52 protein-coding genes and 1 tRNA gene (1 of these 53 running past the window's edge) are annotated in these 55,927 nt (G+C 71.3%); 39 read left to right on the plus strand and 14 right to left on the minus strand.

The features are described 5' to 3' along the window. Positions 1–354: 354 nt before the first annotated feature. The 6 genes from fliS to ACT80S_RS12200 are packed head-to-tail and all read left to right on the plus strand — an operon-like array spanning position 355 to position 4,388. Positions 355–774 carry a flagellar export chaperone FliS gene (gene fliS / locus ACT80S_RS12175; protein WP_377416074.1) on the plus strand — a complete coding sequence of 140 codons (420 nt, stop codon included), beginning with the start codon at positions 355–357 and terminating at the stop codon, positions 772–774. A gap of 27 nt (positions 775–801) precedes the next feature. Continuing rightward, the gene (locus tag ACT80S_RS12180; RefSeq protein WP_377416076.1) at positions 802–1,278 is read left to right on the plus strand and encodes an LPP20 family lipoprotein; all 477 of its coding nucleotides are present in this window, start codon (positions 802–804) and stop codon (positions 1,276–1,278) included. Next, positions 1,275–2,300 carry a hypothetical protein gene (locus tag ACT80S_RS12185; protein WP_377416078.1) on the plus strand — a complete coding sequence of 342 codons (1,026 nt, stop codon included), beginning with the start codon at positions 1,275–1,277 and terminating at the stop codon, positions 2,298–2,300. The genes ACT80S_RS12180 and ACT80S_RS12185 overlap by 4 nt, the downstream gene beginning before the upstream one ends. Positions 2,301–2,324: 24 nt before the next feature. After that, on the plus strand, positions 2,325–2,894 hold the full coding sequence (locus ACT80S_RS12190) for a hypothetical protein (RefSeq protein WP_377416080.1): 570 nt from the start codon (positions 2,325–2,327) through the stop codon (positions 2,892–2,894). A gap of 22 nt (positions 2,895–2,916) precedes the next feature. Next, complete coding sequence (locus tag ACT80S_RS12195) at positions 2,917–4,080, plus strand: hypothetical protein (protein ID WP_377416082.1); 1,164 nt, start codon at positions 2,917–2,919, stop codon at positions 4,078–4,080. Between the two features lie 11 nt (positions 4,081–4,091). Further along, positions 4,092–4,388, plus strand: coding sequence for an EscU/YscU/HrcU family type III secretion system export apparatus switch protein (locus tag ACT80S_RS12200; RefSeq protein ID WP_377416084.1), 297 nt, complete (start codon positions 4,092–4,094; stop codon positions 4,386–4,388). 45 nt (positions 4,389–4,433) lie between these two features. Here ACT80S_RS12200 and ACT80S_RS12205 read toward each other — a convergent pair whose 3' ends face one another. From ACT80S_RS12205 to ACT80S_RS12215, 3 genes are all read right to left on the minus strand, one after another. Next, positions 4,434–4,868 carry a hypothetical protein gene (locus ACT80S_RS12205; protein WP_377416086.1) on the minus strand — a complete coding sequence of 145 codons (435 nt, stop codon included), beginning with the start codon at positions 4,866–4,868 and terminating at the stop codon, positions 4,434–4,436. Positions 4,869–4,889: 21 nt separating this feature from the next. Then, on the minus strand, positions 4,890–5,198 hold the full coding sequence (gene flgM / locus ACT80S_RS12210; protein WP_377416088.1) for a flagellar biosynthesis anti-sigma factor FlgM: 309 nt from the start codon (positions 5,196–5,198) through the stop codon (positions 4,890–4,892). 112 nt (positions 5,199–5,310) lie between these two features. Further along, a complete protein-coding gene (locus ACT80S_RS12215; protein ID WP_377416090.1) occupies positions 5,311–6,036 on the minus strand; it encodes a flagella basal body P-ring formation protein FlgA in 726 nt (241 codons plus the stop codon). A gap of 77 nt (positions 6,037–6,113) precedes the next feature. On the opposite strand from ACT80S_RS12215, the gene ACT80S_RS12220 reads away from it, so the two are divergent. The 16 genes from ACT80S_RS12220 (at position 6,114) to ACT80S_RS12295 (ending at position 22,492) form a co-directional block, all read left to right on the plus strand. Then, on the plus strand, positions 6,114–7,130 hold the full coding sequence (locus tag ACT80S_RS12220) for a LysM peptidoglycan-binding domain-containing protein (RefSeq protein WP_377416092.1): 1,017 nt from the start codon (positions 6,114–6,116) through the stop codon (positions 7,128–7,130). A gap of 134 nt (positions 7,131–7,264) precedes the next feature. Further along, entirely contained in the window at positions 7,265–7,654 is a 390-nt protein-coding gene (flgB, locus tag ACT80S_RS12225) for a flagellar basal body rod protein FlgB (protein ID WP_377416094.1), read from the plus strand. Positions 7,655–7,656: 2 nt separating this feature from the next. Then, positions 7,657–8,082 carry a flagellar basal body rod protein FlgC gene (gene flgC, locus ACT80S_RS12230; RefSeq protein ID WP_377416096.1) on the plus strand — a complete coding sequence of 142 codons (426 nt, stop codon included), beginning with the start codon at positions 7,657–7,659 and terminating at the stop codon, positions 8,080–8,082. Positions 8,083–8,102: 20 nt separating this feature from the next. Next, positions 8,103–8,798, plus strand: a complete 696-nt coding sequence (locus ACT80S_RS12235; RefSeq protein ID WP_377416098.1) for a flagellar hook assembly protein FlgD — start codon at positions 8,103–8,105, stop codon at positions 8,796–8,798. 27 nt (positions 8,799–8,825) lie between these two features. Further along, complete coding sequence (locus tag ACT80S_RS12240; protein ID WP_377416100.1) at positions 8,826–11,195, plus strand: flagellar hook-basal body complex protein; 2,370 nt, start codon at positions 8,826–8,828, stop codon at positions 11,193–11,195. Positions 11,196–11,223: 28 nt separating this feature from the next. Then, positions 11,224–11,982 (plus strand): flagellar basal body rod protein FlgF, encoded by a 759-nt coding sequence (locus ACT80S_RS12245; protein WP_377416102.1) that lies wholly within the window; start codon positions 11,224–11,226, stop codon positions 11,980–11,982. 31 nt (positions 11,983–12,013) lie between these two features. Beyond that, positions 12,014–12,802, plus strand: coding sequence for a flagellar basal-body rod protein FlgG (flgG, locus tag ACT80S_RS12250; RefSeq protein WP_377416104.1), 789 nt, complete (start codon positions 12,014–12,016; stop codon positions 12,800–12,802). A 10-nt stretch (positions 12,803–12,812) separates the two neighbouring features. After that, positions 12,813–13,490 carry a flagellar basal body L-ring protein FlgH gene (locus ACT80S_RS12255; protein WP_377416106.1) on the plus strand — a complete coding sequence of 226 codons (678 nt, stop codon included), beginning with the start codon at positions 12,813–12,815 and terminating at the stop codon, positions 13,488–13,490. A 41-nt stretch (positions 13,491–13,531) separates the two neighbouring features. Beyond that, complete coding sequence (locus ACT80S_RS12260; RefSeq protein ID WP_377416108.1) at positions 13,532–14,662, plus strand: flagellar basal body P-ring protein FlgI; 1,131 nt, start codon at positions 13,532–13,534, stop codon at positions 14,660–14,662. 20 nt (positions 14,663–14,682) lie between these two features. Beyond that, on the plus strand, positions 14,683–15,159 hold the full coding sequence (locus ACT80S_RS12265; RefSeq protein ID WP_377416110.1) for a rod-binding protein: 477 nt from the start codon (positions 14,683–14,685) through the stop codon (positions 15,157–15,159). After that, on the plus strand, positions 15,152–17,683 hold the full coding sequence (flgK, locus tag ACT80S_RS12270) for a flagellar hook-associated protein FlgK (RefSeq protein ID WP_377416112.1): 2,532 nt from the start codon (positions 15,152–15,154) through the stop codon (positions 17,681–17,683). Before ACT80S_RS12265 ends, flgK begins: the two co-directional genes overlap by 8 nt. 19 nt (positions 17,684–17,702) lie before the next feature. Then, positions 17,703–18,635, plus strand: coding sequence for a flagellar hook-associated protein FlgL (flgL, locus tag ACT80S_RS12275; protein ID WP_377416114.1), 933 nt, complete (start codon positions 17,703–17,705; stop codon positions 18,633–18,635). Positions 18,636–18,643: 8 nt separating this feature from the next. Then, on the plus strand, positions 18,644–20,059 hold the full coding sequence (gene fliD, locus ACT80S_RS12280; RefSeq protein ID WP_377416116.1) for a flagellar filament capping protein FliD: 1,416 nt from the start codon (positions 18,644–18,646) through the stop codon (positions 20,057–20,059). 150 nt (positions 20,060–20,209) lie between these two features. Beyond that, positions 20,210–20,605 (plus strand): flagellar protein FlaG, encoded by a 396-nt coding sequence (locus tag ACT80S_RS12285; protein ID WP_377416118.1) that lies wholly within the window; start codon positions 20,210–20,212, stop codon positions 20,603–20,605. A 152-nt stretch (positions 20,606–20,757) separates the two neighbouring features. After that, the gene (locus tag ACT80S_RS12290) at positions 20,758–21,600 is read left to right on the plus strand and encodes a flagellin N-terminal helical domain-containing protein (RefSeq protein WP_377416120.1); all 843 of its coding nucleotides are present in this window, start codon (positions 20,758–20,760) and stop codon (positions 21,598–21,600) included. Between the two features lie 85 nt (positions 21,601–21,685). After that, positions 21,686–22,492, plus strand: coding sequence for a glycosyltransferase family 2 protein (locus tag ACT80S_RS12295; protein WP_377416122.1), 807 nt, complete (start codon positions 21,686–21,688; stop codon positions 22,490–22,492). Here the strand turns inward: ACT80S_RS12295 and ACT80S_RS12300 are convergent. Continuing rightward, complete coding sequence (locus tag ACT80S_RS12300) at positions 22,486–25,101, minus strand: O-linked N-acetylglucosamine transferase, SPINDLY family protein (protein ID WP_377416124.1); 2,616 nt, start codon at positions 25,099–25,101, stop codon at positions 22,486–22,488. The genes ACT80S_RS12295 and ACT80S_RS12300 overlap by 7 nt on opposite strands. Positions 25,102–25,302: 201 nt before the next feature. Here ACT80S_RS12300 and ACT80S_RS12305 point away from each other — a divergent pair, with 201 nt between their 5' ends. Further along, positions 25,303–28,488 carry a hypothetical protein gene (locus ACT80S_RS12305; protein ID WP_377416126.1) on the plus strand — a complete coding sequence of 1,062 codons (3,186 nt, stop codon included), beginning with the start codon at positions 25,303–25,305 and terminating at the stop codon, positions 28,486–28,488. Between the two features lie 109 nt (positions 28,489–28,597). On the opposite strand, the gene ACT80S_RS12310 is transcribed toward ACT80S_RS12305, so the two are convergent. Genes ACT80S_RS12310 through ACT80S_RS12325 form a run of 4 tightly spaced genes read right to left on the minus strand, consistent with a single transcriptional unit; the run spans position 28,598 to position 33,340 of the window. Beyond that, on the minus strand, positions 28,598–28,993 hold the full coding sequence (locus ACT80S_RS12310) for an adenylyltransferase/cytidyltransferase family protein (protein WP_377416128.1): 396 nt from the start codon (positions 28,991–28,993) through the stop codon (positions 28,598–28,600). Between the two features lie 57 nt (positions 28,994–29,050). Further along, positions 29,051–30,331 carry a hypothetical protein gene (locus tag ACT80S_RS12315; RefSeq protein ID WP_377416130.1) on the minus strand — a complete coding sequence of 427 codons (1,281 nt, stop codon included), beginning with the start codon at positions 30,329–30,331 and terminating at the stop codon, positions 29,051–29,053. An 8-nt stretch (positions 30,332–30,339) separates the two neighbouring features. Next, positions 30,340–31,683, minus strand: coding sequence for a 2-C-methyl-D-erythritol 4-phosphate cytidylyltransferase (ispD, locus tag ACT80S_RS12320; RefSeq protein WP_377416132.1), 1,344 nt, complete (start codon positions 31,681–31,683; stop codon positions 30,340–30,342). Beyond that, positions 31,676–33,340, minus strand: coding sequence for a hypothetical protein (locus tag ACT80S_RS12325; RefSeq protein ID WP_377416134.1), 1,665 nt, complete (start codon positions 33,338–33,340; stop codon positions 31,676–31,678). Before ACT80S_RS12325 ends, ispD begins: the two co-directional genes overlap by 8 nt. 293 nt (positions 33,341–33,633) lie before the next feature. On the opposite strand from ACT80S_RS12325, the gene ACT80S_RS12330 reads away from it, so the two are divergent. The 8 genes from ACT80S_RS12330 to ACT80S_RS12365 all read left to right on the plus strand — a co-directional run bounded on the left by ACT80S_RS12330 (position 33,634) and on the right by ACT80S_RS12365 (position 43,115). After that, positions 33,634–34,851, plus strand: a complete 1,218-nt coding sequence (locus tag ACT80S_RS12330) for a sigma-54 interaction domain-containing protein (RefSeq protein ID WP_377416136.1) — start codon at positions 33,634–33,636, stop codon at positions 34,849–34,851. Further along, positions 34,848–35,210, plus strand: coding sequence for a flagellar hook-basal body complex protein FliE (fliE, locus tag ACT80S_RS12335; protein ID WP_377416138.1), 363 nt, complete (start codon positions 34,848–34,850; stop codon positions 35,208–35,210). Before ACT80S_RS12330 ends, fliE begins: the two co-directional genes overlap by 4 nt. A 35-nt stretch (positions 35,211–35,245) precedes the next feature. Then, positions 35,246–37,093 carry a flagellar basal-body MS-ring/collar protein FliF gene (fliF, locus tag ACT80S_RS12340; RefSeq protein WP_377416140.1) on the plus strand — a complete coding sequence of 616 codons (1,848 nt, stop codon included), beginning with the start codon at positions 35,246–35,248 and terminating at the stop codon, positions 37,091–37,093. A 31-nt stretch (positions 37,094–37,124) separates the two neighbouring features. Further along, on the plus strand, positions 37,125–38,207 hold the full coding sequence (fliG, locus tag ACT80S_RS12345; protein WP_377416142.1) for a flagellar motor switch protein FliG: 1,083 nt from the start codon (positions 37,125–37,127) through the stop codon (positions 38,205–38,207). Position 38,208: 1 nt separating this feature from the next. Further along, positions 38,209–39,252: a FliH/SctL family protein gene (locus ACT80S_RS12350; protein WP_377416330.1), complete on the plus strand. Its 1,044-nt coding sequence runs from the start codon at positions 38,209–38,211 to the stop codon at positions 39,250–39,252. Between the two features lie 10 nt (positions 39,253–39,262). Next, a complete protein-coding gene (locus ACT80S_RS12355) occupies positions 39,263–40,588 on the plus strand; it encodes a FliI/YscN family ATPase (RefSeq protein ID WP_377416144.1) in 1,326 nt (441 codons plus the stop codon). A 68-nt stretch (positions 40,589–40,656) separates the two neighbouring features. After that, positions 40,657–41,106, plus strand: a complete 450-nt coding sequence (locus tag ACT80S_RS12360) for a flagellar FliJ family protein (RefSeq protein ID WP_377416146.1) — start codon at positions 40,657–40,659, stop codon at positions 41,104–41,106. A 92-nt stretch (positions 41,107–41,198) separates the two neighbouring features. After that, on the plus strand, positions 41,199–43,115 hold the full coding sequence (locus ACT80S_RS12365) for a SurA N-terminal domain-containing protein (protein WP_377416148.1): 1,917 nt from the start codon (positions 41,199–41,201) through the stop codon (positions 43,113–43,115). Positions 43,116–43,184: 69 nt separating this feature from the next. On the opposite strand, the gene ACT80S_RS12370 is transcribed toward ACT80S_RS12365, so the two are convergent. From ACT80S_RS12370 to ACT80S_RS12380, 3 genes are all read right to left on the minus strand, one after another. Beyond that, positions 43,185–44,177, minus strand: coding sequence for a Bug family tripartite tricarboxylate transporter substrate binding protein (locus ACT80S_RS12370; protein ID WP_377416150.1), 993 nt, complete (start codon positions 44,175–44,177; stop codon positions 43,185–43,187). Positions 44,178–44,217: 40 nt separating this feature from the next. Then, positions 44,218–44,688, minus strand: coding sequence for a DUF3237 domain-containing protein (locus ACT80S_RS12375; RefSeq protein ID WP_377416152.1), 471 nt, complete (start codon positions 44,686–44,688; stop codon positions 44,218–44,220). Between the two features lie 92 nt (positions 44,689–44,780). Beyond that, positions 44,781–44,856, minus strand: a tRNA-His gene (locus tag ACT80S_RS12380). 81 nt (positions 44,857–44,937) lie between these two features. On the opposite strand from ACT80S_RS12380, the gene surE reads away from it, so the two are divergent. The 4 genes from surE to rpoS are packed head-to-tail and all read left to right on the plus strand — an operon-like array spanning position 44,938 to position 48,419. Then, the gene (surE, locus tag ACT80S_RS12385) at positions 44,938–45,702 is read left to right on the plus strand and encodes a 5'/3'-nucleotidase SurE (RefSeq protein ID WP_377416154.1); all 765 of its coding nucleotides are present in this window, start codon (positions 44,938–44,940) and stop codon (positions 45,700–45,702) included. 12 nt (positions 45,703–45,714) lie between these two features. Further along, entirely contained in the window at positions 45,715–46,512 is a 798-nt protein-coding gene (locus ACT80S_RS12390; protein WP_377416156.1) for a protein-L-isoaspartate(D-aspartate) O-methyltransferase, read from the plus strand. 15 nt (positions 46,513–46,527) lie between these two features. Beyond that, positions 46,528–47,430, plus strand: coding sequence for a peptidoglycan DD-metalloendopeptidase family protein (locus ACT80S_RS12395; RefSeq protein WP_377416158.1), 903 nt, complete (start codon positions 46,528–46,530; stop codon positions 47,428–47,430). A gap of 5 nt (positions 47,431–47,435) precedes the next feature. Next, on the plus strand, positions 47,436–48,419 hold the full coding sequence (rpoS, locus tag ACT80S_RS12400) for an RNA polymerase sigma factor RpoS (protein ID WP_377416160.1): 984 nt from the start codon (positions 47,436–47,438) through the stop codon (positions 48,417–48,419). 58 nt (positions 48,420–48,477) lie between these two features. On the opposite strand, the gene ACT80S_RS12405 is transcribed toward rpoS, so the two are convergent. Next, complete coding sequence (locus ACT80S_RS12405) at positions 48,478–49,905, minus strand: sensor histidine kinase (RefSeq protein WP_377416162.1); 1,428 nt, start codon at positions 49,903–49,905, stop codon at positions 48,478–48,480. 13 nt (positions 49,906–49,918) lie between these two features. Then, the gene (ompR, locus tag ACT80S_RS12410) at positions 49,919–50,650 is read right to left on the minus strand and encodes an osmolarity response regulator transcription factor OmpR (RefSeq protein ID WP_377416164.1); all 732 of its coding nucleotides are present in this window, start codon (positions 50,648–50,650) and stop codon (positions 49,919–49,921) included. Positions 50,651–50,785: 135 nt separating this feature from the next. On the opposite strand from ompR, the gene ACT80S_RS12415 reads away from it, so the two are divergent. Together ACT80S_RS12415 and ACT80S_RS12420 are read left to right on the plus strand one after the other, a co-directional pair. After that, positions 50,786–51,721, plus strand: coding sequence for a diacylglycerol/lipid kinase family protein (locus ACT80S_RS12415; protein WP_377416166.1), 936 nt, complete (start codon positions 50,786–50,788; stop codon positions 51,719–51,721). 7 nt (positions 51,722–51,728) lie between these two features. Next, complete coding sequence (locus ACT80S_RS12420) at positions 51,729–52,523, plus strand: metallophosphoesterase family protein (protein WP_377416168.1); 795 nt, start codon at positions 51,729–51,731, stop codon at positions 52,521–52,523. Between the two features lie 9 nt (positions 52,524–52,532). Here the strand turns inward: ACT80S_RS12420 and ACT80S_RS12425 are convergent, their stop codons facing one another. Next, a complete protein-coding gene (locus ACT80S_RS12425; protein ID WP_377416170.1) occupies positions 52,533–53,303 on the minus strand; it encodes a 3-hydroxybutyrate dehydrogenase in 771 nt (256 codons plus the stop codon). Between the two features lie 86 nt (positions 53,304–53,389). Here ACT80S_RS12425 and ACT80S_RS12430 point away from each other — a divergent pair, with 86 nt between their 5' ends. Further along, positions 53,390–54,322 (plus strand): alpha/beta fold hydrolase, encoded by a 933-nt coding sequence (locus tag ACT80S_RS12430; protein WP_377416172.1) that lies wholly within the window; start codon positions 53,390–53,392, stop codon positions 54,320–54,322. Beyond that, positions 54,303–55,927, plus strand: the 5' portion of a protein-coding gene (locus tag ACT80S_RS12435) for a RelA/SpoT family protein (RefSeq protein ID WP_377416174.1). The gene runs 556 nt beyond the window's last position; the window shows 1,625 of its 2,181 coding nt (coding positions 1–1,625); it begins with the start codon at positions 54,303–54,305; its stop codon lies off the right edge, out of view. The genes ACT80S_RS12430 and ACT80S_RS12435 overlap by 20 nt, the downstream gene beginning before the upstream one ends.

A 55,927-nucleotide genomic window follows, 5' to 3' on the forward strand; every position in this document is an offset into this window, starting at 1 on the left:
TTCGCGTGAGCGTGGGCCATGGCTTCGAAGGAGCGGTGCCCACGATTTCGAGTGCACGTTGGCGCGAAGAATGCCCGGGCTCCTTCCGGCGCGAAGCCTTCACGTGTTCGTGCGCGATGCGCGGGTGGGGGCGGCAGGCGGAGGGGCCCGTGGGGCCGTGCGCGGGAGCGCACCAGCCCCCCGGGAGGAGCCTGTTGCCCCCGCCCGCGCAGCGCGCTGGGCCGGAGGAGACCGGCGGAGGCCGACATAAACAGTCGCGTTGATGCAAGACCTGACCCCGCCCCCTAAAGTCCTGCGCACTCCGTCCGATCCTGTTCGGGAGCGAAAAGCAACCGATACGGAGTTAGCGAGACCATGCGCCTGCACAAATTTGGTTTTGACGGTTACGGTGCCGTCCAGGTGGCCACCGGCGTGGCCACGGCCGACGGCAACAAGCTGATCCTGATGCTGTTCGACGGCCTCCTGGACAGCCTGTCCGTCGCGCGCGGCCACATCCAGCACGGCAACATCAGCGAGAAGGGCAAGGCCATCTCCCGCGCCAGCCGCATCGTCCTGGGCCTTCAGGGCTCGCTGGACTTCGACCGCGGCGGCGAACTGGCCCGCACGCTCAACGACCTGTATGGCTACGTCACCCGCCGCCTGATCCACGCCAACGGCAACAACGACACCGCCGCCATCGACGAAGTGCGCGGCCTCATGGCCGAGATCCGCGACGCCTGGGCCACCCTGCCGGGCCTCATGCCCTCGCAGCCCGTGCGCGCCTACGCCAACTGACCCCGCGCCCGACCGGAACCCCCGACCATGAAGCGCCTCCTCCTCCTGCTCGCCGTCGCCGTGCCCTTGCTGGCCGGCTGCGCCGCCTCGCGCCCCCAGGCCCAGGCCAAGCCCGAGGCCCCCGACCCCGGCATGATCGCGCCGATGGTGGAAAAGCGCGACACGCTCGTGGCCACCGGCTACGCCGTCATCAGCGTCCAGAACCACAAGCTGCCCGCGCAGCAGCGCCTGCTGGCGATCCGCGCCTCCAAGCTCGACGCCTACCGCGCCCTCACCGAACAGGTCTACGGCCAGCACCTGGACGCCACCACCACCGTCGCCGACCAGGTGGTCATGAACGACACCTTCCGCACCCGCGTCGAAGGCGTCGTCTACGGCGCCGTCCTCGTGAGCATCGCCCCCGTGGGCGATGACACCTACGAGACCACGCTGTCCCTGGACCGCCAGGTCGTCAACGACCTGCGCGCGCTGTACCTCGGCCAGCTGGCCGCCAAGCGCAAATGAGCCTGCGCCGGCTCGCCGCCTGTTGCCTGGCCGCGGCCTGCGCCGCCCAGGCTGCCCAGGCGACCGACCTCGCGCCGCCGGCCGACCCCGAGCGCCACCTGCAGGCGATCCGCCAGGCCCTGGTGGACAGCCTCACCAGCGCCCCGGTGCGCGTGCAAACCTTCGGCTGGATCGACACCGAGGGCCGCCTGCACGAGAGCACCCAGTTCTCCGCCGACACCCGCGTGCGCGGCGTGCGCCTGCCGGCCCATGTGGCCGACCCCGCCGCCGAGGCCGCGGCCGCCGCGGCCGCGAAGGCCCGCGTCGAGCCCGCGCCCCTGCCGGCCGGCCTCGGCCCGCTGGCGGCCTCCGACCCCGACCGCTGCCTCGCCGCCCAGGGCCGCTGGCGCCAGGGCCTGCACCTGGAGGTGGCCGCGCCCGGCCACCACCCGCAGGCCCAGCGCCTGGCCGGCCGCGTCGAGCGCGCCTTCCTGGCCGCCGCGCGCGAGTCGCGCCGCTGGCTCGCGCAGCCGCGCCCCTACCAGGGCGCCACCGCCTACGAGCGCGCCCTCCTGGGCCGCGACCTGGACCGCACCGAGTGGCTGGCCCGCGTCGAGCTGGCCGAGGCAGGCGCCGAGGCGCCCCAGCTGCGCGTGGCCCTGCTGCCGCTGCGCGAGCCGGCCCGCGCCCGCCACCTGCGGGTCAGCCTGGAGGCCGCCGACGCCGCCACCCTGGAGGCTGCCATGGCCGAACTCGTCGCCGCGCTGGACCGCGAGGCGGCCTGCGAGCCGCTGGGGTTTGCCGTCACCGCCCAGGGCGGCGCCCTGCGCCTGCGCGAGGGCGCGGCCCACGGCCTGCAGGAAGGCGACCGCCTGCTGCTGGTCGAGCGCCAGCACCTGCCCGGCCGCCTGCTGGAGCCGGGCGCCGTGCGCAGCCTGGCCATCGTGCAGGTGGAGCGCGCCGCCGCCGCCGGCACGCCCCTGCGCTGGGTCGCCGGCCCGCGCCCGCAGGCCCCGGGCGACTGGGTCGCGCTGCCCCTGTAGCCCGATGCCGCGAGGAGACACCGCATGACATCCCCGATCCGCACCCTGTCCCTGGCCCTGCCGGTGCTGGCTGCCCTGGCATCCGCCGCGCTGCCCGCGCAGGCGGCCGCCGACGCCCACGCCGGCGCGCCGGCACCCGCTGCCGCGTCCATGGCGGCGGCCGGCGCCGCGCCGGCCCCGGCCGCCGGACAGGCCGCGCCCGCGGCGCTGCCTGCCGGTCCCCGCGTCAGCGCGCCGACCCGCGCCGCCCTGGAGACCCTGCTGCACGCGCTGCCCCCGGGCAGCGACGACGGCCTGCCGCGCCAGCGCGTCACCGCCCGCAAGGGCGAGACGGTGGATGCCCTGATCAAGCGCACCATGGCCGACTCGCCGTTCAAGGAGGCCTTCCTGCGCGGCGCGTTCCTGGAGCTCAATGCCGCGGCCCTCGAGCCGGGCACGACCCGACTGGCCGCCGGCGCGCAGCTGCAGCTGCCGAACCTCAGCGACCTGCGCGAGCACCTGCAGCGCGTGCTGGGCCCGCAGCCGGGCGCGGCCCGCGCCGCGGCTTCTGCGCCGCCCCCGGCCGACCGCCGCGCCTGGGTGCGCTTCCCCTGACCCTCGCGGTGAGGCAGCGCGGGTGATCGCCAGCGTCGAGTCCGCGCTGCAGGCCGCGCGGCCGCAGCCCATCTTCCTGGAAGGCAAGCTGCCGGTGCTCGAGGCGCCGGCCGCCGCGTCGCTGGGCCTGCATGACGGCCAGGTCGTGCGGCCCGCCGTCGAGGCGCGCGGCGACAACCTCTTCCTGATCCTGCAGGGCCACGCCATCGACGTGCCGGCCCACCTGCGCCTGGCCGCCGGCGAGCGCCCCGCCTGGATCGTCCGCCTCGACCCGGGCGGCCGTGCGACCCTGGTGCCCGTGGGCGACGGGGGCGCTGCGGCAGCGGCGTCCTCCGCGAACGCGGCTGCCGCAGCGCCGGCGGCGGGCGGTACCGCCGGCCGCCTCGAACAGCTCGCGCTGCGCCCGCCCACGCTCTCGGCCCTGGCCACGCTGATGCAGCCCGGCGTGCTGCAGGCCATGGCTCAGGCCGCGCCGCAGGGCGAGGTGGGCGCCTGGGTGGCCAAGCTGGTGCGGCAGTGGCCGGCCCTGAGCCAGCTCACGGGCGAGACCCTGCGGCGGATGATGCGCCAGGGTGGCTGGACGCAGGAGGCGGCGCTGGCCCGTGGCGAGGCCGAGGCCGAAGCCGGCCTCGGGCTGGACACCAAGACCCTCCTGCGCATCCTGCTGGCCCAGTGGACCGACGCGCCCGCCACCACCCGCCGGCTGCTCGGTGACGCCCTCGACGAGGTCGAGTCGCACCAGCTGCAGCTGGCCGTCGATGCCCAGGCCGGGCGCGACGCCAGCCTCACCATGCTGCTGCCCTTCGCCGACGCGGAGCCGGTGGACGTGCGCTGGGCCCGCGAAGGCGCCGCCGATGCGGATGCGGAGGGCCGGCGCGCGCCCTGGGTGGTGCACCTGCACACCCGCAGCAGCCACTTCGGCGAGGTCTGGATGCGCACCCGCATCACCTCCGGGGACGGCGGCGCGGGCGGGGCGGCCGGCGCGGTGGACCTCACGATGTGGGCCGAGCGCGCCGAGCTGGCCGCCCGCGCCCGCGCCGGCGCCGGCAGCCTGGCGGCCTGGCTGAACGAGGCCGGCCTGCGCATGACGGGCCTGCACGTGTTCCACGGCGCGCCGCCGGCGCCGGCGCCCGAGCCGGGCCCCGAGGGCGGCGACCCGGGCCGGCTGGTGGACGTGCGCGCCTGAGGACCCGCGCGATGGCCCGCATGAAGCCCCCCCTGCGCGAGGCCGTGGCCCTGGCCTACGGCCACCGGGCCACGCCCGTGGTCACCGCGCGCGGCCGCGACGAGGTGGCCGAGCGCATCGTCGAGGAAGCCCGCCGCCAGGGCGTGCACGTGGCCGAGGACCCGGCCCTGCTGGCGCTGCTCTCGCAGGTGGACATCGACCAGCAGATCCCGCAGGAGGCCTACACCGCGGTGGCGGTGGTGCTGTCGTGGGTGTACTGGCTCAAGGGCATGGAGCCGGGGGACGAGAAGCGCCCGGCGCGCTTCTGAGGGGCGCGGGCGGGGGCGGGCCGGGCGCGGGGCGCCGGGGGCGGCTCAGACTTCGCTGTAGAGGCGGTGCCCGCCGCGGCGGGCCATCTGGCCGAGGCGGTCGTACAGGTCCACCGAGGCGGTGGCGTCGGCGGACTGCAGCGAGCGCAGGGTGTTGCGCACGACATCGAGCTGGCGCGTCACCAGCACCTCGTTGCGGCGCCAGGCCTCGCGGGTCGCCTGCAGGGCCTCGACGACGGTGGCCCAGCGCGCCGGGCGCTCGGGCAGGCCGGCCACCACGCGGGAGGTGGCCTGGAGCGATTCGAGCAGGCCGACCTTGTCGGACTGCAGCGCCTCCAGCCGGTCGAAGGCGCGGGCCTTCAGCGCCTCGAACTCCTCCTCCAGCAGCGCGCCCAGGGCCTCGACCTGGGCCTGGGCGGCGTCGAGGTCGGGCATCACCGGGTCGGCGGCCTGGTCGGGGGCGGGCGTGGCGGGGCGCATGGGGGATCTCGCCGGCGGGGCTTACTCGCCGATCATCTGCTCGAGGGCCAGGAAGCTCTCGGCCATGCGGCGCGGGTCCAGCGGGTACTGGCCGTTCTGGATCGCCTGCTTGATCGCGTCGACCTTGGCGCGGTCGAAGCCGGGCTCGGCGGCGGACTGCTGGCGGGCCAGGGGGCTGAGTTCCAGCCGGTCGTCCGTCGGGGCGGGCGCCGGCCGGGCGGCGGCGGCATCGGCCTTGTCCGACTTCTCGGACTTGCCGCGCTCGGCGACCTGGCGCTCCACCGCATTGGCGTTGGCCATGCGGTTCCATTGCGTGATCGGGTTCGTCATGATGGGTCTTTCTCCGTTCCGCGGCGGTTGCCCGGATACGGCTCGTCCTTGGAGTCGGTGTCCGGGAAAAAAACTTGAGGGCTCGCCATCGATTTTTTTGCCAGCAGCCGCGTCACAGGCCCTGGGCCGAATTCTGGCCGTTCACGACCCCGGTCACGATGCGCCCGGTGTCGCGGTTCTTCAAACGAATGGATTCACCCAGGCGGCCATCGTCCAGGGACTCCAGCCGCGCGGAGACCGTCAGGCCCGGCACCTGGCTCCAGGTGGTCAGGACCACCTGGCCGCGGCGCACCAGCACCACGGCGGGGGCGGCGGGCACGGCCGGTGCCATCCCCGGCGCCACGGGGGCGGCCGGCGCCGCCGGGAAGGCGGCGGGCGGCAGGGCCGCGGGCGGGAAGGCGGGGGCCCGGGGGGGTGCGATCGAGGCGCCCACGGGCGCGGCCGGGGCGGCGGCAGCCTGGGGCGCCGGCGCGGCGGGCCGCTGGGCGGCCTGGGCCTGCGGCGGCAGGGTCACCTGCACGAACACCTGCCAGGCCGGATCGGCGCAGCGCGCGCGCAGCATGCCGTCGTTGCCGGGGAAGGGCTGGTCGAACTGCCAGCCAGCGGGGCAGCCGCGTGACTGCACGCGCGCGTCCAGCGGCTGCACGCCGAAGGCCGGCGCCGGCAGGCGGTAGGTGGCGGCCAGCCACTCGCGCGCCTTCGCGGCGAGGTCGGCGCCGGGCGTGGCAGGCGCTCCTGGCCCGGCGGCGATGGCGGCCGGCTGGGCCCCGGCCACGCCGGCGGCCACGGCCAGCAGGCCGGCGGCGAGGAAGCGTGTCGGGTTGGTGAGGCACGGCATTTGCAGTCTCCTGGGGGTGTGGGTTTTCCGACGCCCCTGTCGGGATGCCCTTTCGCTGCAAGAACGAGGCCAACCGAATGGACATCCCGACATCCCCCGCGACCGCGCAGGCGGCGGTGACCGTGCGCCGTGGCGACACCCTCGTCGGCCTGGTGAAGTCCCACTACCGCAGCCAGGGCGTGCAGGTCGACGACCGCCAAGCCTTCCTGATGGCGCTGAAGGTCGCGCGCGGCAACAACATCGCCGACGCCACCCGCATCCAGCCCGGGCAGGTGGTGCGCCTGGAGGCCCTGGGCGGATCCGCCGAGACCGTGGCGGCGAGCGCGGCGCCCGGCCTGTCCGGCGCGTCCGGCGCAGCCCCCGCAGCCGCCGCGGCGGCCCCGGCCCCCACACTCACCGCCGCCGAGGTGCTGGCCGGCCGCGCCGCCAACCCCGTCTTCGAGCGCACGCTCACGCGCGCGCTGGACCGCGGCTTCATCCCGCCGCACGAGGCCGACGCGGTGCGTGACCGTGTCGGCCGCCTGGCCGAGGACTACGGCTTCGACCCCGACGACTTCGCCCGCGTGGTGCTGATCGAGAGCGACGGCATGAACCCCGCCGCCAACAACGGCCGCTGCCACGGGATCATCCAGTTCTGCGGCGGCCCCGGCCGCGGCGCCGCCAGCGTGGGCTTCGCCAGCCGGCCGCACGAGATCTCGAAGATGAGCGTGCTGCAGCAGCTGGACCTGGTGGACCGCTACTTCCAGGATGTCGGCCTGCCGCGCGGCGGCCGCGTCGGCCTGGACGACCTGTACCTGGCGGTGCTCACACCGGCCGCGCGCGCGCAGCGCGCCGCCACCGCGCCGCTGCCGGTGCCCGGGGCGCAGGCCAAGGCGCTCTACGAGGGCGGGGCGATCACGCGCCGCTCCATCACCCAGGGCCTGCAGCGCCATGCCAACGAGCGGCTTTCCGACACCCCGGCGCCGGCGCTGCCGGCGTTGACGTCGATGGTCAATTCGCTCACCACCGGTTTCGCGTCCGCGACCGAGCGAAGCGGCAGCGCGTGGCCGCAGCAGCGGCAATGGCTTGCCGCCAACACCGCCTCCAAGCCCTGAAGGGCGTCGGTTCCCCGTCGGAAATGCGCGTGGCACACCTCTTGCAGAAATCGGCCGAGTGCCGGATTCCTTGAGGCCTTCGTGTCAGGAATCCGGCGAGTCGTGCAACCCGCCCCCGGATTCAAGGAGCGCAGATGAAATTGCTGGACGGTGCCCTGGGCATCCACGAGCAGGCCCTGCAGGTCAGGACCCGGCGGCTCGAGGTGCTCGCGCAGAACATCGCCAACGCCGACACGCCGCACTTCAAGGCGCGCGACATCGACTTCAGGTCGGTGCTCGCCGAGGCGGGCGCGCAGCCCACCTCGATGAGCGCCACCCGCGCGCGCCACTTCGCCGACGGCGAACTCTCCGACACCGACGGCCTGCGCTATCGCATCCCGTTCAACAGCGCGCTCGACGGCAACACCGTGGAAATGAGCGTGGAGCAGGCCAACTACGGCAAGGCGGCGTCCGAGTACCAGGCGACGCTGAGCTTCCTGGAAAGCCGCATCGCGGGCATCCGCAAGTCGCTGCGCGGGGAGTGAGCATGGCCTTCGACACCATCATCGGCGCCGCCGGATCCGCCCTCAACGCGCAACTCACGCGCCTGAACGCCACCGCCTCCAACCTGGCCAACGCCGGCACCATGGCCGCCACCGAGGCCGAGGCCTTCCGCGCCAAGCGCCCGGTGTTCAAGGCCCTGGTCGAGGAGCAGATGGCCCAGGCCGGCAGCCCCTACAAGGGCGGCGTGAAGATCGACCGCATGGTCGACGACCCGGCGGCCCCGCGCATGGTCTACCAGCCCTCCAACCCGCTGGCCAACAAGGACGGCTACGTCTTCCAGTCCAACGTGAGCGAGGTCAGCGAGATGGTGGAGATGATGGCTGCGGCCCGCTCCTACCAGAACAACGTTGAAGTGATCAACACCGCGCGCCAGCTGATGTCGCGCACCCTGGACATCACCAAGGCCTGAGCGGCCCGAGGCACTCCACGATGGCAGTCGCATCCCCCTCCAACACCACTTCCGCGCAGCTGCTGGGAATCACCAGCTACGAGGAGAAGAAGGCCACCTCCGGCGCCAAGGGCAAGGAGGAAATGGGCAAGCAGGACTTCCTCACGCTGTTCACCGCGCAGCTGAAGAACCAGAACCCGCTGGACCCGGTGAAGAACGAGGCCTTCGTCGCCCAGCTCGCCCAGTTCTCGCAGCTGGAGGCGACGACCAACATGCAGCAGTCGCTGGAGAAGTTCGTCAGCGCGATGTCGGCCGACCGCATCATGGGCAGCGCCGCCCTGATCGGCACCCGCGTGCCCACCGGCAGCGGCAGCGCCAGCCTGGCCGCCGGCGGCAGCGTGGACGCCAGCATCGACCTGCCCGATGGCGCCAGCGGCGTGAAGGTCACGATCAAGGACGGCGCGGGCAAGACCGTGCAGGAACTGATCGCCGGCGCGCAGAACCCGGGCACGCTGAACTTCCGCTGGGACGGCAGCACCAGCGCCGGCACCGCCGCGGCCGCCGGCACCTACCAGATGGCGGCCACCGCGGTGGTCGCCGGCAAGACCCAGAGCGTCTCGGTGCAGACCCTGTCCACCGTGCGCTCGGTCGAGGCCGACAGCGCCGGCGAGATCCAGCTGATCGTCGACGGCGGCTCCAAGGTCGCCCTGTCCTCCATCAAGCGCTTCAGCCAGTAATACCCCCTCCCACAGGAGCAACAGAGAATGTCGTTCTATACCTCGCTGACCGGCCTGAACTCCGCGACCGCGCAGCTCGCCGTCACCTCGAACAACATCGCCAACGTGGGCACCTCGGGCTTCAAGCGCTCGCGGGCGGACTTCGGCGACATCTTCGCCACCTCGCCGCTGCAGAAGTCCTCGTCGAACATCGGCCAGGGCGTGTCCCTCAAGCAGGTGAGCCAGGAATTCAGCCAGGGCAACGTGTCCACTTCCGGCAACGCGCTGGACCTGGCGATCACCGGCGACGGCTTCTTCCCGCTGAAGTCCGCCGACGGCCTGCAGGACATCTACACCCGCAACGGCGCATTCAGCCTGAACGACCAGAACAACGTGGTGAACTCCACCGGCCAGCGCCTGCTTGCCGCGTCGGTGGACTCGTCCGGCAAGGCGGACCTGACCAACCTCTCGCCGCTGGTGATCCCGCCCAAGACCTCGGGCCAGGCCATCGAGACCACCAGCATCCAGCTGGGCCTGAACCTGCCGGCCGACGCGAGCACGATCACCGCCGCCTTCGACCGCAGCAACCCCGCCACCTACAACAAGTCCACCGCGCTGACCGTGTACGACGCGGGCGGCAACGGCTACCTGGCCACCGTCTACTACGTGAAGACCCAGAACGCCAGCCAGGCCAGCCCGTACTCCAAGTGGCAAAGCTACTTCTACGTGGGCGACACCGCGGTCACGCCGGCGCTGCAGCAGGCCACCGACAAGAACGGCAGCCAGCTGTACGTGAACAAGTACGGCGAGGTCCTCCCCAAGAGCAACCCCCTGGTCAAGCCCAGCTCCGGCACGACCGAGATGTACACCTACGACCAGCTCACCGACGTGCGCTCGGCCACGCCAGCCACCGCCATGGGCGCGAAGCTGGGCGAGTCCGCGTTCGACGCCGAGAGCGGCGAGTTCCTCGGGGGCGACGGCAAGACCGTGGCCTTCAAGATCAACGTGGACGGCCAGTCCGAGCCGGTCGAGATCTCCTACGCGCTGAAGGAGGCGGATTCGGACCCCCAGGTGTTCGCCCGCAACCTCGAGATCGAGATCAACAACAAGCTGGGGTCGCTGGCCCTGACCGAGGACGAGGACGGCAACACCATCGACGATCGCCGCTACGGCATCGTGGTGGAGTACGACCCCGACGGCAAGGAATTCTCCATCGCCTCCGGCACCACGGGCGACCGCTCCAGCATCGAGATCACCGAGCCCGGCGGCGATGCCGCGACCCTGCTGGGGTTCAGCACCGTCGAGGGCGGCACCGACCTGATCGAGTCGCTGTCGGTGGCCGCCTCGACCGACGAGGCGGTGCGTGGCCAGGAGAGCGAGCCGGCGGTCCTGCGTGGCAGCGCGATGACGGTGCCGAGCAACCAGCAGGTGGTCGTCGACTCCGGCAACCGCCACTTCCAGGTCTCGGTCGACGGCGTCTCCGGCGAATTCGACCTGCCCACGGGCAAGTACACGATGGACCAGTTCGCCGCGGCGCTCGAGGACGCCATCAACGGCGACGGCACCGAGGAAGACCCCGGCCTGGTGGACTCGGAAACCGGCCGCCGCGTCTATGGCGTCAAGGTCAGTTTCGACCCCGACACCAAGCAGCTGGTGTTCAAGACCGGCACCACCGGCGGCAACTCCTCGATCCAGGTCTCCGGCGACGCCGACTGGGGCCTGAACAACACCACCATGCAGTTCGGCAAGACCACCGAGTGGATCAAGCTGCAGCAGTACACCGAGAACGGCGCGCTCCAGTACGTGCGCAACGGCTCGCAGACCGAGGACGCGACCGACCTGTCCACCAAGACCGAGTGGTGGCCGATCTACCTGGACCGCGGCGAGCTGAGCTTCGACCTGACCGGCAAGCCCGTCTCCCCGCTTGACCCGATGCAGTTCGAGACCGCGTTCCTGGAAGGCGGCAAGGGCGCGCTGACCATGTCGATCGACTTCACCAAGTCGACCCAGTACTCCAGCCCGTTCGCGGTGCTGTCGCAGGCGCAGGACGGCGCGCCCGAGGGTGACCTGATGGGCCTGACCATCGGCGTGGACGGCCTGGTCTCGGCGACCTACTCGAACGGCTCGCAGGCCTCGCTGGGCAAGATCGTGCTGGCCAACTTCTCCAGCCCCACCGGCCTGCGCCAGATCGGCGACGCCAGCTACCTGTCCTCCGCCACCTCGGGCCAGGCCAAGATCGGCGAAGCCGGTTCGGCCGGCTTCGGCTCGATCCGAGCCGGCGCCACCGAGCGCGCCAACGTGGACCTGACGCAGGAGCTGGTGGACCTGATCACCGCCCAGCGCAACTTCCAGGCCAACGCCAAGGCGATCGAGACCTCGTCGACCATGACGCAGGCCATCATCAACCTGCGCTCGTAAGCCTGCAGGACGCAACGGATAGCCCGCCATGGACCGCCTTGTCTTCACCTCCCACGCTGCAATCAGCGAGAAGGCGATCGAACGCCAGGCCATCGTCAACGAGATGGCCAACGTGTCCACCGTGGGCTTCAAGCGCAGCTTCGACGTCGCCATGCGCTCGATCAAGGTGGAGGGCTCGGGCTTCGACACCCGCTTCCAGACCCAGGCCGTGGCGCGCGACGTGATCGACCTGACCCCCGGCGCGCTGATGGTCACCGGCCGCCACCTGGACATCGCCATGAACGGCAGCACCGTCATGGGCGTGGAGTCGGCCGACGGCCAGCTCGCCTTCACCCGGCGCGGCGACCTGCGGGTGAACGCCCAGGGCACGCTGGAGACCGGCACCGGCCAGCCCGTGCGCGGCGACGGCGGGCCCATCGTCGTGCCCCCGGGCTTCAACGTGAGCATCAACGTGGACGGCACCGTCTACGCCGCCGACCCGAACCAGCCCACCGCGCAGCCCGCCCTGATCGGCCAGATCCTGCTGCGCGACGCCAGCGAGCGCCCGATGGCGCGCCGCACCGACGGCCTGCTCGCGCCGATGGGCCTGCCCCCAGGCAGCGACTTCGCCAGCGGCCCCCAGCAGCCCACCGTGACCACCAACGCGCTGGAGGGCAGCAACGTCAACGCCATCTACGCGATGACCCGGATGATCGACCACTCCCGCAGCTTCGAGGCGCAGGTGCGCGCCATCAAGGAAGCCAAGAGCCTGGACGAGAGCGGCTCGACCCTGCTCAAGCCCGCCTGAACCCCCTGATTGAACGAACGAAGGAACCGCCATGGACGCCTCGATGTGGATTGCCAAGACCGGCCTGGACGCGCAGCAGACGCGCATGGCCGTGATCTCGAACAACCTGGCCAACGTCAACACCACCGGCTTCAAGCGTGACCGTGCCTCGTTCGAGGACATGCTTTACCAGAACGTGCGCGCCCCGGGCGCGCCGGTCGGCGCCAACGCCCAGGCCCCCACCGGCCTGATGCTGGGCACCGGCGTGCGCCTGGTCTCCACCGAGAAGACGCACACGCAAGGCAGCCTGACCACCACCAAGAACGCGCTGGACGTGGCGATCCAGGGCGCGGGCTTCTTCCAGATCATGCAGCCCGACGGCACCACCGCCTACACCCGGGACGGCTCGTTCAAGATCTCCGCCACCGGCCAGGTCGTGACCTCCAACGGCGCCAAGCTGATGCCGGAAATCACCATCCCGCCGACCGCCTCCAGCATCACCGTGGGCCAGGACGGCGTGGTCAGCGTGGAGCTCGCCGGCGGCGGCGCCGCGCAGCAGCAGGTCGGCCAGATCCAGGTGGCGCGCTTCGCCAACCCGGCGGGCCTGCAGGCCCTGGGCCAGAACCTGCTGCGCGAGACCGCGGCCAGCGGCACGCCCACCCTCGTCAACCCGGGCCAGCAGGGCTCGGGCAGCCTGATGCAGGGCGCGCTGGAGGCCTCCAACGTCAACGTGGTCGAGGAGATGGTCAACATGATCGAGACCCAGCGCGCCTACGAGATCAACTCCAAGGCGATCTCGGCGGTCGACGGCATGCTGCGCTTCCTGAACCAGAACATGTGAGGCCGCCGCCATGACCCTGCGCCTCCTCACCCTCGCCTGCGCCGCCGCCCTGGCCGGCTGCGCCTCCATCGACGATCTGCCGCCCGTCTCGGCGGTGGACCACAGCCCCTTCGTGCCGGTGGCGCCCGAGGCGCCGCGCGCGGCCACCGGCAGCATCTACCGCCCGGTGGTGGGCGAGACCCTGCTGGGCCGCGTGCGCCGCTTCCAGGCCGGCGATGTGCTCACCGTCATCCTCAACGAGCAGACCCAGGCCGCCCGCGCCGCCACCGCCAACGTGACCCGCGCCGCCAACAACGACGTGGTGCCCGCCGGCCTGGTCGGCAAGGTGGCGGGACTGGGCGGCGCGCTCACCGGCCTCAACCTGAACACGGCCACCCTGAACAGCAAGGGCGAGGGCACCGCGGACCAGAGCAACAGCCTGACCGGCGCCATCACCGTCACGGTGATGGAGGTGCAGGCGAACGGCAACCTCGTCGTGCGCGGCGAGAAGCGCATGGCCCTGACCCAGGGCAGCGAACTGATCCAGGTCTCCGGCGTCGTGCGCCCGGACGATGTGGCCCCCAACAACACCGTGCAGTCGCGCCGCCTGGCCGATGCCCGCTTCGCCTACCAGGGCGGCGGCGAACTGGCCAGCGCCACCCGCGCCGGCTGGGGCACCCGTTCCCTGCTGAAGGTCTGGCCGTTCTGAGGCCGCCGGACCCGCCGCCCCCCGCCGACCCGCCGAACGCCATGAAGAACCTCCTGCGCTCCCTGCTGCTCGCCACCCTCGTGGCCGCCGCGCCCGCCGCTTTCGCCGACCGGGTGAAGGACCTGGCCCAGGTCGCCAGCGTGCGCGCCAACCAGTTGATCGGCTACGGCCTGGTGGTCGGCCTGCAGGGCACCGGCGATGGCACCGACGTCTCCTTCACCATCCAGAGCGTGCGCGCCATGCTGCGCCGCATGGGCGTGAACTTCGACGGCCCGCTGTCCGACTTCGAGACCGCCGCCGCCAGCGCGCGCATGGACATCCGCAACGTCGCCGCGGTGATGGTCACCGCCGAACTCCCCGGCATGGCCAAGCCCGGCCAGCGCATCGACGTCAACGTGTCGGCCGTGGGCCGCGCCGCCAACCTGCGCGGCGGCAACCTGCTGCTCACCGCGCTGCGCGGCGCCGACGGCGAGGTCTACGCCCTGGCCCAGGGCGCGCTCACCGCCACCGGCGTGGACACCAGCGCCTCCGGCTCGCGCGTGAGCATCGGCGTGCCGACGGCGGCGCGCATCCCGGCCGGCGCCATCGTCGAGCGCGAGGTCGACAACCCCTTCGACCGCGCCGACCATGTGGTCCTGAACCTGCGCGACGCCGACTTCACCACCAACAACGCCATCGTCAGCGCCATCAACGCCCGCTTCGGCGCCGGCGTGGCGCGCCCGCTGGACGCGACCTCGATCGCCGTCTCCGCGCCGCAGGACATCAGCGCCCGCGTGGCCTTCGTCAGCGCGGTGGAGAACCTCGACGTCACCCCCGGCGAGCCGCCGGCGCGGGTGATCGTCAACGCCCGCACCGGCACGGTGGTGATCAGCCGCAACGTGCGGGTCACGCCGGCCGCGGTCTCGCACGGCACGATTTCGGTGGCGGTGGCGGCGACCAACGAGGTCTCGCAGCCCGCCCCCATGAGCCAGGGCCAGACCGCCGGCGTGCAGAACGCCTCGGTCACCGTGTCCGAGGCCAAGAACCCGATGTTCCTGTTCCAGCCCGGCGTGGACCTGCGCCAGATCGTGGACGCGGTCAACCAGGTGGGCGCGCCGCCCTCCGCGCTGATCGCCATCCTCGAGGGCCTCAAGGGCGCGGGCAGCCTGCGCGCGGAGCTGATCGTCCAGTAAGGACGGAAACACCCACGGCTATGAGCGACACCACCGTCTCCTCCCGCGTCTCCGGCTACCACGACTTCGGTGGCCTGGCGAGCCTGCGCGGCGACGCCGCCAGCGGCGACACCACGGCGCTGCGCGAGACGGCCAAGCAGTTCGAGACCTATTTCCTGCAGCAGGTCATGAAGACCATGCGCGAGGCGATGGAGCGCAGCGACCTGGTGGAGAACCGCGACGCCGACCAGTTCCAGGAGCTGATGGACAAGGAAGTGGCGATGAAGATGGCCGAGCGCGGCTCGCTGGGCCTGGCCGACATGCTGGAGCGCCAGGTGCGCCAGCGCGGCCAGCCCACCGCCGCCGAGGCGCTGGACGCGCGGGCCCGCTCGCTCGCGCCGCAGGCCGCGCCGATGCCGCTGGGCGGCCAGCCCGCCGGCCTGGCCGCGCCGGCCCGCGAGGGCCTGGCGGTGCCGCACAAGCTGCGCGCGCTGGTGAAGGGACTGGGCCATGAGTGACCTGCTCGGCATTGCCAGCTCGGGCATCACCGCCTACCAGCGGGCGCTGGCGACCGTCTCCAACAACATCGCCAACGTCAGCACCGAGGGCTACTCGCGCCAGGGCGTGGGCCAGGCCGCCTCGGCGCCGCGCCTGGTGGGCACGAACTACCTGGGCACTGGCACCGTCTTCACCGGGGTGCGCCGCCAGTACGACGCCTTCCTCGAGCAGAACCTGCGAAGCAGCAACAGCGAGCTGCAGGCGCAGGAGCCGATGGTCAATTACGTGAACCGGCTGATCGACGTGATGGGCAACGAGAGCATCGGCCTGACCACGGCGATGAACCAGTTCTTCACCGCCGCGCGCGACCTGGCCACCGACCCGGCCTCCAGCGTGGAGCGCAGCGTCTTCCTGCGCGATGCCGACGGCCTGGCGGCGCGCTTCCGCCAGCTGGACCAGCAGTTCGCGCTGCTCGAGACCGAGACCCGGCAGACGGTGGAGACCGACGTGGGCAAGGTCAATTCGCTGACCCGCCAGCTGTCGCAGGTGAACAAGGAGCTTTCGCGCAGCGCCACGCTGGACCGCCAGCCCTCGGAGCTGCTGGACCAGCGTGACAACCTGCTGCGCGAGCTGTCCGGTCTGACCACGGTCAAGACCCGCTTCGAGTCGAACGGCGCGGTGCTGGTGAGCGTGGGCGACGTGATCGACCAGGGCGTCCTGGTCGACGGCTCGCGCTCCTACGACATCGGCGTGTCCACCGAGGACGGCGGCGACGGCGGCCGCCTGCGCTTCGTGCTCGACCCCTATGGCAACCCGCGGTCGCTGCCGAACCTCCTGAGCGGGAGCATCGGAGGCACCGTGGCCTTCCGCGACAACGTGCTGGCGCCGGCGGTCGACGCGCTGGACCAGCTGGCCGGCACGCTGGTCGACGAGGTCAACGCGGTCCACCGCGGCGGCCTGGACCAGGAGGCGCGCGTGGGCACCGACCTGTTCACGCTCGCCGGCGGCGCCCGCGGCGCGGCCGGCCGGATGGCCCTGGCGATCACCGACGCGAGCCGGGTGGCGGCGGCGGCGCAGTTCCGGGTGACGGACGATTCCCTGAACGTCGGCAGCGCCCAGGCCACCGTGTCCTGGAGCGCCCCGCGCTACGAAGGCAGCACCGGCCTCGTGGACGGCCTGGCCGCGGGCCTGTCGCCGGCACTGGGTCAGGCCCGGCTCACGATCGGCTCGCGCCAGCCCTATGCCTCGCTGGGCGCCGTGCCCCTGGGCATGGAGGACCTCACCCTCACCCTGACCAACCCGGCACCGGGGCAGTCGCTGCAGGTCTTCACCCGCGACGGCCGCCACCTGCTGGGGACGTCGCTGTCCGGGCAGCAGCAGGCCGACCTGGTGGCCGCCGGCAACGGCATGGAGGCCGGCGCGACCTACGCCGACCTGCGCGGCCCGCAGTCCCACGGCACGGCCAGCGACTTCCTGGGCATGGACCTGTTCCTCGGCGCGCGCGCCGGTGTCCAGCAGATCCAGCGCTTCGACGCGCAGACCGGCAAGCCCCTGGCGCCGCAGCCGCAGGCCGCCTCGCTGGTGGGCCGCGCGTTCACGCCGCTCTCGGGGCCGCTGCCGCAGGGCACCCTCCGCCTCAACGGCGTGTCGCTCGGCGCCCTGGGCGCGGCGCAGGATGGCAATGGCGATGGCCGGTTCGACGCCTCCGAGGTCGCCGCCTGGATCAATGGGCAGCCGGGCGTGGGCGTGACCGCCTCGGTCGCCCAGGTGACCCTGGCCGACGGCAGCCTCGGCCAGGCCCTGCGCCTGGACCGTCCGCAGGACGACACCGCGAACGACATCCGCCTGGCTGCAGGGCCGGCCGGCGAGGCCGCCGACCTCGCGAAGCTGGGCTTCGACTCGGCCCTGCATGTGAACGGCGCCGCGGCCGACGACCTGGTGGTGTTCGTCACGCACGCGGCCGGCACCTCCACGCAGATCGACGTGACCTCCACCTTCGAGGTGGCCGGTGGCGACATGCAGCAGGCGCTGCGGCAGGAGCCGATCGACATCGTCTTCGTCGGCGGCGGCGAGTACGAGATCCGCGACCAGAACCTCCCGGCGACCGTGCTGGCGCGCCGCACCTTCGATCCGGACGCCGCCGCCATCCGCTACCGCGGGCTGACCGTGTCCTTCTCCTCGGTGCCTGTCGAGGGCGACCGCTTCACCATCGACGGCAACCGCGACGGCATCGGCAACAACCAGGCCATGCTGGCCCTGGCCGGGCTGGAAGACGCCCGCGTGACGCCCGGCGGCCTGACCCTCACCGAGGCCTACATCGAGCAGGTCAACCAGGTGGGCAACATGGCCCAGCAGGCCAGCATCGCGCAGCAGGCCCTGCAGGTGGTCTACCAGCAGGCCCAGGAGGGGCGCGACAGCGTCTCCGGCGTGAGCCTGGACGAGGAGGCCGCCGACCTGGTGCGCTTCCAGCAGGCCTACCAGGCCAATGCCAAGGTGATGCAGGTCGCCAACGACCTGTTCGACGCGATCCTGCAGGTGCGCTGAACCCGGGAAGGACTGACCGATGTCGATGAAGATTTCCACCGCGCTGCTGTTCGACCGGGCGACCGATCGCATGTCGACGCTGCAGAACCGCCTGGCCCACACCCAGGCGCAGATGGCGACCACCAAGCAGGTGATCTCCCCCAGCGACGCGCCCGACCAGGCCGCGGTGATCCAGCGCCTGCGCGGCGAGGTCGACCGACAGGAGAGCCATGCCGCCACCCTGAAGGTGGCGATGAACCGCTACGCCGCCGAGGAGACGGCGCTGACCGGCGCCAACGACATCCTGCTGCGGATCAAGGACCTGGCGATCCAGGCCGCCAACGACACCGTGGCGCCCGCCGACCGCGAGGCCATCGCCGCCGAGATGGAGGCGCTGCGCAACCAGCTCGTCAGCCTGGGCAACAGCAAGGACGACGCCGGCAACTACCTGTTCTCCGGCACCCGGGTGAACACCCCGGCGTTCGCCGAGGACGAGGCCGGCTATGTCGTGTACCAGGGCGACCAGACGCAGACGCGCATTCCCGCCGGGGTCGAGCGCACCGTGGCCTTCACGCGCGCCGGCACCGACGTCTTCACCCGCGTCACCCGCGAGGACGGGCAGGGCGGGGTGAGCAGCGTGAGCTTCTTCGAGTCCCTGGACGACCTGGTCGCCGGGCTGCGCAACAACGTGGGCGCCGACATCCGCAACGGCCTCAACGAGGTGGACCAGATGATGTCCGGGGTCAACGTGGCCCTGGCCCAGACCGGCGCCGACCAGCAGGTCGTGCAGTCGCAGCTCGACGTGCTGGACGAGACGGCGCTGCGCCTGAAGTCCACCCTGTCCGACGTCGAGGACCTGGACTACACCACCGCCGTGACCCAGATGAACAAGGAGCTCACGGCGCTTCAGGCGGCGATGTCCAGCTTCGGCAAGATCTCCGGGCTGTCCCTGTTCGACTACGTCCAGCCCTGAGGTAGGCCATGAGCACGAGCAGCATCGTCAACACGCTCGGCGCCGGCTCCGGCATCGACATCAAGGCGCTGGCCGAGAGCCTGGTGGAGGCCGAGCGCGCCCCGCAGAAGGAGCGCATCGACGCCAGGATCGAGAAGAGCGAGACGCGCATCTCCGGCTACGGCGCGCTCAAGTACGCGGTCGCCGACCTGAAGACGGCCTTCCAGGCGCTGGACGACGCCAGCGAGTTCAACTCGCTGACCGTCGCGAACTCGCAGGAATCCGCCGTGGCGGTGACCACCAGCGCCAGTGCGGCCGCCGGCACCTTCTCGCTGGGCGTCTCCCAGCTCGCCCAGGGCCAGCGCAACGCGGCCAGCTTCGCCGCGCGCGGCACGGCCCTCAATGGCGGTGGCGCGTTCTGGCTCAAGCTGAACCTGGCGGGCGTGGATGCGGCGCCGGTCAAGGTGAACACCGCGACGCCGGCGGGGCTGGTCGGCGCGATCAACGGGGCCGACCTCGGCGTCAGGGCGCAATTGCTCGATACCGGCAACGGCGTGGTGCTCGTGATGACGGGGCCGGAGGGCGACGCCAATGATTTCACCCTGAGCGCGGTGACCGACGACGGCAGCGGCCACCCCACGGCCACCGCCGTCGACGGGCTCGACCTGAACACGGTCAAGCAGCCGGCGGCCGACGCGCTCTTCACCATCGACGGCCAGGCGATCCGGCGTGCCAGCAACCGGGTCTCGGACGTGATCGAGGGCGTCACCCTGGACCTGCGCTCGACCACGACCACCGCGGCGCGCATCGACCTGCAGCGCGACACCACCGCGATCAAGGGCAAGCTGCAGGCGCTGGTGACGGCCTACAACACCTTCCAGGATTCGCTCGATGTCCTGAACGACCCGGACAGCGAGGTCGAGACCTTCGGTGGCGCGCTGGCCGGCGACAGCCTGCTGCGCTCCATCCGCAACCAGGTGCGTTCCCTGGTCACCGGCGCTTCGTCCACGCCGGGCGAGGCGGTGACCCACGCGCGCCACGCCGGCATCAGCATCGACCGCACGGGCCGCATGACCCTGGACGAAGACAAGCTGGATGCGGCCCTCGAAGACCACTTCGAAGCCACGATGGTGATGTTCACCGCCGGCAAGAGCGACAAGAGCCTCTACAGCTCGTCGAAGGCCGGCCTGGCGGGCGACGCGGTGCGGTCCCTGGACAAGATGTTGCGTTCCAGCGGCCTGATCGAGCAGGGCATCGAGACGGCGACCGACCGCGTCGACGACTACAAGGACGACCTCGCCGAACTGGAAGACCGCATGACCCAACTGCTGGCGCGCTACACCGCCCAGTTCGCGGCGATGGACAGCATCGTCGGCGAGGCCAGCAGCACCCGGGGCAACCTCGAGAACAGCTTCGCCGGCCTGATGGCGATGTACACGAAGTGATGCATCCGGGCGCTCAGATGATTGCTTCCGTGCTGTGCGCTCAAGTTTTCGCGAGCCATACCGATCCCGCAGCGGAGGGACGGCAAAAGGTTGCCGGCCCAAGTTTCAAGCCTGGCCCATGGGGCCAGGTCCTGCTGGAAAGGACATCCCATGAGCGCAGACAGCATTTCCTCCGTGTCCGGCGGCGGCGCCCAGCGCGCGCCGGCGGCGCCGTCGCTGGCTGTCGCGCCGGCGGAGGTGGAGAAGGCGCCTGCCACGCTCCCGACCGCCAAGGCGCCCGAAATCCCCAAGAAGGCCGAGATCGACTACGACCCGCGGCAGCGCCAGCAGGAGCTGGCCGAGGCGGTCGACCGTCTCAACGAGCAGATGCGCCAGAACGGGCGCGCGCTGGAGATCGGCGTCGACAAGACGCTGGACCGGCCGGTCTACACCGTGAAGAACAGCCAGACCGGCGAGGTCGTGCGGCAGATCCCCGACGAGACCTTGCTGCGCGTGGCCCACCACCTCGAAGAGGTCAAGGGCCTGTTCCAGGACGAGCGGATCTGAAAAAAATTCCGCCAAGCCTCTCAAGCTCCCCACACACCATCCGATTCACCCAGCAACAGGAATTCGAAACACGGTTTTCTGTGGCAACAGGCAGATCCCGCCACTTCCAGGGACCCGCCGACCGACTGAAACATTGACGAAGGAGTAAGACCATGTCCGTCATCAACACCAACGTGAAGGCCCTCGTTGCCCAGAACGCGCTGACCGTGAACAACCGTTCGCTCAGCAAGACGATGGAGCAACTGTCCACCGGCAAGCGCATCAACAGCGCCGCTGACGATGCCGCCGGCCTGGCGATCAGCAACAAGATGACCGCGCAGATCCGCGGCCTGAACCAGGCCGTGCGCAATGCCAACGACGGCATCTCGCTGCTGCAGACCGCGGAAGGCGCGACCCAGGAAATCACCAACATGCTCCAGCGCATGCGTGAACTGGCCGTGCAGGCCGCCAACGACACCTACTCGTCGGCCGACCGCTCCGCGCTGCAGCTCGAGTACGACGAGCTGTCGGACGAAATCACCCGCATCTCCGACAACACGAAGTGGAACAACATGTCCATCTTCAAGACCAGCGCCAGCGGCGCGATCGGTACCTCCGGCGTGGTGTACTTCCAGGTGGGCATCGACGGCACCTCCGGCATGACCATTTCGGCGACCTTCGAAGGCATGGACATCACCAGCCTGTCGGCCGCCAGCGGCAGCCTGACCACCCAGTCGGGAGCGCAGTCCGCGCTGACCTCGCTGGACAACGCGATCGCCAAGGTCGACACCTTCCGCGCCAAGCTGGGTGCCAAGATCAACCGCCTCACCTACGCCGCGGACAACCTGTCCAACATCTCGACCAACACCGCCGCCTCGCGCAGCCGGATCATGGACGCGGACTATGCCCAGGCCACCACGGAGCTGGCACGCACGCAGATCATCCAGCAGGCGGGCACGGCCATCCTGGCGCAGGCCAACCAGGCGCCGCAGTCGGTGCTGTCGCTGCTGCAGTAAGCGCGGCACACGGAGGAAGGGGGCCCGCGAGGGCCCTTTTTCTTTCCTGCCTAGAATCCGCCGAACCCCCTTGTGCGCACGCTCCATGGACACTGCCCGCCGCCCCGCGTTCTCGATCATCCTGCCCACGCACTGCCGGCCCCACCTGCTGGAGCGGGCCCTGGCCAGCGTGCGCCAGCAGCAGGCGGACGAGGAGATCGAGGTCATCGTGGTGTCCGACGCCATCGACCCGGCCACCGACCTGACCGCCTCGCGCCTGCTGGGCGCGCGCGACACCTACGTGCGCCGCAGCGGCCGGCCCGGCCCGTCGGCCAGCCGCAACCTGGGCCTGGGCCTGGCGCGCGGGCGCCATGTCCTGTTCCTCGATGACGACGACAGCCTGACCCCCGGCTTCCTCGGCGCCGCCCTGCGCGAGCCGGCGGTGCAGGCCGGCCAGGCGGTATACGTCGACGCGGTGGCGGTGACGGAAAGCCGGCTGCCCTCCGGGCCGCAGGTGCATGGCGAGTCGGCGCTGGCGTTGCGCGACGGCCTGAACGAGCAGGTCTTCGTGAAGAACCAGGTGCCGTTCTCCTGCTTCCTGTTTCCCCGCGAGGCGCTGCACGGGATGGCATTCGACGAGCACATGCGCGCCTACGAGGACTGGGAGTTCGTGCTGGCCTTCCTGCAGCGGCAGTGGCCGCGGCACCTGGCGCTGACCGGCCCGCGCATCCACGTCGTCCATGACGAGACCACCGACCGCCGCGGCAGCAGCGCCGCGGCCCAGGACCACCGCGCGGTGATGGACTACCTCTATGTCTATCACCGCTACCCGGTGGCCGACGCCGCCTTGCAGCAGCGTCGCTGGGAAATGATGCAGCTGTTCTCGATCCCGCTGCCGCCCCAGGTCTACTGAGCGGCTTGCGGGGCGGCCGCCTGCGCGCCTTCCAGGCGCTGCGCGATCAGCGCGCCGATGCTGTCGAACTGCGCCAGGTAGCGGCCCTCGCCGGTGTGCTGCCAGGCCTGCTTGAGGGCGTCGCACTCCACCGCGAAGGGGTAGACCTGGGCGGGTTTCGCGCCGAAGGCCGGCAGGCAGAAGATGCCGGCCGAACGGCTGGTGAAGCGCGGGTGGGCCAGCACCAGATTCATCAGCAGGGGGTAGAGGGCTTCGGCGGTGCTGCGGGTGGCGCCGTCGCGCGTGAGGACGGGGCGCGCCAGCGCCTCGGCCAGGGGATCGCCGGGGCGGTGCGCGGCCTCGCGCAGGCGCTGCGCCACGTCCAGCCACCGGAACCACACCGCCTTGCGCGCGAACACGCCCAGGCCGTGCACGCTGCGGTGCGCGGACTGCACCCAGGCGCGCAGGTCCAGGCCCAGGCCGCAGTGGTCGGCGAACGCCTGCGCGGTGGCCAGCGCGTGGGGGTCGTGGCCGAGCCAGGCCAGGACCGGGTTGCGGTACAGGCAGTGCAGGTCCCAGCCCGCGCCGAGCAGCACGGCGTCGGTGCCGGGCGCGTCGGCGGCGAGCAGGCGCTCCACCCCCGGCAGGTCCAGGCCGGTGGCGGCGCGCACCCCGGGCGTGAGGAAGCCGTACAGGCTGCGCGAGTCCAGGGTCGCGTGGACCAGCACGCGGCAGATCTCGTCGTGCACCTGCCAGCCGCCGGCCGCCTCGTCGGCGGCGACCGCCTTGATCTCGAACTTGCGCGCCACCGGCGGTGCCGGCGGTTGCAGCAGGCCCGGCGCGGGCCGGCCGTGGCGCAGCTGGTCCAGCACCGACTGCAGCTTCGAGGTCGGGCGGGCGACGAAGGCATGGCGCCAGCCAGCCCGCCGCCGCAGCGCGACCTCGGCCACCTTGTCCTCGTAGGCCTCGAAGCTGTCCGTGGCCAGGTCCTGCAGGCCCAGCTCGGTGAGCATGCTCAGGCCCATGCGCGAGACCAGGGTCTGGCCGTAGCGGGTGACGATGGGCACGCCGGCGTTGATCACGTCGTTCGAGGTGGAGCCGCAGTTGTACGGGTAGCTGTCCAGGTAGACGTCGGCCAGGGCGAGGCGGGCGCGGAAGCTCTCGTGGTCGCAGCGGGGCATGAAGACCAGCCGTTCCTGCGGCACGTCATGCGCCGCCGCCGCCTTGCGCAGGTTGGCGGTGGTCACCGGGTTGTCGTCGATCAGCCAGAGCACCGCGTGGTCCACGCGCCGCAGGATCCGCATCCAGCAGGCGAACATCTCCTGGGTGATCTTGTAGACGTTGCCGAAGGCGGCCATCACGAAGGCCTCCGGCGGCAGGCCGGCCTCGGCCCGCGTCGCCGGGCGCACCGGGCGCTTTTCCAGCGTCAGCGGGATGAACGAGCCCGAGACATGCACCGGCTGCTCGGTGAACTGGCTGGCCAGCTCGGTCGGCATCGCCACCGGGTCCACGATCACCTGGTCGAACCAGGGCATGCCGGTCGAGCCGATGTAGCCCAGGTAGGTCAGCTGCCGGGGCGCCGGGTGCAGCGCGAAGATGCCCGGGCGCGCGCCGGCGCTCAGGCCGTGCAGGTCGATCAGCACGTCGATGCCGTCGGCGGCGATGGCCTGCGCGGCCTGCCGGTCGGTCATGCCGGCGATGCGGGTGACCTGGTCGAACGAGTCCTTGAGCGAGCGGCGCAGCGGCGTGTCCTCGTCCGGCGAGTAGTCGTAGGCGTGCAGGCTGTACTGCGAGCGGTCCAGGCCCTGGATGAAGGCCGGCACCAGGAAACCCACCGCGTGCTCGCGCAGGTCGCCCGAGACCAGGCCCACCCGCCAGCGGGCGCCCGGCACGCGCTGGCGGTCGCACAGCCACTCCTCCTTGAGCGGGTACATGCGGTTGACGAAGCTCTGGGCCGTGAGGAGCTGCTGCAGCGGGTCGTCCACCAGCGCCAGCATGGCCAGGGGCGAGGTGCAGCGCAGCATCTCGCTGTGCGAGATCCCCGGCAGGGGCTTGTAGACCGGCCACTTGCAGGCCTTCTGGCGGATGTGGATCCAGTGCTGGATCACGCCCGGCTGGCGCGGGTTGATGGCGAGGCTCTGCTCCAGCGCCCGCTCGGCCAGCTCGTAGTGCTTGCGGCCTTCATGCACCCGGCCCATGTGGTTGAGGGCGGTGCATTGCAGCTCGGGGTCGAACCGGTCGTGCAGGAAGCGCTGGCCCAGGTGCTGGCCCCAGACCGCCAGGGCCCGGTCGGCCTGGCCGAGGCGTTCGAGCAGCAGGCCCAGGTTGATGCAGGCCTGACCGAAGCCCGGCTCCAGCGCCAGGGCCTGCTGGTAGGCCTCCAGCGCGCGGGCGTGCTGGCCGGTGGCCTGCAGGATGGCGCCATGGTTGAACAGGGCCAGGTGCCGCCCCGGCCGGGGGGCGCCCGCCAGCCAGGCGGTGTAGACCTGGTCGGCGGCTTCCACGTTGCCCGTGTCCTGGAGCTGCTGGGCCAGTTCGACCACCTCGGCCAGGGTCCGCTCGGGGATCGGTGCCAGCCCCGGCGCGTCGGTGGCGTCAGGCGCTGCGATGAAGTCTTGGCGTGCGTTCATGTCGGCTTTCCGGATTGCCCGGGCTTGCAGCAACAACGGTGCCAGGGCCCGGCCGGCAAGTTCTTGCCGCCGGCGCACGCGGGGGCCTCAAGTTTTCCGCGGGCGGTCCGATCCTGAGTCCGAGCAGAGGGCAACTCTCCTTTCCGGGGGGGGCCCGGACAGTCACTGGGGGTGCCGTCGCGCCCCCGGCAAGGAGTCTTCATGTCGGTCATCACCTCGTTCACGCCCAGTGCCATTTCCAGCCTGACCACCAGCCAGGTCGCGGCACTGACCACGGCGGATGTCAAGCAGCTGAACACGGCGCAGATCCGTGCCCTCAAGAGCGAGCAGATCGCCGCCCTGGGCACGGAGGACATCGCCATCCTCAGCGGCAAGCAGGTCGCGGCCTTCGACGCGACCCAGCTGGCGGCCGAGGACTCGGCCATCTACAGCCGGCTCGAGGTGTTCTCGGGCTCGCAGATCAAGTCCCTCACCACCGCCCAGCTCGCCGCGCTGACCACCTCCCACATCAGCTCGTTCGACACCGCGGACATCGCCGCCATGTCCGCGGCCCAGCTGAACAGCCTGTCGTCGGACGTGGTCGCGGCCATGGACACCGACCAGATCCAGGCGATCTCGGCCAGGCAGGTCAAGGGCCTGAGCACCAGTTTCATGGCGAGCCTGGAGTCCGACCATGTGCGGGCGCTGAGCACAGAGCAGATCCGCCTGCTCACGGCCAACCAGATCAGCGCCATGAGCACGGACAGCTTCCTGAGCCTCGAGACCGAGGACCTGGAGGCCCTCACGGTCGGCCAGGTCGCCAACCTGTCCTCCGGCATCATCGCGGCGCTCAGCACCGAGCAGGTCGGCGTCCTCAGCCGCGCACAGCTGCTGTCCCTGAACAGCGCCCAGATCCAGGCCATCGAGACCGAGGACCTGGCCGCGATGGGCACCGACCAGCTCGGTTACCTGCGCGCGAACCAGCTCAACCAGCTGACGACCGACCAGGTGGCGGCCCTGACGACCGAGCAGCTGGGGGCCTTCGGCAAATTCCAGCTGAACAGCCTGACCACGACCCAGCTGCGTGCGCTGACCAGCGACCAGGTGACGAGCCTGACCACCAGCCAGGTCGCCCTGCTCAGCGCCAACCAGCTCAGCGCCCTGAGCACGGACAACCTGGCGCTGCTGGACTCCTCGCAGGTCCAGGCGATCTCGGTGGGCACGCTCAAGAGCCTGTCGACCGACTTCATCAAGGGCCTGAGCACCGAGCAGTTCACCAGCCTGCAGAACATCCAGCTGACCAACCTCACCGCCGCACAGCTGCAGGCGGTCGAGACCGAGGACCTGGTGGCCCTGAGTTCGACCCAGCTGGGCAACCTCAAGCCCTCGCAGATCGAGCAGCTGACCACCACGCAGATCGCCGCGATCACCACCGACCAGCTCGCCGGCCTGAGCAACGCCCAGCTGATGAAGCTGACCAACAACCAGGTCGGCGCCCTGGGCAGCGACCAGGTCATCGCGCTGTCGTCCGACCAGGTACGCGCCCTGAGTGCCAACCAGCTCAACAGGCTATCGACGGATGCGATCGCGGCGATCGAGACCGACGACCTGGCCGCCCTCACCGCCGCGCAGGTCAAGGGCCTGGGCACCGCCTTCATCCAGGCCCTGACGACCGACCAGCTCGGCGGCCTGAGCAGCACCCAGATCGGGCTGCTGAGCAACTCGCAGATCGCGGCGCTCCAGAGCGGTGACCTCGCCCAGCTGAGCACCGACCAGCTGCGCGGCCTGAGCGCGGGGCAGGTGGCCGGGCTGACCTCGGCCAAGGTGAGCGAGCTGTCCACCGACCAGATCGCCTCGCTGCAGGCCGACCTGGTGCGCGCCTTCAGCACCTCGGTCATCGCCAACCTCGGCACCGACCAGGTCCAGGCCCTCACTTCCACCCAGGTCCAGGCCCTGACGGCGGCCCAGCTGAACAAGCTGACCACCGACGGCATCGCAGCCCTGGACACGGTGGACGTGGCCGCAATGTCGAACGTGCAGGTCTCCGGCCTGACCACCACCCAGGTCCGGGCCCTGACTTCCGACCAGGTGGGCTCGCTGCGCGCCAGCCAGCTGGGCGCGATGACCTACCGCCAGATCGAGGTGCTGGACAACGGTGAGTTCGGGCAGTTGAACAGCGCGCAGCTCCAGGGCATCGCCGCCGGCCAGTTCGCCCAGCTCAGCTCCGACCGGATCGCCGAGCTGACGACCGGCCAGGTCCAGGCCCTGACCGCGGCCCAGGTGTCCGCGATGAGCACGGGCAACGTGGCCAAGCTGAGCACCGACCAGGTCCAGGCCCTGACCAGCACGCAGGTGCAGTCCCTGACCTCGGCCCAGCTGGTCAGCCTCGGCTCCGACGGCATCGTCGCGCTGGACACGGCCGATGTCGCCGCCCTGAGCACCGCCCAGATCCGCAACCTGACCACCACGGCCATCAAGGCCCTGACCAGCGAGCAGGTCAAGGCCCTGCGCAGCAGCCAGCTGAGTGCGCTGACCAGCACCCAGATCGAGGCCTTCGACTCGGGTGACCTGAGCCTGCTTGACAGCAGCCAGATGAACGGCCTCACCGCCGCGCAGCTGGCCAGCATGTCGACGACCAAGATCGCCGAGCTGACCACCTCGCAGATCGCCGGCCTGTCGTCCAGCTACATCAGCGGCCTGACCACCGCGGCGCTCAACCAGCTGAGTTCCACGCACATCCAGGCCCTGAGCAGCACCCAGGTGCAGGGCCTGTCCGCGGGCCAGCTCAACGGACTGGGCTCGTCCCTGATCGCCGCGCTGGACACCGAGGACGTGGCGGCGCTGACGACCGCGCAGGTGCGCAGCCTGAACTCCGGCTTCATCGCCGCGCTGACCACCGAGCAGGTCGTCTCGCTGCGTGCCTCGCAGCTGGGCGCCATGTCCTACGGCCAGATCGGCGCGCTGGAGAGCGGCGAGTTCGGCTCGCTGAGCAGCACGCAGCTGCAAGGCATCCTGCCGACGCAGTTCGCCCAGCTGTCCAACACCAAGCTGGACGAGCTGACCAGCGACCGCATCGCCACGCTGACGACTGCGCAGATCGGCGCGATGACCAACAGCCAGATCGGCTCGCTGGACTCCAGCCAGGTCGCGGCGCTGACCAGCAGCCAGCTCGGCGCGATGGCCTCCACCCAGCTGAACAGCCTGACGGCGTCCACGATCACGACCATCAGCAGCAGCAACATCGCGGCGCTGAGTGCCAACCAGATCGGCTCGCTGTCGACCACGTTCATCCGCAACATGAACACCGACCAGATCGGCGCACTGGGCAGCGACCAGGTCCGGGCCCTGACCTCGGCGCAGATCGACGCGATGACTTCCGACCAGATCGGCGCGCTGGACGTCGCCTGATCCGGGGCGGCGCCCCATGGACGACGGGCCCGTCTCCTTGCGGAGGCGGGCCCGTCGTGTTGTTGGCGGGAGGGCGGGCGGCGCAGGGGTGGCCGGCGCCCGCAGCGACTCAGCCGCGCGCTGCGGCGACTTCGCGCTTGAGGTCGGTGGTGGAGATGCCGCGCGTGCGGGGCAGGTACACCACCTCGCACAGGCTGCGCAGGTCGTCGAACCGGCCGGCCCAGTCGTCGCCCATGCCGAAGATGTCCACGCCGTAGTTGACGATGTCGCTGCGTTTCTGGCCCCAGTTGCACTCCGGGATGACCAGGTCGACATGCCGGACCGCCCGCAGGATCTCGCAGCGGTCGGCAAAGCCGACGGCGGCCTTCTTGCCCTTGAGCGCATTGAACTCGTCCGTCGACACCGCGACGATGAGGCGGTCGCCCAAGGCCCGCAGGCGCTCGAGCAGGCGGACATGCCCCACATGGAAGAGATCGAAGGTCCCGTACGTGATCACCGTGGTCATGGTTCGCCTTTCTCGCTGTGTGCGTGCCTGGCGCCGGGGCGCCTGCCTCGCGGGGGGCTAGCCCCCGGCCGCCTTGCGGCGCTCGTTGGCCTGGAGCTCGCCGCGCGTCCAGATGGCGTGGCGGCGGCGCGGGCCGGACAGGTCGGCGTATTCCGACCGGTCCCAGGGATGGTGGAAGTCCGGGTCGGGCGTGTGCCAGCTGCTGCCGTACACGCCGTTCAGGTACCCGTCGATGGACCTTGGCATCGGGACATCGATGCCTTCGAGCCGCTGCATCGCGGCGGGGAACAGGTCGCTGGCGGCCAGCGCCCTGCGCCTCGACGGGTAGAACGAGGCGCGCTCGTCCTCCAGGATCGCGACGAACACGTCCAGGGTCTGCCCGGTGGCGGTGTCGGTCTCGATCCACAGGTGGGCGAAGAAGTGGCCCTTGACCTTGAATCCCTCGGCGGTGAGCGCCTGGGCGATGGCCTCGAGCGTCGGTCCCAGGCCACCGAACTGCTGCATGCCGACGCCGACCACGATGTCCAGGTCGTCATCGTGATCGAGCAGCTTGCCCTCGCGCCGGTGGCCGAGGACCGCGCCGCCGCTGATGCACGCGTTGGGGGTCAGGCGCTGCAGCACGGTCACGATGTCGAGCGCCTTGCGCAGGTAGGCCTGCTTCTCGGTCTCGCTCCAGAACCGGAAGGTGCGCTTGACGCCATGGGCGTTGGCCTGCACCTGGAACCTGTCGGTCAGCCAGCCCAGCTCGCTGCGGATGCTGGCGGCCGGCCCCGCCTTTGCGAGGTGGCCCGCCGCCCGGGGGAAGTCCTGTTCGACGAGCGCATGCAGGAAGCCGTGGAGGCTCTCTTCCCGGGGGCCCTTGGCAGGCGGCAGGCAGACCGAGAGGACCTGCTTGACGCTGCGCACGCGGTCGGCCGTGTTGTAGATGACGATCCATTCGCCGCGGGCCTCGTCCTTCTGGAGGCAGACGATGCCCGAGACCCGGACTTCGAGCGGGTCCTGGCGCAGGATGATCGAGCGGATCTCGCTGCTGTCGAAGCCCTTGAGCTTCAGCAGCAGGCCCGGGCTGTCCTGCGGCACCTCGATCTCCAGCCCGACGTTCCCGGCGCCGGCGGCGCGGGGCTGCCGCCATTCGACATCGAAGGAGGGCATGGCCGCGAGGTGCGTGAAGATGACGTGGAACTCGGTGGCGCGGACATCGGCGTCGACCTCGACGCGCAGGGGCTGGCCGCTCCAGGGAAGGTCGGGGTAGCCCGCATCCCACGCGGCGCGCAGCCGCTCGAGTCCGGCCTGGAGCCGGGAGGGGGTCGATGCCGAAGCCGGGCGCGGGGAAGACATCGCCGGCCTCAGACCCGCTCCACCTGCCCGCTCACCGGCGAGCACGCCGCGCGCGCCGCGCCCAGGGCGACCTGGTAGGGGTTGCTCAGGGAGTCCTGGGCCTCGCCCTTGAAGTTGGCGCGGCGCATCTCGGTGTCGGTGCGGCCCGGCACGATGCAGCTGACGCGGATGCCGTCGGCTGCCCATTCCTCGCTCAGGCCCTGGGTCATGTTCACGATGGCCGCCTTGGTCGCGGCATAGACCACATGGTCGGCCCGGCCGCGCGTGTACGAGGACGAGGCGAACTGCACCAGGGTGCCCCGGGTCTCCTTCAGCGGGGCATGGCTCCACTTGGCGATCCAGGCGGCGCCGAGCAGGTTGACGTGGATCTGGTCGGCGATGTCCTGCGAGTCCTGCGTCGCCAGCTCGCTGGTGCGCAACAGGCCGGCGGCGTTGACGACCACGTCGATCTGGCCCATCGCCTTCCAGGCCTCGGAGATGGCCAGCTTCACGTCCGCCTCGCGGGCGATGTCGCAGCCGTTGCTGCGCGATCGCGCGATCACGCGCGAGCCGGCGCTCTCCATGATGTCGGCCATGGCCTTGCCGATGCCGGCGGTGCCGCCGAAGATCAGCACGTTCTTGCCGCGGGCGTCGATGCCGGGGCGGTCCGCCGCCACCTGCTGCGAGCGGATGCGGAACATCTCGTCGGCCAGCACCAGATCCACCGGGTGGGTGATCTTGAAGTTCTCCTCGCTGCCCTGGACGATGCGCACCTTGCCCATGGGATGGCACTCGAGGTAGATGCCGCAGTCGTCGGTGAACTGCTGCAGCCGCTCCTCGCCCACCTCGGCGTAGCAGTCCACCAGGGTGCGGAAGCGGAAGGCCTGCGGCGTCTGGCCCCGCAGGATGTGCTGGCGCTTGGGGATGGACTGGATGTAGCCGTCCCGCTCCACGATGATGGTGTCGGCCGTGGGAATGGCCACGTCCACCGCCTCGTTCTTCTCGAGCGCGTCGAGCACGTCGTGGATGATCTGGCCGCTCACGAAGGGGCGCGCCGCGTCGTGGATCAAGACATTGGCCGGCTGGTGCGGCGCCAGGGCCTTCAGGCCCTTGAGCGTGGAGGCCTGGCGCGAGCTGCCGCCCGCGACCACCAGGTCCCGGTCCCCGAGCTTGATCATCGCGCGCACCTGGTCGAGGGCGTCGACCGGCGCCACGATCGCGATCAGCGCCTCGGGCAGGTGGCGGCGCAGCGCCTCGTAGGTGTGGGCCAGCACCGGCTTGCCGGCAATGCGGATGAACTGCTTGGCCTGGTCGCCGCCGATGCGGGTGCCGGTGCCGCCGGCCAGCAGGATGACGGACGTTTGATCAGGCACAGGCTTCCTCCAGTTGCAGGGTGGCGGCGGCCGCGCGGGGCGCGGCGGCGCGTTCGAGTTGTTCGCAGGCGCGCTCCAGGCGCGCGAGCAGGGCAGGGTCCATCGCCAGCGGGCGGTCCGCGTAGGCGCGCAGCACCGCGATCACCTTGCGCAGCTTGACCGGCTTTTCCGTCAGCAGCATGCCCAGGGCGGTGAGGCGGGCCGTCAGCATGAAGGCCGGGCCGCCCTTGTCCATCGTGGAGGGCGACTCCAGGTGCGAGATGTAGCTGGCGTCGGGCACGCGCCAGTTGCCGAAGTTCTCCTCCAGGTTGCGCGGCGTGTCGCCGGGCACGTACATGTCCACGCCCAGGAAGTTCACCGGCTTGAGGTCGAACGGGGTGAAGGCGAAGGTCTGGCGGTACCCGAAGAAGAAGTCCACGCCGGTGACCAGCATGCCGTCCTGCGGGTAGTAGATGAACATGTCGATGCAGATGCCGGTGAGGTTGTGCACCACCGGGATGTAGTAGGCCCGCGCGCCCTTGAGGAACTTGGGCTCCACGGTGAACAGGCCGCTTTGCTGGATCGCCAGGCAGATCGCGTACTGGTTCTCCCAGCCGATCACGCCGATGTCGATGTCCTTGTCGTGGTCCAGCAGCTTGCCCTCGCGCTCGTAGCCCAGGAGGGTGCCGGAGACCAGGAACATCTTCAGGTCGTTGGCGCGGAAGATCTGGGCCAGGTCGCTCAGGGCCTGCGAGGCCTTGGCCACGTTGAAGCCCTCCTTCTTCGGCTGGGGCGCCTGCATCGCGTGCTGCGCGGCGTCCTCGTCGTCCTCGCGGGGGTCCTCCAGGCGGAAGCCGCGCAGGGCATCGTCGATGGTGGCGATCGCGCCGGCCAGGTCGCCGGCCTTGCACTGGTTGCGGGCGATCGTGACCTTCATGCGGTTGGACTCGCGTCCCTTGTCCAGCGGGCGCAGCAGGGCGATGGCGGCCTCGTGGTCGCCGCCGGTTTCCAGGCAGCGCGCCCGCAGGAAGTCCAGCGAGCGCACCACTTCATGCGCCTTGGCGTTGCGGGCGGCGTTGGTGCAAAGCTGGTACAGGCGCGCCAGGCGTGCGTAATCCACGTCGACCTGGGCCATCCCCGAGGGGTCGACCAGCAGCACCTGCCGCTCGGACAGCGTGCGCGAGATGCGCAGCCAGCGGGCCGTCTCGATGCGCTTGGCGCCGAGCGTCTCCAGCAGGCTCACGGCGGACACCCAGTCCTTCAGGTCCACGCACAGCTCGAAGGCGTCGTGCCACTGCGTGTCCGAGCCCTTGGTGTTCTTCAATTCCGCGGGCTGCAGCGGCGCCTTGCGCACCTGCGCCTGCACCGCCTGGCGCAGCACGTTGTTGGCGGACAGCCGGCGCAGGCCCTCGGTGAGGCCGCCGGTGGAGACGGAGTGGTAGCAGTCCAACCAGACCTGGGCCCGGGCGGGCTCCACCTCGTTGGCCACCGCCAGCGTGCACAGGAAGTTGACCATCGGGATCTTTCCGCGCGCGCGGACCTTGCGGATCGTGTCCTGCGACAGCAGGGTCTGCAGGTCGACCGCGTTCAGGCACTCGAGCAGCATGGCTTCGTCGCCCTGGACCAGCGCCGTGTTCAGCCGCGTCAGGGTGAAATGCATCACCGGATTGAGTTTCATGGGGTCTCCGCAGTGGGGTGGCGAGGGTTTGCCGTTCCCCTGGGGTCTGCAAATTCCAAGCCAGCCCGCCGCAGGCCATTCCTTGCCGATGCCGGGCCCGCCGCGTGATGGGCCGCCGACATCCGCGCTGTCGGAATGCCGGCAAGCCGCAGCGGCTTTCCGACAGGCCGTTAACCGCATCGGCTTAAGGCCCGGTGCCCCGGTTAACCCAAAGGCAATGGCGGCAATCGCCTGCCGCCGGTGGCACGGCGGTTGCGAACAGGGCCGCCGCACGCCTCACGAGACACCGCGACATGACCCTGAGCCACGCCCCGACCCACGACCGATCGCCCGCGACGCCGGCCGCGCCGCTGCGCCGCGCCGTCTTCGTCGACCCCGCCAGCCGCCACCTGCTGGCCCTGGCGCAGCGCGTGTCCGTCGCCGACGTCACGACCCTGCTGGTCGGCCCCACCGGCGCCGGCAAGGAGGTCATGGCCCGCGTGCTGCACGAATCCTCCGCGCGCCGCCACGGCCCCTTCGTCGCCATCAACTGCGCGGTGCTGCCGGAGCAGCTGATCGAGAGCCAGCTCTTTGGCCACGAGAAGGGCGCCTTCACCGGCGCGACCCGCGCGCACAAGGGCCTGTTCGAGCAGGCCGACGGCGGCACCCTGTTCCTCGACGAGATCGGCGAGATGCCGTTCCACCTGCAGGCCAAGCTGCTGCGCGTGCTGCAGGAGCGCCAGGTCGTGCGCCTGGGCAGCGAGGCGGCGGTGCCGGTCAACGTGCGCCTGGTCGCCGCCACCAACAAGGACCTGCGCGCCGCCATCGCCGCGCGCGAGTTCCGCGAGGACCTCTATTACCGCATCGCCACCTTCCGCCTGCGCCTGCTGCCGCTGGCCGAGCGTACCGGCGACATCCTGCCGCTGGCCCTGCAATTCCTCTCGCGCCACCCCGCGCCGGGCGGCGAGTGGCAGGTCACGCCGGAGGCGCAGCAGATGCTGCTGCAGTACCCCTGGCCCGGCAACGTGCGCGAGTTGGAGAACGTGATGCGCCGCGCCGTGGTGATCAGCGCCGACGGCCGGGTCGGTCCCGCGCAGCTGATGTTCGACGACTGGCTCGAGCCGGCACAGGCCGCGCCGGTGGCGCCGGCGATGCCCGCCGTGCCGGCGATGCCGGTGCCTGCCGCCGGCGCCGCAGCCGTGATCGCGCCGTACCCGGCAGCCGCCTCGTTCGCCGCGCTGGCGCCGGTGGCCGCCGCCGCCTCCGCGCAGCCTGCGGCGATCGACACCGCCAGCCAGGCCGCCGCCCACGCCGAGGAGGCCGGCGCCCCCGCCGCGCCGCCCACCGACCTGCAAAGCGCCACCCGCCACAACGAGCACCGCATCATCATGGCGACCCTGGCCGCCACCGCCAGCCGCAACGAGGCGGCGCAGCGCCTGGGCATCAGCCCGCGCACGCTGCGCTACAAGCTGGCCCAGCTGCGCGCCCAGGGCCTGGGCCTGCCGGGTGAACTGCAAGGGAGCGCCGCATGATCGAACGCGCCACCTCCGCCGCCAACATCCAGTCCATGCTGGCCACGCTGCGCGCGCTGCAGTCCGAGGCCGGCTCGGGCGTGCAGGCCCCGGTCGCCCCCGGCGTCCAGGACCTGCAGGGCACGCAGGGCACCGGCCGCGCCGGCTTCGCCGACCTGGTCAAGGGCGCCGTCGGCAAGGTCAACGAGCTGCAGGCCGAGTCCAGCCGCCTGCAGGCCTCCTTCGAGCGCGGCGACGACGTGCCCCTGACCGACGTGGTCCTGGGCATGCAGAAGTCCTCCCTGGCCTTCGAAGCCACCCTCCAGGTGCGCAACAAGGTCCTCAAGGCGTACGAGGACATCCTCAACATGCCGGTGTGACCCCCTGACCTGAGACGAGAGACAAGAGACCCGCCATGGCCACAGCCACCGCCACCATGACCCCGGGGACGGCCGCCGCCGCACCCGGCACGTCCCAGGCCCTCGTGCCCGCAGGGGACCACGCCGCCACCACCGCCAATGCCGCCAATGCCGCCGCCGCCGGCGGCGCGCTCGTGCCCGCCGGGGGCGACCTCGTCGCCGGCGCGCGCCGCGTGCTGCAGCAGCCGGCCGTGCGCCGCGCCATCCCGGCCTTCGTCGTCATCCTCGCGCTGCTGGCCTTCGGCCTGGTCTACGCCTGGATGCAGGCCACGCCGTACCGGCCGGTCATGCCCGGCCTGTCCGAGGCCGACCAGCAGGCTGCGTACGACGCGCTGCGCACCGCCGAATTCAAGCCGAAGATCGACTCGCAGTCCGGCCAGCTCACCGTGCCGGTCGACCGCTTCCACGAGGCCCGCATCTTCCTGGCCTCGCAGGGCCTGCCCAAGACCGGCGCGGTCGGCCTGGAGGGCCTGAAGGACCAGTCCTCCATGACCACCAGCCAGTTCATGGAGCAGGTGCGGGTGAATGCCGCGATGGAGCAGGAGCTGGCGCGCAGCATCACCCAGATCGGCACCATCGCCGGCGCCCGCGTGCACCTGGCCACCCCGCGCCAGAGCGTGTTCGTGCGCGAACGCGTCGCGCCCAAGGCCTCGGTGGTCGTCACGCCCCACCCGGGCCGCGCGGTCTCGGCCTCGCAGGTGCAGGCCATCGTCCACCTGGTCTCCTCCAGCGTGCCCTACCTCACCCCCGACAACGTCACCGTGGTCGACAACGTCGGCAAGCTCATGACCGAGTCCGCCGGCGACCTGAAGCTGGGGATGACGGCGGCCCAGAGCGCGCACAAGCAGCAGCTCGAGGAGCTGTATCGCAGCCGCATCCTGCAGATCCTCGGCCCGGTGGTGGGCGAGGCCAACGTGCGCTCGCAGGTGAACCTGGCCCTGGACTTCACCCAGATCGAGAGCACGACCGAGGACTTCGACACCGCCGACAAGGGCCCGCGCACCCGCTCCGAGGTGCTGGCCGAGGACCGCGGCCAGCGCCGCAGCGCCGAGGGCGTGCCCGGCGCGCTGTCCAATACCGCGCCCTCCAACCCCGGCACCAGCACCGCCACCCAGGCCGACCCGAACAAGGGCCAGTCCGAGTCCACCGGCACCACCAGCAGCCGCTCCACCCGCAACTACGAGCTCGATCGCACCGTGCGCCATGTGCGCAACGCCACCGGCGGCGTGCAGCGCGTGAGCGTGGCCGTGGTGGTGAACGAGCGCCCGGCCCCCGCGCCGGCGCCCGGCGCCTCCGCGCCCGCCGCCAATGCGCCCAAGTCCCAGCCCTACTCCAAGGAGGAACTCGACCGCATGACCGAGCTGGTGCGCGGCGTGATCGGCTTCGACGACAAGCGCGGCGACCTGGTCTCCGTGGTGCCCGCACGCTTCGAGGCCGACGAGCCGGTGCGGGCCACCCCCTGGTACCTGCATCCCGACGTCCACCTCGGCTTCAAGAGCGGGATGATCGCCCTGGTGGCCCTGGCCTTCCTGTTCGTGGTGGTGCGTCCGGTGATCCGCGCGGTCTTCGTCAAGCCTGCCGAGGAGGCCGTGGCCGAGGACGCCGAGAAGAAGCCTGCCGACGGCGAGCTGAGCGAGGAGGACATGCGCATGATCCAGCTGGGCGAGGGCGACTCGCTCGAGGAGATCAAGGCCAAGCTCAAGCCCAAGCGCTCGAGCATCTCCATCGACATGCTCGACACCGCCAACACGTACGACGACAAGGTCGCCCTGGTGCGCATGCTGGTGGCCGAGGATTCCGCCCGCGTCGCCAACGTGTTCAAGAACATGATCAAGGTCTCCTGACCTGCCGTGAGACAAGAGACGGAGCAAGCCCATGGCTGAAGCGAACACCCTGCCGGCGGTCAAGGCCGACGCCACCCTCAACGCCGCGGACTTCCTGCCCGAGGAAGTCAAGGCCGAACTCGATTCGCTTTCGGGCACCCAGCGCGCCGCGGTGCTGATGCTGCTGCTCGGCGAGCAGCAGGCCGCGGAGATCATCAAGTTCATGAACCCCAAGGAGGTCCAGGCCCTGGGCGCGGCGATGGTGTCGGTGGCCGACCTCTCGCAGGAGACGGTGAACGTGGTGCTCGACGAATTCATCGCCACCCTGAAGAAGCAGACCAGCCTGGGCCTGGGCACCGGCGACTACGTGGAGAAGGTCCTCAAGCGCGCCCTGGGCGACGACAAGGCCGCCTCGGTGCTCTCGCGCATCATGCCGGGGCAGGGCAGCAAGGGCCTGGAGATCCTCAAGTGGATGGACGCGCGCTCCATCGCCGACATGATCTCGGGCGAACACCCGCAGGTGATCGCCATCATCCTGTCGGTGCTGGAGTACGACGTGGCGGCCGACGTCCTGAGCTACCTGCCCGGCGAGTCGCGCCCCGAGATCATCCAGCGCGTGGCCAGCCTCGAGACCGTGCAGCCCTCGGCGATGGAGGAGCTCGAGGCCATCATGAAGAAGCAGTTCTCGAACAACTCCTCGGCCAAGTCCTCCAGCTTCGGCGGCATCAAGGCGGCGGCCAAGATCATGAACTTCGTGAAGGTGGACCTGGAGTCCTCCATCATGGGCGGCCTGTCGCAGATCGACGAGGACCTCAAGCTCAAGATCCAGGACAACATGTTCGTGTTCGAGAACCTCTCGGGCGTGGACAACCGCAGCATCCAGACCCTGATGCGCGCGGTCGAGTCCGACATGCTGATGGTGGCCCTGAAGGGCGCGCCCGACACGGTCAAGAACAAGTTCCTGGACAACATGTCGGCCCGCGCGCGCCTCATGTTCGTCGACGAGATGGAGGCCCGCGGCCCGCTGCGCATGGCCGACGTCGAGGAGGCGCAGAAGCAGGTGATCCGCATCGCGCGCAAGCTTTCCGATGCGGGCGAGATGATGCTGGCCGGCCGCGGGGACGACTTTGTCTGACGTGCGCCACTTCCCGCCGCGCCCGGCGCCCGCCGCCTGGGTGCCCAGCCCGCTGCTGCTGGGGCGCAAGGAGACGCCGCGCTTCCTGCGCGCCGCCTGGGACGAGGTCAAGGCCGACAGCTTCGGCCCCTGGCGCGTGACCGAACGCATCGACCCGGCGCTGTCGCTGGAGCAGGGCCCCGCGCCCGGCCTGGAGGAAGCGCCCCAGGCGTTCGAGCGCGAGCCGGCGCCGCAGGGCGTCGCGGAGGGCGCCAGCGACGAGGCCCGGGAGGCGAGGGCGCCGCAGCGTGGCGAGGCCGCCCCCGGGGCGCCCGCCGCCGCGGGCATCAGCCCCGAGGAGCTCGCCGCCGCCGAGGAGCGCGCCTATGAGCGCGGCCTGGAAGCCGGCCGCGCCGAGGCCCGCGCCGCGATGGAGGCCGACCGCGCCCGCGAGTCGGAGGTGCTGCGCGCCCTGGCCATCGAGATGCGCGCCCTCAAGGAGGACCCGCAGCGCTGGTTCGAGCCGCTGCGGCGGCTGGCCCTGCACATCGCCGAGCAGCTGGTGCGCGGCGAGCTGCGCACGTCGGCCGAGGCCATCACCCAGGTCGTGCGCCAGTGCCTCTCGGCGCTGGACGAGCCGGCCGCCGGCGTGGTGGTCTCGCTGCACCCGGACGACGCGCAGATGCTGCAGGCCGCCGCGCCGCCGTTCCTGCAGGAGGTCAAGCTGCAGCCGGACGCATCCCTGTACCGTGGCAGCGTGCGCCTGCGCCTGGACGACACGCTGCTGGAGGACCTGATCGAGCACCGCCTCGACGCCATCGCCCAGCCCCTGCTGACGCGGCCCGGCCCGCGCGCCGGCGAGTCGGTGCTGCTGCGGGAGTCCTTCCCCGCCGAGCCGGTGGAGGCCGCGCCGCTGCGCCGCCCGCGCGGCCTGGGCGACGTGGTGGATGCCACCGCGGTGACCCTGGAGGAGGGCCGCGACGGCGGCGTGCTGCCGGCGATGCCGCCCGCGCCGCCCCCGGCCGGGCCCGCCGCCGCGCCCGACGCCTGGGAGCCGCCGCAGTGAGCGCCCGGCCATGATCGCCTTCGACACCGAGGTCGACCGCCTGCTCTCGCAGGTGCGCGTGCCCGACCCGCGCAAGACCGGCACCCTGGTGCGCCTGGTCGGCATGCGCCTGGAGGCGCGCGGCATCATGGCGCCGCTGGGCGCGTGCTGCGAGATCGCCGACCCCTCGGGCCACAGCGTCGAGGCCGAGGTCGTCGGCTTCAACGACCAGACCCTCTACCTGATGCCCTTCACCGAGCCCCAGGGCATCGGCCCGGGCGCCAGCGTGCGCGTGGTCAACCACAGCGCCAGCGTCTGCCTGGGGCACGAGCTCCTGGGACGCGTCATCGACGGCCGGGGCGAGCCCCTGGACGGCAAGCCCGCGCCGCGCTGCGACACCCGGCTCTCGCTGCTGGGGCGGCCGGTCAACCCGATGGAGCGCGGGCCCATCACCCAGGTGCTGGACGTCGGCGTCAAGGCCATCAACGGCATGCTCACGCTGGGCTGCGGCCAGCGCGTGGGCCTGGTCGCCGGCTCCGGCGTGGGCAAGTCCACGCTGCTGGGGCAGATCACCCGCCACACCCGCGCCGACATCGTCGTCATCGGCCTGATCGGCGAGCGCGGGCGCGAGGTCCAGGCCTTCATCGAGGAGTCGCTGGGCGCCGAGGGCCTGGCCAAGGCGGTGGTCGTCGCCGCGCCGGCCAACGTCTCGCCGGTGCAGCGCCTGAAGGCCACGCTGATGACGCACACCATCGCCGAGTACTTCCGCGACCAGGGCAAGAACGTGCTGATGCTGGTGGACAGCCTCACCCGCGTGGCCCACGCCCAGCGCGAGATCGGCCTGGCGGTGGGCGAGCCGCCCACCTCCAAGGGCTACCCGCCCTCGGTCTTCGCGCTGCTGCCGAACCTGATCGAGCGCGCCGGCGTGGGCCGCGCCGGCCTGGGCTCCATCACCGCCATCTACACCGTGCTGGCCGAGGGCGACGACGCCCACGACCCGATCGTGGACCTGGCCCGCGCCTCGCTGGACGGCCAGGTCATGCTCTCGCGGGCACTGGCCGACGCCGCGCACTACCCGGCGATCGACCTCACCGGCTCGATCTCCCGGATCATGCCCAGCCTGCTCGACCCGGAGGCCCTGAAGCTCGCCAACCGCTTCCGCCGCATGTGGTCCCTCTACCAGCAGAGCCGCGACCTGATCCAGGTCGGCGCGTACGTGCCGGGCAGCAACCCGGAGCTGGACCTGGCGATCCGCCTGCGCCCGGCGCTGGAGCACTACCTGCGCCAGGACATGCACGAGGGCGTGGCCTACGGCGACTGCCTGGACGCCGTGCGCCAGATCCTCGCCGCGGCCTGAGACGCGGTGGACGAATCCGTCATGCCCGTTCATTCCGCGCCCGATCCCGTTTCTTCCCGGAGCCGACCATGACCCCTCCCAAGACCGATGCCTGGAGCCTGCTGGTGGACAAGGCCCGGCGCGCGCTGGAGGCCTGCCAGCAGCAGCTGGCCCAGGCCCAGGCGCGCCGCGACCAGCTCAAGGCCAGCGAGCAGCGCGTGCACGCCATGGTCATCGAGTACCGCCGCCGCCAGGAGGCCAGTGCCGCGGCCGGCCAGCTCATGGCCGACCGCCTCAACGAGCGCCAGTTCATCGCCCAGCTCCAGCAGCTGCTGGACCAGGCGGTGCGCGCCAGCCGCCAGGCCGACCTGCAGTGCCGCCAGCTCGGGCAGTCGGTCGCCGCCGCGCGCCAGGCGCTGGAGAAGGCCGAGAAGGTGCGCGACCAGTTCCAGGCCCAGGCCCGCGCCGAGCGCGAGCGCCGCGAGCAGAAGCGGCAGGACGAGATGGCGGTGATGCGCTATCAATGGCAGCACCCCTGACGCCATGCCCCTGAGGGCCGCCGGGCCGCGGGCGCCGGGCGCCGTGCAAAAAACCGGATAATCCCGAGCTTCCCCCGGAGAGCCCCGATCCCATGTTCGATTTCGTCCGCAAGCACACCAAGATCCTGCAGTTCGTGCTGTTCCTGCTGATCTTTCCGTCCTTCGTGCTGTTCGGCGTTGAAAGCTACACCCGCATGAGCGACAAGGGCGAGTCGGTCGCCAAGGTCGACGGCAGCGACATCCGCCAGGGCGAATGGGACGCCGCGCACAAGGCCGAGGCCGACCGCGTGCGCCAGCAGATGCCCGCGCTGGACCCCAAGCTGCTCGATGCGCCCGAGGCCCGCTACGCCACCCTGGAGCGGGTGGTGCATGACCGCGTGATCTCCGCCGCGGCGCAGAAGTCGCGCCTGGTCACCAGCGACGAGTCGCTGGCTCGCGAGCTGCAGGCCAACCCGGTCATCGCCTCGCTGCGCGGACCGGACGGCAAGATCGACATGGTCCGCTACCGCCAGCTCGCCGCGCAGCAGGGCCTCACGCCCGAGGGCTTCGAGGCCTCCCTGCGCGCCGACCTCTCCCGCCGCCAGGTGCTGGCGGGCGTCGGCGGCACGGGCATCGCCAGCGAGGCCGCCGCCGCCCTGGCCCTGGGCGCCTGGTTCGAGAAGCGCGAGGCGCAGGTCCTGCGCTTCGACGCTGCCGCCTACGCCGCCAAGGTCGTGCCCACCGAGGCCGAGGTCGAGGCCTTCTACAAGGCCAACCCCCAGCTGTTCCAGGCCCCGGAGCAGGCCAACGTGGAATACCTGGTGCTGGACATCGAATCGGTGAAGAAGGGCGTCACGGTCAACGAGGCCGACCTCAAGACCTACTACGAGCAGAACCTCGCCGCCAATGCCGGCAAGGAGGAGCGCCGCGCCAGCCACATCCTGATCGCCGCCGGCAAGGAGGCCGGCGCCGACGCCCGCGCCGCCGCGAAGAAGAAGGCCGAGGACCTGCTCGCCGCCGTGCGCAAGAACCCCGAGTCCTTCGCCGAACTGGCCCGCAAGAACTCGCAGGACCCGGGCTCCGCCACCAAGGGCGGCGACCTCGACTTCTTCGCCCGCGGCGCCATGGTCAAGCCGTTCGAGGACGCGGCCTTCGCGCTGAAGAAGGGCGAGACCAGCGGCGTCGTCGAGAGCGACTTCGGCTACCACATCATCCGGCTGACCGACATCAAGGCGCCCAAGGTCCAGAGCTTCGAGGAGGCCCGCCCGGCGCTGGAGGCTCAGGTGCGCCAGCAGCAGGCCCAGCGCAAGTTCGCCGAGACGGCCGACAGCTTCAGCAACGCCGTCTACGAGCAGTCCGACAGCCTCAAGGGCGTGGCCGAGAAGTTCAAGCTCGAGGTCCGCACCGCCAATGGCATCACCCGCACGCCGGCGCCGGGCGCCAGCGGCCCGCTGGCCAACCCCAAGTTCCTGGGCGCGCTGTTCTCCGCGGACAGCATCGAGAAGAAGCGCAACACCGAGGCGGTCGAAGTCACGCCGGGCCTGATGGTCGCCGGCCGCGTCGCGCAGCACGTGCCGGCGCGCACCCTGCCGCTGGAGGAAGTGAAGGCCCGCGTGGTCGAGCGCGTCAAGGCGGCGCGCGGCACCGAGCTGGCCCGCAAGGCCGGCGCCGACCAGCTGGCTGCCTGGAAGGCCACCCCGGCCTCCGCCAGCCTGCCGGCGGCGGTGCTGGTCTCGCGCGACAACCCCGGCAACCAGCCCCGCGCGGTGGTCGATGCCGCCCTGCGCGCCGACCCGGCGGCCCTGCCGGCGCTGGTGGGCGTGGACCTGGGCGACGCCGGCTATGCCGTCGTGCGCGTGAACAAGTCCATCCCCCGCGAGGCGGTGCCCGAGCAGACCGCGAAGGCCGAGCGCGCCCAGTACACCCAGTGGTGGGCGCAGGCCGAGACGCTGGCCTACTACGACCTCCTGAAGCAGCGCTTCAAGGTGGAGATCAAGGCCGCCAAGCCGGGCGACGCGCCGGCGAAGTGAGTCGGCTGCAGCCCCCGAGAAAAAAGCCCCGCGTCGCGGGGCTTTTTCATGGGGCGGGGAGGGCGGTGCTCAGTCGGCCTTGAAGCCGGTGGCCGCCACGGCCTTGCCCCAGGTCACGGTGTCGGCCGCGATGACGCGGGCGAACTCCTCGCGGGTGGTGCCGGTCACCTTGAAGCCGGCGTCTTCCAGCTTGGCCTTGCCGTCGGGCGCCTTCACCGCCTTCTGGATGTCCGCGCTGAGCTTGGCCAGGATGTCGGCCGGCACCTTGGACGGCGCCACCACGCCGAACCAGGAGCTGAACTCCAGGTTGGGGTAGCCCTGCTCCTTGATGGTCGGCACGTCGGGCAGCAGCGCGGTGCGGCTGGCGCCGGTGGTGCCCAGGGCCAGCAGCTTGCCGGCCTTCACGTTCGGCACGGCCAGGCCCAGGCTGGCGAACACGGCCTGCGTGTCCCCGCTCAGGAGGCCGCCGATGGCGTCGGCCGTGGTCTTGTAGTGGACGGCCTCGGGCTTGAGCTTGACCGCGTCGCCGAACATGAAGGCGCCGAAGTGGCCCGGCGTGCCGGCGCCGAACGTGGCCATGAACAGGCCCTTCTGCTGCTGCGTCCAGGCGACGAAGTCCTTGACGTTGCGCGAGGGGACCTTCTGCGGGTTCACCAGCAGCACGAAGTCTGCGCTGACGACCTGGCTCACCGGGGCGAAGTCCTTGGCCGGGTCGTAGGGCAGCTTGTTGTAGGTGCTGGGCGCGATGCTCAGTTGGCCGGTTTCGCCCAGCATCAGGGTGTAGCCGTCGGGCGTGGCGCGGGCGGCCTCGGTGGCGGCGATCAGGCCGCCGGCGCCGGGCTTGTTGTCCACGACCACGCCCACGCCGCCCCAGGCCTCGGACAGCTTCTGCGCGAGGATGCGGGCCACGATGTCCGGGCCGGTGCCGGCCGGGAAGCCGACGATCAGGCGCACGGGGCGGTTCGGGTAGGCGGCGGTCTGCGCCAGGGCGGGCGCGCTCGCGGCGGACAGCGTGGCCAGGCCCAGCCCCAGGGCGAGGCGGCGGCGAAGGGTCGAAGTCATCAGGTCTCCTTGTTGTCGATATGGGTGCGTTGGAATGGGGTCAGGCCACGTGGAAGACGCGCAGGTCCACCCGGTCCGGCAGGCGTGCGCCGGTGCCCAGGAACAGATTCTCGGACAGCCAGGCCAGCGAGGGCGCGCTCGCCTCGAAGCGGGGCATGCAGCGGAAGTAGACACTGGCCGGGTCCACCGGCTCGCCGCGCACCAGGCGCGCCATCACCTCGGGGGCGGCGGTGCGCACGGCCTGGTTGTAGACGTAGATGCGGTCGCCGCCGTCGGTCTCGATGACGTAGCGCGCGTCGAGTTCGGCGGTGCGGTCGTTGAGGATCAACTGGAAGTCCGCGCCGCCGGGCAGGATGCGGCCGCTCCAGTCGGCCGTGGTCACGGTGCCGCCGAGGATGGGGATGACGCGGCGCAGGCCGCGCACCGAATGGCCGACTTCCTGGGGCTTGTCGACCTGCACGCGCAGGTCGGCGAAGAACCGCAGTTCGGGAGTGGGGAGGGGGGATGTCATGGTGGCGCTAGCGTAGTCGATCTGCCGGCCGCTCCCGTCCCACGCGCCCGGAAAATGAAAAGGCCACCGCGAGGGTGGCCTTTGGAATCCGGTGGGGTGGCTGATGGGACTCGAACCCACGACGACCAGAATCACAATCTGGGACTCTACCAACTGAGCTACAGCCACCGTCGAAAACGAGATTATAGCCCGCCTTTTGCCGGGTTCGCGGCGGCCTGCGAAGCGGCCCCTACAATCATTCGCAAGCCCATGAAAATCCTGATCTCCAACGACGACGGCTACCAGGCGCCTGGCATCGCCGCCCTGCACGAGGCCCTGCGCGACCTCGCCGACGTCCAGGTCATCGCGCCCGAACATAACAACAGCGCCAAGTCCAACGCCCTCACGCTGCACCAGCCGCTGTACGTGCACCAGGGTGCCAACGGCTTCCAGTACGTGAACGGCACGCCGGCCGACTGCGTCCACATCGCGCTCACCGGCCTGCTCGAGACCGCGCCCGACCTGGTCGTCAGCGGCATCAACAACGGCGCCAACATGGGCGACGACACCATCTACTCCGGCACCGTCGGCGCCGCCATGGAGGGCTACCTGTTCGGCGTGCCCGCCATCGCCTTCTCGCAGGTCGAGAAAGGCTGGGCCCACCTCGACGCCGCGGCCCGCGTGGCGCGCGAGCTGGTGCAGCAGGTGATCGCGCAGCAGCTGCTGCGGCGGCCCGCGCCGTTCCTGCTCAATGTGAACATTCCCAACCGCCCCTACGAGGCGCTGGGTCCCTTGGAGGTCTGCCGCCTTGGCCGCCGGCATGCCGCCGAGAAGGTGATCGCGCAGTCCAGCCCGCGCGGCGAGACCATGTACTGGATCGGCGCGGCCGGCCCGGCCAAGGACGGCGCCGAGGGCACCGACTTCCACGCCACGGCCCAGGGCCGCGTGTCGATCACGCCTTTGCAGGTGGACCTCACCGACCACGACGCGCTGGGCGAGTGGCGCGGCGTCGCGCAACGCTTCGCCGCACGCTGACCAGGCCGCACGATGACCGCGCGCCGTCCCAGCTTTCCTGCTCGCCTCGACCTGGGCACGCCGGCCAAGGCGGCCAAGGCGGCCGCCGCGAAGCCGGCGGGCGCAGCCTCCGCGCCCGCGCCCGTGTCGCCCCGAGCCGCGCCCCAGGGCCTAGGCCTCGACTCTCAAGCGGTGCGTGCGCGCATGGTGCACAAGCTCGCGGGCCAGGGCATCGCCGACCCGCAGGTGCTCGAGGCCATGGGCCAGGTGGAGCGCCATCGCTTCGTCGATACCGCGCTGGTCAACCAGGCCTACGAGGACACCAGCCTGCCGATCGGCCTGGGCCAGACCATCTCCAAGCCGAACGTGGTGGCCCGCATGATCGAGCTGCTGCTCGCGGGCGGATTGCGCGAGGACTCTGGCCGGCTGGGGCGCGTGCTCGAGATCGGTACCGGCTGCGGCTACCAGGCCGCGGTGCTGGCCTGCGTGGCGCGCGAGGTGTACAGCATCGAGCGGCTGCGCGGCCTGCATGACAAGGCCCGCGACAACCTGCGGCCCCTGCGCATCCCGAACATCCACCTGCTGTTCGGCGACGGCATGGCGGGCTACGCCAAGGGTGCGCCCTATGCGGGCATCATCGCCGCCGCCGGCGGCGAGGCGATCCCGCAGGCGTGGGTCGACCAGCTCGCCGTGGGCGGGCGCCTGGTCGCGCCCAGCGTCATGCCGGGCGGGCAGCAGGCGCTGGTGGTGATCGACAAGACGGCTGCGGGGTTGAAGCGAAGCGTCCTTGAGGCAGTTCACTTTGTCCCCCTAAAATCAGGCATCGCTTAGAGGAAAGTACAACACATGCCCCAGATGCTGAGGCGGGGAAGTCTCCACGCGCTCGTCCTGCTGTCCGTCGCCGCCCTCCTGGCCGGCTGCGCCTCCGGGTCGCGCCGTCCCGCGCCGGTCGAAGACCGCGGCACCATGGCCCACAGGTCGCCCACCTCCGCTTCCATGCCCGCGGCCACGGCCGCCGCCCCCGGCGAGCCGGTTCGCCTGCCGCCCGGCGCCGAGAACGCGGGCAAGCCCGGTTACTACACCGTGCGCCCCGGCGACACCCTGATCCGCATCTCCCTCGACGCCGGCCAGAACTGGCGCGACGTCGTCCGCTGGAACAGCCTGTCCAATCCCAATGTGATCGAGGTCGGCCAGGTGCTGCGCATCGTGCCGCCGGTGGCCGCCGCCTCGCAGGAGGTGGTCACGCGGCCCGTGCAGTCCGCCCAGGTCGCCGTGCAGCCGGTGCAGCCCGCGTCCGCCGCCTCGGCGCCGGCCGCCGTGCCGTCGTCCGCGCCCGCGCGCGCCGACAGCGTCCCGGCGCCTGCCGCTTCGGCCGACGACGACGTCGCCTGGGCGTGGCCCACCGGCGGCGGCGCTGTCCTCGCCGGCTTCGACGAGGCCAAGAACAAGGGCCTGGACATCGCGGGCAAGGCCGGCGACCCGGTGCTCGCCGCGGCCGACGGCCGCGTGGTCTACGCCGGCTCCGGCCTGCGCGGCTATGGCAACCTGATCATCCTGAAGCACAACAACACTTACCTCACGGCCTATGCCCACAACCAGTCGCTCCTCGTGAAGGAGGACCAGGCGGTGCGCAAGGGCCAGAAGATTGCCGAGATGGGCAACAGTGACGCCGACCGCGTCAAGCTCCATTTCGAGATCCGCCGGCAGGGCAAGCCTGTCGATCCTTCGAAGTACCTGCCAGCGAGGTAGCGGTGATGAACAGGCGAAACGGCAACAGCAAGACCCAAGCAGTTCCGGTGTCGCCTGATCAGGAGCAGGCGCCCGACCCGCAGGACGGCGTGCTGCGCGAGCTGCCGGCGCCCTCCGAACTGGCGGGCGAGTCCACCGACACGCTCACTCTCTACCTGCGTGACATTCGCCGCACCGAGCTGTTCACGGCGCAGGAGGAGTTCGAGTGCGCCATGCGGGCGCGCGCCGGCGATTTCGAGGCCCGCCAGTCGATGATCGAGCACAACCTGCGGCTCGTGGTCAGCATCGCCAAGGCCTACCTGGGCCGCGGCGTCCCGCTGGCCGACCTGATCGAGGAGGGCAACCTCGGCCTCATGCACGCCATCGACAAGTTCGAGCCCGAACGCGGGTTTCGGCTGTCCACCTATGCCACCTGGTGGATCCGGCAGTCGGTCGAGCGCGCCGTCATGAACCAGGGCCGCGTGATCCGCCTGCCGGTGCACGTGGTGCGCGAGCTGCAGCAGGTGCTGCGGGCGCGCCGCACGCTGGAGAACGACCCGGAGTTCGCGGCGCGCGCCGGCCGTGAGCGGGACGGGGTGCGGGTCGAGGACATCGCCGCCCTCCTGGGGCGTGACGTGCAGCAGGTCGCCGACCTGCTCTCGCTGGCCGAGACCCCGCGCTCGCTCGACGCTGCACTGGACCACGCCGACGACGACCGCACCCTCGGCGACGCCATGCCCGACGACGGCACCATGGACCCCAGCGGCATCACCCAGGACCACGAGGTCGAGCGCCTGCTGCAACGCTGGCTCCATGCGCTGTCGCAGCGCGAGCAGGAGATCCTCGAGGGCCGCTTCGGCCTGCACGACCGGGACCCGGAGACGCTGGAGGTCCTCAGCGACCGCCTGGGCCTGACGCGTGAGCGCGTGCGGCAGATCCAGAACGAGGCCCTGGTCAAGCTGCGCCGCCACATGCAGCGCCACGGGATCGACAAGCACGCGCTGTTCTAGGGCTCCGCGCCCCCGGCGCGGGCTCGCACCCGAGGTCCCGGGCCTTGGCTCTTGGCCGTCAGCCCTCGGCGACCGGCGGGCTGTGCGGGCGTTGCAGCTTGATGTGGGCCGAGAACCCGCCCGAGCTGCTGTTGGCCACCGCGAAGACGCCGCCCATGCGCTGCACCGTCTTGTCCACGATGGCCAGTCCCAGGCCGGCGCCGGTGGCCTCGGTGCGAGCGGCATCGCCGCGGAAGAAGGGCTTCATCAGGTTGGGCAGGGCCTCGGGGGCGACGCCGGGCCCGTGGTCCCGCACCTTCACCAGGACCCAGTCGCCGCGCCCGCGGGCCGTGATCTCCACCTCGGCCACGCCCGTGTCCGCCGACTTGCCGTAGCGGCGGGCGTTCTCCAGCAGGTTGGCCATTACCCGGGCGAGTTCGACCTCGTCGGCCAGCACCTCGAGCTGGCCCGGGATGTCCACCCTGAACCGCAGGTCGGCCTGCTCCTGCAAGGCGTAGAGGCAGGTCTGAACCACGTCGGCGAGCCGCACCGGCTTGAGCTCGGTGTGGTCGGGCCGGGCGTAGTCGAGGAACTTGTCGATGATGGCGTCGAGCTGGTCGATGTCGGCCGCCATGTGGTCGCGCGCGTCGCGGTCGGCCACGCTCATTTCGGTTTCCAGCCGCAGCCGCGCCAGGGGCGTGCGCAGGTCGTGCGAGATGCCGGCGAGCATCACGGCCCGGTCCTGCTCGATCTTGGCGAGCTGCTGGGCCATGCGGTTGAAGCCGATGTTCACCTCGCGGATCTCGCTGGTGGCGACCTGCTCGTCCAGCCGCGAGGCGTCGAAGTCGCCGTCGCGCACGCGGCTCGCGGCGAAGGACAGCTGCTTGAGCGGCCGGTTGATCAGGCGGGCGATCAACGCCGCGCCGGCGAGCGACAGGCCGGCCGCCGTGACCAGCCAGATCAGCCAGGTGCGCCCGCCCACGTTGGCGAAACGCTCGCGGTCCAGCCGCAGCCAGTAGGCATCGTTCTCGATGCGGAAGCCGACCCACAGCCCCGCCTCCCCGTTGACCCGGGAGGCCAGCTCGGTGCCCGGCCCCAGGCGGGTCAGCAGCTCGCGCACGATGGCCTGGTCCATGACCGAGCCGTCCACCGGCGCAGTCCGGTCGCCCGGCTCGCGCGGCTGGATCTGCACCCGCTCCTGGTCGGCCAGGGTCTTGATGAGGGAGACGCGCGCGATGGCGTCGGAGTGCACCAGCGCCGCGCGGCTCAGGTTCACCAGCGAGGCGATCTGCTGCGCGGTCTGCAGCGCGCGCGGGGTGAACTCGAGGGCCCGGAAGGTCTGCAGCCAGGCGATGATGGAGCCGATCAGCAGCAGCGAGAGCAGGAAGAACGTCCGCCAGAACAGCGACAGGCCCACCCGTGGCAGGCCCGGCGCCATCGCCTCCCCGGGCGAGGCGTCCAGGGGGGCCGGGCTGGTGACCGTTTCCATGGCGCGGGCGCGCTGCATGGGCCGGTCCGCGTCAGCCCGCACCGTCCGGCACGAACACGTAGCCCACGCCCCACACGGTCTGGATGTAGCGCGGCGCCGCCGGGTCGGCCTCGACGAGCTTGCGCAGGCGCGAGACCTGCACGTCCAGGCTGCGGTCGAAGGGCTCGAACTCGCGGCCGCGCGCGAGCTGGGCCAGCTTCTCTCGGGACAGGGGCTGGCGCGGATGGCGCACCAGGGCCTTGAGCATGGCGAACTCGCCGGTGGTCAGGGGCAGCTCGTCGCCGTTCTTGCGCAGCGTGCGGGCGCCGAGGTCGAAGGAGAAGGGGCCGAAGTTGACCACCTCGTTCTCGGCGGAGGGGGCGCCGGGCGCCTCCTGCGCGGGGCGGCGGCGCAGCACGGCATGCACGCGCGCCAGCAGCTCGCGCGGGTTGAAGGGCTTGCCCAGGTAGTCGTCCGCGCCGACCTCGAGGCCGACGATGCGGTCCACGTCCTCGCCCTTGGCGGTGAGCATGATGATCGGGGTACGGTCATTGGCTGCCCGCAGGCGCCGGCAGATCGACAGGCCGTCCTCGCCCGGCATCATCAGGTCCAGCACGATCAGGTCCGCGGTCTCCCGCAGCATCAGCCGGTTCAGCGCCTTGCCGTCTTCTGCAAGGATGACTTCAAAGCCTTCCTGGGTGAGGTAGCGGCGCAGCAAGTCACGGATCCGCGCATCGTCGTCCACCACCAGGATCTTGTCGGTTCGGGCGGCATTGGTATTCATGGGGTCAGTCCAACGTTTACTTGTAACAGCGTCGATTTTGGGCCGCTTGTTGCATTCCATGATTCCTTTAAGGCTACTTCTAACATAACTTTACAAAAGTTGCCCTACAGGTTGGCGTGGCCCGAAGATGGCGGAATGGGCACCTTCATCGTGATCGCCAATCCCCGCAGCGGGGCCTCCACCGGCGCGCAGCAGCCGGTCGCGCATCGTGTCCGGCAGGTGTTCACCCAGGCCGGGCGCGCGTGCGAGGTGGTGAGCGTGCCGTCGGCCGGGGCGCTGGCCGCGGCGAGCCGGGCGGCGGCGGCGCGCGCCGGTCCCGGGGACGTGCTGGTCGCCGCCGGCGGGGACGGCACGGTGGCGACGGTGGCCCAGGCGGCCTGGGAGCGCGGGTGCCCGCTGGGCGTCGTTCCCTGCGGCACCTTCAACTACTTCGCCCGGGTGCAGGGCATCCCGCAGGATCCGCAGGCGGCGGCCCGCGCGCTGCTGCGCGCCCATGAGCGGCCGGTGGACATCGGGCTGGTCAACGGCCGCGTGTTCCTGGTGAACGCGAGCCTGGGGCTGTACCCGCAGCTGCTGCAGGACCGCGAGGCCTTCAAGTCCCGCTTCGGGCGGCGGCGCTGGGTTGCGGCGCTGGCGGCCGTGGCGACGCTGGTGCGCTGGCGGCACCAGCTCACCCTCGAGATCGAGGCCGACGGCCAGTCGCGCCACCTGCGCACGCCGACCCTGGTGGTCGTCAACAACCGGCTGCAGGTCGAGCGCCTCGGACTGCCCGCTGACCCGCGGCGCCCGGTGGGGGAGGGCTGGCTGGCCGGGGTCGCGGCCAGGCCGATCGGCAGCTGGGCCCTGTTCACGCTGATGCTGCGCGGTGCCTTCGGGACGCTGGGCGATGCGCAGGACGTCGAGCACTTTGCCTGCCGCAGCCTGTCGGTGGGCATGCGCGGCCTGCGGCGTGCGCGGGTGGCCGCTGACGGCGAGATCGATCGCCTGGTGCCACCGCTGCGCTTTGAGGTGGCGCCGCGTCCGCTGCGCCTCATGGCCCCCTGCGAGCAGGACCGGGTCCCCGTCGGGTGAGGCGCCGATGGGCCTGCTGCTGCACCTGTCGGACACGCACTTCGGCACCGAGGAGCCCGCCGTGGTCGAGGCGGTGGTGCGGCTGGCGGCAGGCCGCCGGCCGGATGCGGTGGTCCTCAGCGGCGACATCACCCAGCGGGCGACGCGCGCGCAGTTCGCAGCCGCCCGGGCATTCTGTGAGCGCCTCGGGCCGGCGCCGCGGCTGGTCCTGCCGGGCAACCATGACCTTCCGCTGTTCGACCTGGCCTCGCGCGTCGCGCGGCCCCTGGGGCGCTTCCGCCAGGCGTTCGGCGACGAGGAGCCGGTGCTGCGGCTGCCGGGCGCGATCGTGGTCGGCGTGAACACCACCCGCTGGTGGCGGCACAAGGACGGCGAGGTCTGCGCCGCGCAGGTGGCGCGTGTTGCCGGCCTGCTGCGGGAGGCCGGGCGCGGGGTGCTCCGGGTGGTCGTGACACACCACCCGGCGGCGGTGGTCCGGGCGCAGGACCGGGAGAACCTCCTGATCGGCGCCGACGCCGCGCTCGCGGCCTGGAGCCGCGCGGGGGCGGACCTGCTCCTGGGCGGCCACATCCACCTGCCTTACGTGGCGGACTTGAGCGGCGCGCCCTGGTCGCTGTCGCGGCCCCTGTGGTGCGTGCAGGCCGGCACGGCGGTGTCCCGCCGGGTGCGGCACGACACCCGGCACTCGCTGAACCTGGTGGCCTGGGGTTCGGCCGGGTGCGAGGTCGAGCGGCTGGACTACGACCTGGCCGCCGACGCGTTCGTCACGGTCCAGCGCCGGCCGCTGGCGCTGGGGCCGTGAGCCGGGGGCTTACTGCGCCGTCCAGCCGCCATCCATGTTCCAGGCCACGCCGCGCACGTTGTTGCCGGCGGGCGAGCAGAAGAACACGGCCAGCTCGCCCAGTTCCTCGGGCGTGGTGAACTGCATCGAGGGCTCCTTCTCGCCGAGCAGGCGGCGAACCGATTCCTCGTTGCTCCAGCCGTTGGCCTTGGCGCGGTCGTCCACCTGCTTCTGCACCAGGGGCGTGAGCACCCAGCCGGGGCAGATCGCGTTGCAGGTCACGCCGGTGGTGGCGTTCTCCAGCGCGGTGACCTTGGTCAGGCCGACGACGCCATGCTTGGCCGCCACGTAGGCCGACTTGTCCGCCGAGGCCACCAGGCCGTGGACCGAGGCCACGTTGATGATGCGGCCCCAGTTGGCGGCGCGCATGGCGGGCAGGGCCAGGCGCGAGGCGTGGAAGGCGCTGGAGAGGTTGATCGCGATGATCGCGTCCCACTTCTCCACCGGGAATTCGTGCACCGGCGCCACATGCTGGATGCCGGCGTTGTTCACGAGGATGTCGACGCGGCCGAAGCGTTCGGCGGCGAACCTCATCATCGCCTCGATCTCGGCCGGCTTGCTCATGTCGGCGCCGTGGAAGGCCACCTCCACGCCCAGCGCGCGGATCTCCGCCTGGGGCGCCGCGTTGTCGCCGAAGCCATTGAGCACGATGTTCGCGCCTTGCCGGGCCAGTGCCTTGGCGATGCCGAGGCCGATCCCGCTGGTGGAGCCCGTCACGAGCGCCGTCTTGCCTTTGAGCATGGGAAACTTCTCCGTCCGATCCATTACGATGATGCAAGGCCGCGCTGCGGCCAGCGACCCGCAGTATCGCAATTTCCTTGCCTACCATGCCCAGCCCCCTCCTGAACCACGTTCCCTGCGCCGGCCCGGCGGGTCCCCACCGGATGGCGTACTGGTCCTGGGGCCGGGCTGATGCGCCGCACCTGGTGGTGTGCGTGCATGGCCTCACGCGCCAGGGCCGCGACTTCGACGTGCTGGCCCAGGCCCTGGTCGAGCGCTCCCCGACGCCGCTGCGCGTGGTCTGCCCCGACGTGGCCGGCCGCGGCGAGAGCGACTGGCTGGCCGACCCGGCCCACTACCAGGTGCCGGTCTACGTCGGCGACATGCTCGCGCTGCTGGCCCGCCTGCAGGCCCAGGCGCCCATCGCCACCCTGGACTGGGTGGGCACCAGCATGGGGGGGCTGATCGGAATGGGCCTGTTCGGCACCCCCGACCTGCCGCTGCCGGCGCCGCTGCACCGGCTGGTGCTCAATGACATCGGCCCCGCCGTCGAGTGGGCCGCCATCCAGCGCATGCAGCAGTACGTGGGCCGCGCGCCGACGTTCGCCTCCGTGGAGGAGGCCTGCGAGGCGCTGTGGCGCGTCGCCTCCGGCTTCGGCCCGCACACGCCCGCCGAGTGGCGCGCCCTCACCGAGCCCATGCTGCGCCCGCTGCCCGGGGGCGGCTGGCGCCTGCACTACGACCCGGCCATCGGCGAGAACGTGCGCGCCGCCACCGAGGCCTCGGGCCGCGAGGGCGAGGCCCTGCTGTGGCAGGCCTATGACCGCATCCGCGCCCGCACGCTGCTGCTGCGGGGCGCCGACTCGGACCTGCTCACGCCGGCGACGGCGCGGGCCATGACCGAGCGCGGGCCGCGGGCCCGCCTGATCGAATTCCAAGGCGTCGGCCATGCCCCGACGCTCGTCACGCTGCAGCAGGTGGAGGCGGTGGCCTCGTTCCTGCTGGGAGGAGCTGTGCCCGATGAAAACCCGGACGGCTGACGCCGGCGACGGCCTGGCCGCGCCGGAGCTGGTGGCCGCTGCAGAACAGAGCCTGCCCCAGCAGGCCCAGGCCCTGGCCCGCGCGCGGGCCTTCGCCGAACCCCTGATCGCCCACGAGACGCTGGACACCGGCGAGAACACGCTGGCCCATGCCGACGCGGTCGCTGCCATCCTCAAGCGCATGGGCGGCTCCGAGGCCATGCAGGCCGCGGCCTACCTGGTCTATGCCTGCCCGCACCTGGCCAAGCCGCACGAGGCCATCGCCAAGGCCTTCGGCGAGAGCTACGCGGCGCTCGCCGTCGAGACCACGCAGCTGGTGGCGGTGCAGCGCCAGGCGAGGGCGCAGCATGCGGCCCACGCCCAGGCCGAGAACGTGCGCAAGATGCTGCTGGCGTTCTCGCGCGACCTGCGCGTGGTGATGCTGCGCCTGGCCTCGCGCATGCAGACCCTGCGCTGGCATGCCGCCTCGCGCACCCCGGTGGCGCCGGCGCTCGCGCGCGAGTCGCTGGAGGTGTTCGCGCCGCTGGCCAACCGACTGGGCATCTGGCAGCTCAAATGGGAGCTGGAGGACCTGGCCTTCCGCTTCCTTGAGCCCGACACCTACAAGCAGGTGGCGAAGCTGCTCGAGGAAAAGCGCGCCGAGCGCGAGGCCTACATGGAGCGCCTGCGCGCCGGCCTCGAGTCCGAGCTGCACGCGCAGGGGCTGCACGCCCACGTGGCGGGCCGGCCCAAGCATATCTACAGCATCGTCAAGAAGATGCGGGGCAAGTCGCTGGACTTCGACCGCGTGTTCGACGTGCGCGCCCTGCGCGTGATCGTGCGCGACACGCGCGAGTGCTACGCCGCGCTGTCCTGGGTGCACCAGCGCTTCGAGGCGATCCAGAGCGAGTTCGACGACTACATCGCCCGGCCCAAGCCGAACGGCTACCAGTCGCTGCACACCGTGGTGCGCGATGGCACGGGCAAGCCGATCGAGATCCAGATCCGCACCCAGGCCATGCACGACCACGCCGAGCACGGCGTGGCGGCGCACTGGGCCTACAAGGAGGCGGGGACCAAAGGCTACTCGGGCGTGTCGGCCAGCGGCGAGTACGACGCCAAGATCGCGGTGCTGCGCCAGCTGCTCGCGTGGGAGCGCGACCTGGCCGGAGCCGGCGCGGGCCTGTTCGAGGACCGCATCTACGTCCTGACGCCCCAGGCCAACGTGGTCGAATTGACCGCCGGCTCCACGCCGGTGGACTTCGCCTACACCGTCCACACCAGCCTGGGCCACCGCTGCCGCGGCGCGCGCATCGACGGCGTGATGGTGCCGCTGAACACGCCCCTGAAGAACGGCCAGACGGTGGAGATCGTCACGGTCAAGGACGGCGGGCCGTCGCGTGACTGGCTCAACCCCGAGCTGGGCTTCCTCGCCAGCAACCGGGCGCGGGCCAAGGCGCGTGCCTGGTTCAACGAGCAGCACAAGCACGAGACCATCGCGCGCGGGCGCGAGCTGGTGGAAAAGCTGCTGCAGCGCGAGGGCCGCACCGCGGTCAAGCTGGAGGACCTGGCCTCGCAGCTGGGGTTCAAGTCGGCGGACGACCTGTTTGCGGTGGTGGGCAAGGA

Source organism: Ramlibacter sp. MAHUQ-53 (assembly GCF_052600055.1).

Bases quoted from the DNA above. Each gene is read 5' to 3' on its own strand.
- fliS (WP_377416074.1), top strand. From the start codon at position 355: ATGCGCCTGCACAAATTTGGTTTTGACGGTTACGGTGCCGTCCAGGTG.
- ACT80S_RS12180 (WP_377416076.1), top strand. From the start codon at position 802: ATGAAGCGCCTCCTCCTCCTGCTCGCCGTCGCCGTGCCCTTGCTGGCC.
- ACT80S_RS12185 (WP_377416078.1), top strand. From the start codon at position 1,275: ATGAGCCTGCGCCGGCTCGCCGCCTGTTGCCTGGCCGCGGCCTGCGCC.
- ACT80S_RS12190 (WP_377416080.1), top strand. From the start codon at position 2,325: ATGACATCCCCGATCCGCACCCTGTCCCTGGCCCTGCCGGTGCTGGCT.
- ACT80S_RS12200 (WP_377416084.1), top strand. From the start codon at position 4,092: ATGGCCCGCATGAAGCCCCCCCTGCGCGAGGCCGTGGCCCTGGCCTAC.
- ACT80S_RS12205 (WP_377416086.1), bottom strand. From the start codon at position 4,868: ATGCGCCCCGCCACGCCCGCCCCCGACCAGGCCGCCGACCCGGTGATG.
- flgM (WP_377416088.1), bottom strand. From the start codon at position 5,198: ATGACGAACCCGATCACGCAATGGAACCGCATGGCCAACGCCAATGCG.
- ACT80S_RS12215 (WP_377416090.1), bottom strand. From the start codon at position 6,036: ATGCCGTGCCTCACCAACCCGACACGCTTCCTCGCCGCCGGCCTGCTG.
- ACT80S_RS12220 (WP_377416092.1), top strand. From the start codon at position 6,114: ATGGACATCCCGACATCCCCCGCGACCGCGCAGGCGGCGGTGACCGTG.
- flgB (WP_377416094.1), top strand. From the start codon at position 7,265: ATGAAATTGCTGGACGGTGCCCTGGGCATCCACGAGCAGGCCCTGCAG.
- flgC (WP_377416096.1), top strand. From the start codon at position 7,657: ATGGCCTTCGACACCATCATCGGCGCCGCCGGATCCGCCCTCAACGCG.
- ACT80S_RS12235 (WP_377416098.1), top strand. From the start codon at position 8,103: ATGGCAGTCGCATCCCCCTCCAACACCACTTCCGCGCAGCTGCTGGGA.
- ACT80S_RS12240 (WP_377416100.1), top strand. From the start codon at position 8,826: ATGTCGTTCTATACCTCGCTGACCGGCCTGAACTCCGCGACCGCGCAG.
- ACT80S_RS12245 (WP_377416102.1), top strand. From the start codon at position 11,224: ATGGACCGCCTTGTCTTCACCTCCCACGCTGCAATCAGCGAGAAGGCG.
- flgG (WP_377416104.1), top strand. From the start codon at position 12,014: ATGGACGCCTCGATGTGGATTGCCAAGACCGGCCTGGACGCGCAGCAG.
- ACT80S_RS12255 (WP_377416106.1), top strand. From the start codon at position 12,813: ATGACCCTGCGCCTCCTCACCCTCGCCTGCGCCGCCGCCCTGGCCGGC.
- ACT80S_RS12260 (WP_377416108.1), top strand. From the start codon at position 13,532: ATGAAGAACCTCCTGCGCTCCCTGCTGCTCGCCACCCTCGTGGCCGCC.
- ACT80S_RS12265 (WP_377416110.1), top strand. From the start codon at position 14,683: ATGAGCGACACCACCGTCTCCTCCCGCGTCTCCGGCTACCACGACTTC.
- flgK (WP_377416112.1), top strand. From the start codon at position 15,152: ATGAGTGACCTGCTCGGCATTGCCAGCTCGGGCATCACCGCCTACCAG.
- flgL (WP_377416114.1), top strand. From the start codon at position 17,703: ATGTCGATGAAGATTTCCACCGCGCTGCTGTTCGACCGGGCGACCGAT.
- fliD (WP_377416116.1), top strand. From the start codon at position 18,644: ATGAGCACGAGCAGCATCGTCAACACGCTCGGCGCCGGCTCCGGCATC.
- ACT80S_RS12285 (WP_377416118.1), top strand. From the start codon at position 20,210: ATGAGCGCAGACAGCATTTCCTCCGTGTCCGGCGGCGGCGCCCAGCGC.
- ACT80S_RS12290 (WP_377416120.1), top strand. From the start codon at position 20,758: ATGTCCGTCATCAACACCAACGTGAAGGCCCTCGTTGCCCAGAACGCG.
- ACT80S_RS12295 (WP_377416122.1), top strand. From the start codon at position 21,686: ATGGACACTGCCCGCCGCCCCGCGTTCTCGATCATCCTGCCCACGCAC.
- ACT80S_RS12300 (WP_377416124.1), bottom strand. From the start codon at position 25,101: ATGAACGCACGCCAAGACTTCATCGCAGCGCCTGACGCCACCGACGCG.
- ACT80S_RS12305 (WP_377416126.1), top strand. From the start codon at position 25,303: ATGTCGGTCATCACCTCGTTCACGCCCAGTGCCATTTCCAGCCTGACC.
- ACT80S_RS12310 (WP_377416128.1), bottom strand. From the start codon at position 28,993: ATGACCACGGTGATCACGTACGGGACCTTCGATCTCTTCCATGTGGGG.
- ACT80S_RS12315 (WP_377416130.1), bottom strand. From the start codon at position 30,331: ATGTCTTCCCCGCGCCCGGCTTCGGCATCGACCCCCTCCCGGCTCCAG.
- ACT80S_RS12325 (WP_377416134.1), bottom strand. From the start codon at position 33,340: ATGAAACTCAATCCGGTGATGCATTTCACCCTGACGCGGCTGAACACG.
- ACT80S_RS12330 (WP_377416136.1), top strand. From the start codon at position 33,634: ATGACCCTGAGCCACGCCCCGACCCACGACCGATCGCCCGCGACGCCG.
- fliE (WP_377416138.1), top strand. From the start codon at position 34,848: ATGATCGAACGCGCCACCTCCGCCGCCAACATCCAGTCCATGCTGGCC.
- fliF (WP_377416140.1), top strand. From the start codon at position 35,246: ATGGCCACAGCCACCGCCACCATGACCCCGGGGACGGCCGCCGCCGCA.
- fliG (WP_377416142.1), top strand. From the start codon at position 37,125: ATGGCTGAAGCGAACACCCTGCCGGCGGTCAAGGCCGACGCCACCCTC.
- ACT80S_RS12355 (WP_377416144.1), top strand. From the start codon at position 39,263: ATGATCGCCTTCGACACCGAGGTCGACCGCCTGCTCTCGCAGGTGCGC.
- ACT80S_RS12360 (WP_377416146.1), top strand. From the start codon at position 40,657: ATGACCCCTCCCAAGACCGATGCCTGGAGCCTGCTGGTGGACAAGGCC.
- ACT80S_RS12365 (WP_377416148.1), top strand. From the start codon at position 41,199: ATGTTCGATTTCGTCCGCAAGCACACCAAGATCCTGCAGTTCGTGCTG.
- ACT80S_RS12370 (WP_377416150.1), bottom strand. From the start codon at position 44,177: ATGACTTCGACCCTTCGCCGCCGCCTCGCCCTGGGGCTGGGCCTGGCC.
- ACT80S_RS12375 (WP_377416152.1), bottom strand. From the start codon at position 44,688: ATGACATCCCCCCTCCCCACTCCCGAACTGCGGTTCTTCGCCGACCTG.
- surE (WP_377416154.1), top strand. From the start codon at position 44,938: ATGAAAATCCTGATCTCCAACGACGACGGCTACCAGGCGCCTGGCATC.
- ACT80S_RS12390 (WP_377416156.1), top strand. From the start codon at position 45,715: ATGACCGCGCGCCGTCCCAGCTTTCCTGCTCGCCTCGACCTGGGCACG.
- ACT80S_RS12395 (WP_377416158.1), top strand. From the start codon at position 46,528: ATGCCCCAGATGCTGAGGCGGGGAAGTCTCCACGCGCTCGTCCTGCTG.
- rpoS (WP_377416160.1), top strand. From the start codon at position 47,436: ATGAACAGGCGAAACGGCAACAGCAAGACCCAAGCAGTTCCGGTGTCG.
- ACT80S_RS12405 (WP_377416162.1), bottom strand. From the start codon at position 49,905: ATGCAGCGCGCCCGCGCCATGGAAACGGTCACCAGCCCGGCCCCCCTG.
- ompR (WP_377416164.1), bottom strand. From the start codon at position 50,650: ATGAATACCAATGCCGCCCGAACCGACAAGATCCTGGTGGTGGACGAC.
- ACT80S_RS12415 (WP_377416166.1), top strand. From the start codon at position 50,786: ATGGGCACCTTCATCGTGATCGCCAATCCCCGCAGCGGGGCCTCCACC.
- ACT80S_RS12420 (WP_377416168.1), top strand. From the start codon at position 51,729: ATGGGCCTGCTGCTGCACCTGTCGGACACGCACTTCGGCACCGAGGAG.
- ACT80S_RS12425 (WP_377416170.1), bottom strand. From the start codon at position 53,303: ATGCTCAAAGGCAAGACGGCGCTCGTGACGGGCTCCACCAGCGGGATC.
- ACT80S_RS12430 (WP_377416172.1), top strand. From the start codon at position 53,390: ATGCCCAGCCCCCTCCTGAACCACGTTCCCTGCGCCGGCCCGGCGGGT.